Origin of the sequence: Clostridium cibarium (genome assembly GCF_014836335.1) — a bacterium.
GTDB classification, from domain to species: Bacteria; Bacillota; Clostridia; order Clostridiales; family Clostridiaceae; genus Clostridium; species Clostridium cibarium.
In genome coordinates this window covers 1-57671 of record NZ_JACSRA010000018.1, presented here as the reverse complement: position 1 = coordinate 57671, position 57671 = coordinate 1, and the positions used below count along the sequence as shown (strand labels likewise).

Genomic DNA, 57671 nt, shown 5'->3' with positions numbered 1-57671 from the left:
CAAGCCCTTGGACAATAGATTGTCAAAGGTGGACACCCCTGGGGCTGTCCAAGTGAGAAGATAGTACATCCTGGCTTTGGACAAAAGTTTGTACAAAGTGGACTCCCCTTGGGGTAGTTCAAAGGATTTTGGGGACCACACATCTAAAATGGCGAAGCCAACATAGGGAGTTATATTCATTTTTATTTATGCGTAACTCATGATTCTAGCTAGTTCAAATGATGGAACTGCTTTAATAGCAAGTCTATCATTTGGACTAGCATTTTTTATAGCGTAGTAAATGCACCCCTACGGGTACCAAAAGATAGGACTAGCCTAATCCCTAACAGTTCTTACCTTAGAGGAGGTTGGAGCTTGTCGGAAAACTCATATAAGGTTAGAAATGTAGAGCAATGGTCTGTACTATTTTGGGTGTGGGATTAGGTGCCCAAGTTATTATTGGTATTAGGTATATAGGGTATAGGAGTATATGAAGATAAGTGTGGTTATTGTAACAAATAAAAAATAAAAGCTAAAGGTTATAGATTATTAAAAGTATTGAGAAATTTATTGGAAGATAGATAAGAAGAGGTAGAGCAGCTACTTACAGGCGCAGCCTGTTATATAAATCAAAGGCTTGGACTTGCTTTATGGTAGGCGAGGAAGGAGCCTTTGGTAATGCCTGTCCAAGCTACCGATATGTCCATGAAGTGAGTGGACAGGGCGGAGCAAGGGAATCAGGTGGACTAGTGGAACACCTGTCTTTTTTCTGATTCTCTTGCGGAGCTTTGGGGAAGAGAATTTATAATGGATGAGGCATCTAGAGGAAATGATATTTTTATTAGGACCAAGGGTTTGGGAATAGGCTCATTATATTTTGCTTTGGACAAGTTGAGTGGAGGATTTGGGGGGAGTTGGATTTTATTGAGGAAAGGTTGTCCAAAACTACAGTTTTGAGAGAAGTATTAATAAAATTTATAGAGGATGATAGTATTTTATGAAATAATTATAAAATTGTAATAGAAAATGTTAAAATAATAAGAGGATAAATATTCAAAAAAGAAATTTATTAAGATGTTTAGAACAATTAATAATAAAAATGACAATATTAAATTAACTTCTGATTATGTCTATAATGGGAAGTTGAGATGATTTATAATACAAAGAGCGTATTTTTAAGTGAGAGGTTTGACGAGGTTCCCTTATATTAAAATCTACGTAATCAGTATCAAGTTTAGATGTTACTGTTTTTTTATTCAAATATAGTATAATTTGCATATAAAATAAATTTAGATGAGTGAGGGATAATAATGAGATTATATGAAAATGAATTTATAAAATTTGATGATAACACGGATAATCAGAAAAATTTAAGTGATGAAGATATTAATAAAAAATATCTTCTTGGAGAATCGAGAATTGTTACAGAACAAGGAAGATATCCATTAGATACTATTCCTGTAATGATTGATAGTGGAAAATACAAACTTAATCCTGACTTTCAAAGAAGACATAGATGGAATAATCAGAAAAAATCTAGGTTAATAGAATCGTTTATTATGAATGTTCCAATTCCACCTATTTTTTTGTATGAAGACGATTATTCTCATTATGAAGTTATGGATGGTTTACAGAGGTTAACTGCAATTGATCAATTTTATAAAAATAAATTTAAATTAGAGGGACTTGAGTATTGGGAGGAGTTAAATGGGCGAACCTATGAGGAGCTTCCGATTAAAATTAAACAAGGAATAGATAGACGATATATATCATCATTAATACTTCTACAAGAAACGGCAAAGAGTAAATCAGAAGCTCGGAGGATGAAGCAAATTGTTTTTGAAAGAATTAATAATGGAGGGGTTAAATTAGAAGGTCAGGAAACGAGGAATGCTTTGTATAATGGGCCAATGAATGAACTATGTCTAAGTTTGTCTGATAATAGATATCTAAAAATTTTAATTGGAGTTCCAATAGAGGATTCATATCAAAACCATATAGATTATGAAAATGATCTAATGGAAAATGAGCTGTATAGCAAAATGAAAGATGTTGAATACGTATTAAGGTTTTTTGCAATGAGGCAAATAGATGGATATCAAGGTAGAACATTAAATGAGTTCTTTGACTATTATATGAAAAAAGCTAATTTATATAATGAAAATTTACTAAATGATTTAAAAGCTGAATTTGAAAGAATAATAGAATTTGCATATGATTTATTAGGTGAAAATGCTTTTTATTTATGGAGAAAAAGAAATGGAAAATGGAACTGGTTAAATAAAGCTACTACGACTGTATTTGATGCTATAATGTATGTACTATCTGAATTATTTGAACACAAAGAAAAATTACTTTTAATTAATGCTAGTATACAAGAAGATTTAATTAAGTTCTATGAAAAGAACTATGGGTATTTTGAAGGTAGAAACAATAATAAATCTAATATAGAACAGAGAAGAGAGTTATATAGAGATTTCTTTACTTCATATTTGGAGGAATAATTGTTATGGAATTAGCATTAATTGAAGCCATTAAAAAGATAGATGGATTAAGGAAGTATATAGAACTTTCAGAAAAGATGAAAATTTTTGATGATATAGAGGTGGAGCTTTTTGATAAGATTGATAAATATCAGGAGCTAAAAGAATTAAAAGAGTTGCACAATTTGAAGGAATTCGTTGGATCATTACAAAAACTTAAAACAAAAAAAATGTATGATTATAATTTAATAATAGTTACAATGTATGGTATATTAGAAAATTATGTTGAGGAAAGTATAAAAGAATATTTAAGCATATTAAATAATACTATCATGGAATATAATAGATTGCCTAATAAAATAACTGAAAATCATATAATATTCTGTGCTAATTTATTAAAGTATATAGATACAATGAGTAAATATGAACATATAAAAAAAAGCGATGTAATAAAAAATTTAAATAGCTGTTTAAGTGATAAAAAATATACATTAAATTTGGATGCTTTTATACATCACACATCTAACTTTAGGTATGAATCTATTAATGAAATATATAATAATGTTGGAATCCAAGGAATATTAAATGAAGTGAAAAATAATAGTAAATTTATAGAGTATAATATGAGAGAGCTATCTATAGAAAAGGAAGATATAGCTGATATAAATAATAAAACACTATTTTTTAAATTAGAAGATTTAGCTGAAAGAAGAAATCAAATAGCACATGGTATAATAAGTGACAATTTGTTATCTTTACTTTTAATGTCAGATTGCTTGAATTATGTTGATATATTAATTAAGTCAATAAATGAAATACTTGATAAAAAGATAGTAGAGTATGAATTTGAGTATGCGAATAAGGAAAAACTCAATGAACCGATAAAGATTATTGATAATAGAATAATATGTTTAGAAGTTAATTATCAGCGATTAAAAGTAGGCAATAAAATATTTGCTTATAATAAAAACAACAATAATATCAAATGCGGAAGAATAATTTCTATGAAAATAGGAGAAAAGGATATCGTTGAAACACCATTAATAGATGAAATAAAGGTGGGAGTAATGGTTGATTTTCGTGCGAAAGATAATTATGAATATTATTTTGTTAAATAATATTTTCTTTTTAAAGTTAGTGGAAGGTTGTGGTGAATTTAAAGGATATGCTTTAAATTCATAAATGCATCGGTTATGTAGAGTAGTGACTTTTTTGAATATGGTATAGGATTATTAACGGTGACTGTATTATAAATAAGATGAGATTTTTAGCATAATTTAACTACTTATTATTCACCTCCCATTAGGCTAATACTGTATAGGTAAGTTGTAACATTAAAAATTAAGGAGAATTTTTTATGCTGAAATGCCGCAAGAAGAATGGGATACATGGTTTGAACTGTTTAAAAAGAAAGCTTCAGCAGTATTAGGTTTTGAAATAGGGGAGCCAGAAGATGGATTTGATTTTCATACCTATAGCTAATCGGTTTTGAAAAAGAGTACAATAAAGGTATTAATTCCAATTATCAATGGGACGTAACATATACATTAAGTTCTATTTAGCTACTTCGCATTATCCATATAATTGGACATTCTATTCATATACTCGTTAGGCTAATAATGGGAAGCTAATATAATTAGAAAAAGTAGTTAAGTGAAAAATGAAGTTGAATGTAGTACACTGAATTATAGTCAAGTAAGTGATGTTACAGGGATAGACGGATCCTAAATTATAGAAATTAATGAAAACCTATTTTGTTTTGGGTTCTTTATTTTTATGAAATAATGTAATGTTAATTATGAAATAGAGATTGTTCTCATTGAAAAGACTTCTTTGGGGCAACAGAGATAGAAGATGATATGAGACCTGGGGGATAAAGTTATGAATTTTGAAGATATTATGGCATTTAATGCTCCGTATAATCAACGTAATATTGATAGTTTAATTGAGAAAATTCGATCGAGTAGTATAGTGCCATATGTAGGAGCAGGAATGTCTATGCTGTTTGAAAATGTATATCCTTCTTGGAGTGGATTTTTAAATAGAACATTTACAGAATTTATAGATGTTTCAGAAAAAAATAAATTTGATAATTTAAGTTATGAGGATAAAGCGGATTTTTTGTATGCAGAAATGGGACAAAGAACGTTTGCTGATTATCTAAAAGATACTTTTGGACAAAAGCATTTAGATAGAAATTTTCTCGATTTTGTTGATAAGCCAATTAATTTATTACCAATTATTTTTGAAAAAGGTTTAATAATTACAACTAATTATGATAAAGTAATAGAAAAAGTCTACGGATTGCATGATATGGTATTATCAGTTGCACACCCAGGTCATTTTGAAGCTTTAAATGGCGCGCTTAGAGATGGGGAATTACTATTATATAAAATTCATGGTGATATTACTGAACCTATAAAATCTATTATTTTAACAAAAGAACAGTATGAGTTAGCTTATAGTAATCCTAATTTAATACAAGCACTGAAACAAGCTTACATAAGTAAAGCAATATTGTTTTTAGGATGTAGCATAGAGAAAGATAGACCAATTGAGTTATTATGTGAGGTTTCTCAAGCAGGAATGAATAACTATGCTATTGTTGGTTGTAAACATGAAGGTGCAAAAGAAAGAAGATTACAATTAGAAAACGAATATTATACCCAAGCCATTATTTATCCTGATGGAAAACATGAGTGCATAAATATAATACTAGATTATATTGCAAAAAATACTAATCAAAAGACATACCAAAAATTTAGAGATAAATTTTATGATAAGAGTAAAATAGTTGGTATGAAATTGGAATTGTCTGATGAATTGTTAGTTAACAAATTGTTACCTGTTAGTTGTGTGGACTTACCTTATTTAAAGGATATGATAAAAACATCTATTGATAATTTACAAGTGCGATTTAATAAGGAATTCAATGTTGATGTTGAATTGTCAAACTGGTTGAGCAAGTTTTGTATTATTGAAGATGAGAAAAGAAATTTATATTTATCTTTAAAAGAGGTTAAAAATGCTATTTCAAGATTTAATGTTAATGTAAATTTAGATATTAGTAATAAACTGAACTTTTTAATAGAAGACTTATTAGAAAATAGAGAATTCGATTCGTTCTTATTGGAAAAGGACATGATAGATTTTATAGATGAAGTTGAGTGTGAAAATAGAAAGAAATATACTAATTCAGAGAAGGATTACTATAATAGTAATGATTATTATGATTGGCGAAATTTATGTGTTAAAAATGGTTATTTAGATAATTACAGAAAGGCATTTTGTGCAGACAGTTTGGTAATCACTGGTGAAGCAGGTATTGGTAAATCACATTCAATAGCACATTTCGTTTATAATATGTTCTATTTAAAAAATCAAATTTGTATATTCATATTGGGACAGCATTTAAATAATGATTTAGATCCTGTTTTAATGTTAGAAAAATATTTACATATACCGTACACATTACAGCGTTTTCTTGAAGAATTAAACAAAATTGCTGAAGATAATAATTGTATTATTCCATTTATTATTGAGGGAATAAACGAGGGACATCATTCAGAAGTATGGAAAGAGTACTTCGAAGGCTTGATAGGTATTTTTGAAAATTATAATAGAATAAAGTTAATCATTAGTATTAGAGAAACGTATATAAAAAAATGCTTGCCAGAAAACTATAAAAAGCGAGATAAAACTTTAGTTATAAAACATAGAGGATTCGCTGAGGATTCATCACAAGCAGTTGCAGATTTTTTTGATTATTATGGTATAGATAAACCTACTTTTCCTATTCTATACTCAAATTTTTATAATCCACTGTTTCTTCATACTCTTTGTAAGACAGTAAGTGCTTCTGGAAATGTAAAAATTGAAGAGTATAGTTCGTTTAATGAGATTTTTGGGGGATATCTTGAAGTTGTAGAAAAAAGTATTTCGGAGCGTTGTAAATATCAAAAAGGATTAAAACTTGTTAAAAAGAGTGTAGATAAAATAATCGAATATAGTCTTGAAAATGATGCACGATATGGGATTACAATCAGTACGTTTTATGAAATTGTTGCCGCAGTAGTTGAAAAATTTGGTGTCTCATTAGTGGATTTTATTCAGGCAATGATAGAAAATGGATTATTTTATACTGAATTATATGGTTATCCTAGTCAGGAAGAATATATACAGTTTGCTTATGAAAGGTACCATAACATTTTGGCAGCTCAATATTTACTTTCTAATATTAACACAAAAGAGGAGTTGAATGATTCTATCCTAAATGGCGAATTATCAAAGTACTTTATTAAGATTCATAGTGGAATTATAGAAGAATTTTTTGTCTTAATTCCTGAAGAATTTGAACTAGAATTGTTGGAAATACTTGATGAAGAGACGGCAGAAAAAGTTTTAGATCAATTCCTTAATAGTTTAGTGTGGAGAAAAAAGACATCTATTTCTTTGGAAACAACTATTAGTATGATTAATAAGTACATAATTGTAAGTCCATGGTATTTTAAAAAGTTAATAGAAAAGCAGTTAATTATAGCACCAATTGAAGGACATCCATTAAATGCTCTATTATTGCATGAATATCTTAATAAACATTCAATGGCAGTTAGAGATAGTTTTTGGGTTGAATGTTTGTATGATGATACAACTTATGGAAGTGGAATATTAAATACATTAGTTCGGTTATGTAGAAGTCAACTAGAAGAATATACACGAGAGGTCAAAGAACTTATTATTATCCTACTTGTGTGGTCTTTAGCAAGTACAAATAATAGTTATCGTGAAAATGCTATTTGGTCTTTAGTAGCATTAATACAAGACAACCTATTGGTTGCTGCAGAAATTATAAAGAGATTTAAGCAAGTTAATGATGGATATGTTAAAGAAGGTCTATATTGCAGTGTGTATGGCGCTGTGTTACGTTCTCAAAATTTAATAGGCGCTAAAGAACTTGCAGAAGAAGTATATGTTGATATTTTTGATAGAAATGAGGTTTACCCACATATTATAATTAGAGCACATGCAAAAGGAATTATTGATTATTTAATACAATCGATAGGTGAATGTAATTTTGATATAGAAAAAACAATTCCACCATATAATAGCAAATGGTATGCCCAAATTCCATGTCAAGAGGAAATAGATAAATATTTAGTAGATTATAAAGATGAAAATGTAAAATCATATATGTATTCTATTAACACAATAATTCACTCTATGGCTACAAATACAGGTGAAAATTCTATCGGGTATGGTGATTTTGGCAGATATATTTTTGAAGGTTGGGTTTATCCTTGGAAGTATCATTTTATTGCACAAGACTTAAGTAATATTGTCACAAAACAGATTTTTGAAACATATGGATATAATTATAATTTACATGGTAAATTTGATGGAAAAGTTAAGTCTTATGACAGGCATGCGCACAGCAACGAAAGAATTGGGAAGAAGTATCAAAGAATAGCAAGTTTTGAAATGTTAGCAAGACTTGCTGACAATTTCAAGCCTGGAGAAGTTAAACGAGAATATAGTAAAGCGTATAAGGGATTGCACAGTAAAAGGTTAAAAGAAATTTTAAAACTTTATAATAATTCAGATGATTTATTGGATCTGGAGAATGAAGAATATGATGAATTAGAGGATGATGTTAAGGAGACTTTTATTCCATATGAATACACAGGACCATGGCAATTTGGGTACAGAGGTGTAGATCCAACTTTATTGACGCTGAAGCCTTCAAAAGAAAAGAACCTATGGAACGATGTATTTAAAATTCCAAATGTCCAAAATGAAGTTTGGGCAAGTGAAAAATCGGAAGAACCTACTATAGATAAAATATTATTTGTTGAATATAATGATGAATCTTTTGTGACTTTAGAAATGTATAATACATGGGAAAGTGATTGTTTAAGATACGATGAAGAACCTAAAAAGTATTTTGCTAAAGCTATAGCAGTATTGGTTCCAAATGATGTATCGATATTAAATACTGCAGAAAAGACAGAACTTAAAAAGTTTGCAGAGGGAAGAAATAATTATAATGTGAATGATGTGTTTTCAAGAGAATATTTTTGGTCAGATGCATATAAGGGTTTTGAGTTAGAAGTCGCAAGAGATTATGATGAAGATAAATTTATACAAACAGGTATTGATTATAATAATCCAACGCCATTTTCAGAAAGTAGAGAAGATGTTATTTCATCTTATGCAATGCCAAGTAAATTTCTTGTTGAGTATTTTGAACTAAGTCAATTATATGATGGCAAATGGTATGATAAATCAGGAGAATTAGTTTGTTTAGATATAGTGTTCGATGGATATAAAAGAGCATTGCTTATTAGAAAAGAAAGACTTATTGAGTTGATAAAGAAGAAAAACTTTACTGTTGCATGGGGAATTTATACTGAGAAAAAAGGCAAGCCTAATTACTATGCAACTAGAAAAATAGTCGAATGGGATGGAAATGAGATTAATGTAGAAGAATTTGATACTGAACAATGGAAGGCTAGATTTTTTTAGTTTGAAGAGTATTAAATTAACGTAGGTAGAGGCTTTAAATAATATATTTTATTTCTTAGCATAATCAGAACTTTACATTATCTATATAATTAGACATTCTATTCATATACTCATTAGGCTAAGAATTCGAATAACAAAAACTTCTAAAGTTTAAAGCATAGTAAAATTATAAAGAAATTTATTTAGTAGGACCAAGATTTAATCTTGGTCTTTGTTTTGGAAAAAAATAAAAATATTTTACAGATTCCAATTCTAATTCTTCTCATAATTTTAAAATTAGATTAACTGTTAGAGTATAATTATTTGGACAGTTTTCTAATTTATTAGCACAACTTTTAGTTTTTCAGAGTTTTTCAACTAATTACGATTGAGTTAGACGTTTTTTTATAATATATCTCTTTATCATGCACGAATCTTAAAAACTGTATCCTCATATTAGGTCGAAAGTTTTTAGGTGGTATTCAACTTTTCTTATGGTAAAATTATCTTACACATATAATCTAAAGGCTTTAGAGATAGATGTTAATAATCTATTTTTAAGAGGAAACATTAGTGAAAATAAAATTGAGAAACTTAAGATGGAAATATATAAAATAATAGAATTTTAGAAATTATTAGGGGTTTTGGTTTGTAATTAAAGAAAAAAACATTAAATGGGGGAAATAAGTTCAGGGGTAGGGGATCAATGAATAGGGGCAAAAACAAAATAAAGAGAGTAATACTAATTATAAAAAGGAAAAAGAAAGAGGGTGGGAATTAACTGGATCTTTAAAAAGGATCCAGTTAATTTACTTATTCAAAATAATGTAGATCTAGATTGAAATAGTTACAAAGTTTTATTAAATTATCTTTGCATATTTTATGACCTTGTTCATATTTGCAAATTGATGAATAACTAATATGTAAGTTAGAGGCAAGTTGCCTTTGGGTTAAATCATGCATCAATCTAAGTTTATGTATTTTTTCTGCAGGGGTATTTTCTGGTAAGACATTATGCATTGTATTTGTGATATTATTAATATTTTCAAATATTTCTTTGTATGTTGCAGTTTTGTTCACATAGCACACGCAAAATTGATGACAACCTATTATCCTCTTCATAAACTTAGAAAGATAAAGGGATTAGAGCATGTAAAATATGTAGATCCTTATGCAGGAAGTAAAGGCAATTCTATAAGATATCTTTCAGTAGCACCAAGAACCAATGATATGAAAGTAGTTGGAGTAGATAATCTTTTCTGTGCTGGAGAAAAGAGTGGATTATTTGTTGGTCATACAGAAGCAATATGTACAGGAACTTTGGCAGGACATAATGCAGTTAGATTAATGATGGGATTATCCCTTTTAATACTTCCAAATTCAATTGCTATAGGAGATATAATATCTTATGAAAATGAAAAATCAGAAACAAGAGAAGGAAGAAAAGAAAGATATACTTTTGCAGGAGCAGGATATTTTAAGAGAATGCAGGAACTTGGACTTTATACAATGGATATGAAGGAAATTAAGAAGAGAATAAGTAAATTAAACTTAGATGGAATATTTGACGATAAATTATGTTAGAAGATTCAAAAAAGAAAATGCTAGCCACAGGATGGTTAGCATTTTTATTTAACCTAAAAGGGCGTGATACGTATCATGTTTTTACGAAATCTACCCTTAAAAAATATATTAAGCTACATCAAGTTTAGTAACTTTATCTAGATATATTGAAACAGGTTCTTGTAATTTCGAAAATATTTAGCCCATTCTATCGTATCCTTTATTCTGGCATATTTTCTTAAGGGATATAATTCCGTTACATTAAATGTTAATATTCCATACTTATCTGGTTCACTTTCAAATTCTTCATATACCTAATATAATATCTTTATCTCAGTGTGAAATTAATCAATTATGTGATTATAAAGATGCTAAGTAAGTTGAAAAATTTTGTTAATTGTAGAAAAAGTAAGAAAAATGTGATAAAATAACATAAATTATATTTTATTGAATTGTGAAACTGATGAAAGTAAAAGTAAATTAGAATATTTGCAAGTTGGGGGGGGATTTTGTTACAAATAGGTTATGTTAATTCAACTATATAGTGAAAAAATGGTTTTAGATTTTTTCACTATAAAAAACTAAGAAGCATTTGGAACAATTTTAAGATCACATAAAGTCTATTATTTTAACATTTTTTGTAAGATAAAACTAAATAGTTTCGAGGGGGATAATTTATGAAAAACAAACTTTTTACGAAAAAAATATTTTTAAGTTTTTTTATGTTACTAACTGTTATTACTTTTAACTTTGGTTTTGTAAAACCAGCATATGCAAAAACTGAACATAATCCAGTAGTGTTTGTACATGGGCTTGGAGGGGCAAGTTATAATTTTGTTTTTATTAAAAACTATTTAATGCAACAAGGATGGTCGCAAGACGAATTATTTGCTGTTGATCTACCAGATAAGATTTTAGACATTGGTAATAACTCTATTAATGGTGCTGTCCTTAATAATTATGTTAATAATGTATTAAGACAAACTGGTAAAAACAAAGTAGATATAGTAGCCCATAGCATGGGAGGAGCTAATAGTTTATATTATATAAATAACCTAGGTGGAAATTCAAAAGTAGACAAGCTTGTTACTCTTGGTGGTGCAAACAGATTAACTACCTTTGAAGCTCCAAGGGGAATAGATATGACTTCTATTTATAGTTTAAATGATACAATTGTATCGAATTATTTATCTCATATTCAAGGAGCTAAGAACATAAGAATTTATGGCGTTGGTCACATTGGACTTCTAAATAATAACAATGTAAATTCAGAAATAGTAAAAGCTCTTCAGTCATAAGGTAATAGTAGCAAATTATATCAAAAATCATCAGCTAATTATAGATAATTTCCTTCACAAGAATATGTGAGTATTTTAATTTTACTAAATCACATTTTAATAAAATTTAAAATCCATTGCTCTTTGAGTAATGGATTTATTTTATGATGTTATTACTCCTTGATAAGGAATAGTGATTACGGTTTCTCCATTGGAAAATTTATAACTTGTATTCTCTAATGGAGATTTATTATAAACTAAATTTAGTCCTACTTTATAAAGTGCTTCTACAGTATCATTAATATTTTCAAAAACAGTACCAGTCATAACTCCTTTTTTTATTAACTCTTGAGCAGCTGGTATCCCATCGATTCCAAAGACAGGAATAACTTTCGTCGGATCTCCTTTGTTATATCCATAATATTGTAAAGCTTCAATGGCTCCTATTGCCATTGCATCATTATTAGAAATTATAACTTCTATCTTATTTCCGTATTTTAGAAACAATGAGCTAACAGATTCTTTAGCTAATTGCTGATTCCAGAAATTTATTGATTTTGAGAGTTCTTGAGTTTTTATTCCTAAATTATTAATTGTTGAAATAGAATATTTTGTTCTTTCAATTGCTCCTACATTGTTAATTGCGCCTTGTAGCATAACATAATTCATTATATTATCTTTATTTTTATCCATAGTTGACTTGTTTTTGTTCCATTGATCTGCAATAAGCTTTCCTTGAAGAATTCCGGCTTCTTTAGGGTCAGTTGTTACAATAACAAATTTTTTATAATTTCTTATTTCATCTGTTATAATTGATGGTTCAGAATTAAATAAAATTGCTGGAACATTTTTTTGTCTAATTTGAAATATAAAATTTTCAATTGTATCTACTTTTGTGTCAACTAAATTTCCTAGTATAAGATCAAAATTATTTTTAAGTATGTTATCTAAAATTTCAGCTTCTATAGATTGATTCTTCTTTGTATCAAAAAAAGTAAATTCCATATTATTTTTTTTACTTTCTTCTCCTTTTTTTAGTCCTTCTATAATTAAATCTAAAAATGGATCTTCAGGATTGGATATTAATACTGCTACATTAACTTGGTTTTCAGTAATAGCATTTGGATAAATACATGAATTATTTTGTATAATAATTATTAGTAAAATAATTATTACAATATTTATTTCTTTCTTAAGTTTCATTGAATCCTCCTTAAATGCCTTGTTTATACTATACAATTACAGAATTTTTGTATCTTAAAACCATGCTTGTATTTTGTATTCTTCCCTTTTAGATAAATTTTTATTATCTTGTTCTCATTTAGAATTAATACCTTATTTTGATATCAAACTATCAGCTTGTAGTACTTGGTAAATCAGAATTTTATGTAAATCAAATTGATTTAATTCTGCTAAATGATACTTTAGTGAATATAAAAAAGTCCAATTTTGATATTTTTATCCCTATAATATATAATAACTCAAGGGAGGGTAATTATGTCATTTCTAAAAGAACATGGGTTAAGATTTTTAAATATAGTGTTTGGGTTTATAATTTTTGTATTTGGCATTCTTTCTAATAAGGCAAATGATTATAGATATCTTGACTATGCAAAAATTTTGTTATTTATATTGTTATTAGCAGTAATATTAGATTTACTTATAAAGGGACATAAAAAGGCATGAAAGTAAAGTTATCTATGTTAGCTGAAAGTCAACTTCGCTAAATGATATTTTCATGGAATCGGAAAAGTTAACGTTTTTAACTCATTTGTAGAATTTAGAAATTAATTTTTAAGTTTATAAAGAAAAGGGTAGATTTCGTGTCGCTGTACACGAAATCTGCCCTTAAAAAATATATTAAGCTACATCAAGCTTAGTAACTTGTCTTTGAGTTAAAGTAGCTCCAGACTTACCAGTAAAGGCACCATTTTTAGTTAAGAAAATATTCTTAGCTATTATGGTATCCATTAAAGTACTTGTTTCAGCCTGAGTTATTGTAGCTTTAACTCCTTCTTTTTGAAGATAAGGAAGGGAAAAAATGAATAGATATAGATTAGAAAGATTTTATGAAGAAAAAGGGTTAACGGATTATAAGATTAAAACACTCCAGGATTTATTTTTTATTTATGGGGTTAAACTTAATCAGATTGATTGATATAGTAAGTTAGGTAAGCTGGAGAGTTGGGAAAGTGGAATTGGGGTGTGAAAATTGAATGAGGAAGGTTTTTTTATAAAACAAATATAGTTTGTATATTAAAATATATTTACAATTTAATAATATAATGGTAATGTGAAGTTAACTTCATATGAAGTAAGCTTCATATTGATCTAAAGAGAGGTGTGCTAGTGAAAAATAAAATAAAGGAATTAAGGATTTCAGCCAATATGACTCAACAACAACTTTCGGATTTAGTTTCAGTCTCTTCAAGAACAATCATCTCACTTGAAAAAGGACAATACAACCCATCCATTATGCTTGCATATAAAATAGCCTGTGTTTTTAATACTACAATTGAAAATTTATATTGTTTAAAGGAGAATTTAGAGAATGAGAAAAAAAATATATAATAAAAAGAAATTTTTCAGTGGTATCATATTTTTATTACTAGCAACATTTTCTATTCCAATTATGCGTTTTAATGATTTAAATGCTTTAAGGAACACTAAGTATATCATAATAGATATTTTTTGCATTTTAGTTGGAATAGCAGAAGTATATAGAAGTTTAAGTATCAAATGCGTAAAGGAAGATGAAAAGAATAATGATGAGCGAGAATATTTAGTTAAAATGAAGTCAAAAAGCAGTGCTTTTAATATTACCTTTTCAATTTGTCTTACTATTACAGTTATATGTATGTTTGCATTAGCATTAACAAAGAACGTTTTACTAGGTGGTATTTTTATTGGCATAGGGATTGTTCCTGCAATTATGATAATTGCTGAAATAATTAGCTTTTTTTATTACGATAAGCGAAATTAAAAAAATAGGATCTGCATCTATTGATATAGCTCTAGGTACACTAGTAGCAAGTAATTTTCTAATGAAAAAAGACTCGCAAAAGCAGTAATACTTCTACGAGTCATTTATTTTTTTGTTTATAAAATTATTCTAAGGCCTACGTAATTGTACAATATATATAACCAGGCAATAAGAACCCACTCTTTTTTTAATTGTTTTCTAAATTTAATGTCACATACTAACATAATTACTTCTACTAAAACAAAAGGTATAATAAATATTGTTTTAGAGAATTGGAAGTGATCATATAACAGAAACAATATTGTACAGAAAAATAGTCTTATCCAAATATAATATTTGCTCATCTTAATATCTCAGACCACATGGGGCTGCCGCAGAACCATCTGCAAAAAAGGCTGTGCCATTACCTTCTTTAGATTTACCAAATATAGAATCAATTTGAGTGAGGGGTTCTGCTACTGTGTTTGTTGTTACTGCAAGTGCTGAAACAGGTGTTACCAAAGTAACTACCATCACACCTAAAGCTATTAATTTCTTTAATTTCATTGCTTTTGCTCCTGAAAATTGTATTTGAGTTCAAATTATACCATATAATGGTGAAGTGCTCAAGTTTTCATATAATTCTAAATTGATAAAAATAATTCTAAAGTGTATTTGAAGGTATGGGGAATTATTAAAATTAGATTTGAAGTTTAGTATTTATAAATAAAAAAGAAATAGGGGGATGGTTTATGTCGGTGGTTGAGGGTGTAGGCATTATTAGACTAATAATTAGATTAGGTCTTATTGCTATGGTGGTTTATGGATTTAATTTATTTGTTAAACTTGCCAATAGAGGAATTAAAGATTTCAGAAGCATTTAAGCTATAAATGAAGTTATTTTTGAATATCTTCGAGGTCATATCTATCTATATAGGTTTTTTGGGAGAAATTTATTATAAAAGGTTTGAACTCCTCAATTAGTTTTTCTTTTGAAGCTTTATCCCCTGATTTAGCTGATATTACTAGGGATTCAATATAATCGTAGTTCATGTAGAAATGCCTCATTAAGTGAAGAGAGTTAATCAGCCATTAGGTAAGCTATTGTCTCATATATAAATCAAATTTGGTAATTGATGTATACTTATATGTTGCTAAACACATAATTTTATGTAAGTAAATAGATATTATGGAAAATTAGTTGTTGACTTGATGTTAAGTGAGTATTTAAAGAAGAAGATATATAAGAAAAGATGATCTATGTAAGGGACAGATCGAGTTGTTCAATTTCAAGCAAGAATACTTGGAATTTCTATTGTTGAAGATATGACAAGACAGATGGTTCCAAAGCTATATTTTAAACCACAAGCTGATCATATATTCTAGTACGATTCTGTAATATATTAAAGAGAAAGTTCCCTATTGCAATATTTATGTTAAAAGTAAGAGCGCTGTAGAAAGAGTCATGGAAAGTATGATAAACTTTATTAAAAATGGAAACATTTTAACAAAAATGTTGTTTTTTTGAAGAAAGTATTGTATATTTTATACATAGATGTTTAATAATATAATTTATTATATTATTTTCAAATTAAAATGATGGGGGATAAATAAATGTTAAAAACAAAAATATTAATAATTACTGTAATATTTTCTGGAATTATAACTGCTGAAACAGGCATATTTGCACATGCAAGCACTAGTAAAGATATGAATGAAATATTATCACAAATGCCTGGAGTTACAAGTGATGAGTTACAAAACTCTATTAAAGACTCTGCTAAATTATTAGGCAAATCAGAAGAAGAAATATCAGAACAGATAATTAGGGAATTGAAAAATCAGAAAGAGCTTGGAGAAGAAGAGCAAAAATCAATTCAACAAAGAAAGATAGATAGCAAATTGAACAAAAGTCTGGAAAACCAGATTTCAAGAGAGAGCTATACTTTAGGACCTGCAAAATATAATGGAGATGTTTTTTATGAACCAGCAAGTACTTTTTCAATCGAATATGGACATGTAGGTATTTACTGGACAGCTGATACTATTGTTGAATCACTACCTTCTACAGGTGTTAGAAGTATAAGTAGAAATTCTAAATCGGTTGAGAGTGGATCTAAAATATTTACATTTTCAGGAGTAAGCGCTGATGTTAAGAATGTTGCTTCAAATTGGGCCTATGGAAGAATTGGAGATCCATATTCATATAATTTTGCTACCAATAGACTTACAGATTGTTATGGTGCAAAAAATTGTTCTAAATTAGTATGGGCTGCATATAAGGAAACTGCTGGTTTAGATATAGATAAAGATGGTGGGTTAGGTGTTTACCCTAAAGATATATTATATGATAGTAGAGCAAGTATTTACACAGAATATTAGGATATACGAGGTAAACATGAACACAAAAAGGAATTATATTATTGGAATAATTTTATTACTAGTAGCATCGTCAATAATATTTACTAAAACTCAAAGTAAAGAAGTAAATAATAAGTGGTATATATATTTTGCACCAACTTCTACAGAAGTGGCTTATGGCAATAAAGATGCTACATTAGTAGAAGTTAATTCTGATGGAAATTTGAAGTATTATCATACAGATGCGTACCCTTGTTCAGGTCTTATTAATTATGAAAAAGATATAATATTTCAAAATCCAAAAGGTTTAAGTAGTTTAAAATCTAATTCACTTAACCAAGATATTACTAAGGATATTAATACCATTGGATACAATATGGCAGATACTATTAAAAATTGTGAAATATTCTATTTTTTATCAAATGAATGCTTTAAAAAAGATTTTTATTCATCAAAACTTATCATTGGAGATAGTGGCAAACAATCTTTACATCAAATTGAAGGATTCGTAAATGCTTATGGTAATGATAATGATAATATTTATTTAGTAACATCAAATATGAAAAACAGATATTTAAAACAAATACAAAAAATTTCAATAAATTCTCAAGATGATATTAGTATTCAAAAAAATGATATTACCTTTGATACAATAATTGGAAGCGACAATAAAATGATTATTAATGATGATTATATTTATTGCTTTACTATAAAAGAACGATTTAGTGTTAGTCTTTTAAAAATTTCAACTAAAACTTTAAAAGTTGAAAATGTTTTTGATTTGATTAAATTTAATGATAAAGAAGATAATGATAAATATTATCCAATTTCAACAAACTCAATTTTCTATTTTGATGATAAGATATATTATCCTACAAAAGAGGGAAAGGTATATAGTTTTAACATTAAAAACAATGAATTTGTTAAAGAATTCAGCATAAAAAATTATAGTTTAAATCCACAATCTAATTTAATTAGTTATTATAGCAAATTAAATAATGAAATATACTTTCTTTATCTTGATAATGTAAAAAATAAGTATTGCATATGTACATATGATTTAAATGGAAACCTAAAAAATAGTTTATATCTTTATAATTTAAATATAAATAATAAGTTGTATGCACATTCATTTATAAAAGAGGATTAGTTTTATAATATGTATTGTATTTAGTAAGTGGAATGATGGTGAAAAAGCTTTACTATAATTAAGAACATAATTGTATAATATAATTTAACTTAAAGGGAGAATGTTTATGAAGAAAATATTATCGATTATATTTTCTTGTTTATTTATTGTTACACTAGAATATATAGGACGTTTCATGGTTAAAGAAACTAGTTTATACATTTTAGTATGGATATATGTAGTGTTTCCTAGTATATTTATTCTTCAAGGAGTTATTTGTTCAAATTCAATAAAGAGTATGATAATTTGTTTCTCATTATTATCAATAAGTATATTAATACCAACTTATGTATGGTATAAGATCAATGGTATAAACATACTAATAATAATTTATTTATTGTTAGGTTTAATTGCATCGCATTTAAAAAAAATGTAGAATTCGTGTTGCTATGTACGAATTCTGCATTTTTTATTTTGATGCAATTTAAATGGAGATCATTTTTAAAATATAGTACGTGATAGAGAAGAATCTTTAGCTGATACTGCTAGGGGTTCTTCAATTGAATACTGAATTAAAGAATGGAATGGTATTACAAGCAGGAAGCATATTAGGAAATATTCAAAATTCTAATGAGCAATTAATAATAGAAAGTTTAGTTCCAAGCTCAGATAGACCAAGGATAAATGCCGAAGATGATGTGTCTTTAGTTGTTGGAGGTTTGAGTCAAACAGAATATGGAACGTTAGATGGAGTTGTAGAAAGCATTGATGAAGATGCAACAATTGATCAAAAAAGTGGAAATTCTTATTTTAAAGTTAAGATAAGACCAAGTAAATCATACTTAGAGGACAAAAGAGGAGAAAGAGTAAATTTAACTCCTGGAATTGTAAGTGAAACTAGGGTTAAGTATGAAAAAATAACATATTTAAAATATCTGATAGAGCAGGTAGGAATAAAGTTAAATTAAATCGCTATTAGAGGTAGCTCGAGATACCTTTGATATATATTAAAATGAGGTTAAAGTATAAAGGAGGATTTTAAAATGAGTACAGTAGAATTAAGATTACCAAGTACTTATTTAGAAGTAGAGAAAGATGAAATGGAATATGTTGATGGTGGAGCTAACTATCAAAAATACTGGTGGGGTTGGTCGATAGATCTAGATAGTAAGGAATGCGGTACAATGGCGGATTTATTAGATCTTAATCTTGGCTTAGCTGGAACAGCAACTGCTATTAGTGGTTTTATTGGTGGACCTGTAGGCATAGGCGCAGCACTTGCATCACTAGCATATGGAGCAGGTGTACTATATGTAAAAACAGAATTAAAAGGATGTGCTAACCAAGGGTTGTCAGCAACTTTAAGTAAGAACTTTTCTGGATATCACGTAAATGTGTTGTAAAATAAGAAATACTTGTTTTGATAATTAATATATATCATTAGGACAGTAGGTAGGATATTTGTGTAAAAGTAAAGTTTATCTACTGTCTGATTGTAATCTAATAAAGATATTAGTTAATACAAAATTTAAACTTAAAATTAAAGTTTTACTAAAAAGTAGAATTGTGTATAATATAAATAGAATAAAAAAAGGCTAACAATTGCGCCTAAAAGCTCAAAAATTAATAAATATGTATGTTTAAAAGGTGGACATATAGATTTATATGCAGAGAATGCTAATATATTTAAATGATTTATAGAAATTACATGAAGAGGTCTGGATTTTTAACAGGTCTCTTTTTAGTTATTTTCATATAAGCATAATTCTAAATGTTGAATGGATATAATAGATATAAATTTTAATAAACTTAAATATAGTATTAACTTTATATAATTGAATAAAAAGTTTCATCTATAATATTTAAATATGTTAAGATAGAGTAAAAAAGTATGTGGAAACTTGAGAAAATTTGCTTTTAAATTACATAAGGAGAAAATATGGACAAAAGAATAAAAGTATTAGTTACATTAAACTGTATTAGTTATGGATTAATGGGATTAATTGCATATGCTAATATAAATGGGATAATGAATAATTTAAATAATATAATAAAGTTTATAATAGGAGTTATACCATTTATATCAATCATTTTTACATCATTTATAGTTACTGATTATTATTATAAAGACTTCAAGTACATTAGAAATGAAGCAGTTTTAGATTTATCAATAAGAATAATTGCTTGGGGATTGGTCTTCTATTGTTTTAATAATTCTAGCAATCTAGAGAATAAATTTGTAATTGTTATTATTGCATTCGTATTTAATAGTATAGTTGAATATTTTATTAATAAGAAGATTACTAATTTGCAACATAAAAATGAAGATAAAATAAGTATAACAAATGAGGAAAAAAATAATATTAGAGCGATGGTTTTTGCAACAAATAAACAAATAGTTTCATTACTTGTATTTATGGGAGTAGGATTATCGGTTCCAGTTACTAAAAATATGGAGGGAACAAAAGAAAATTGGCTTATACCAGTTATGTTCTCAATATTTGTGTTTGCATGGTTTATTAATATGAGTTATAAAAACTATACGAAATTCTATTTAGATATGGGATATTCTAAAAGAATATTTATTAGAGATATAATATTTGTAACGATTGGATATAGTGGATGTTTAATTTTATCATTTTTAAAATTTAATAATTCAGTATATGCATTTATAGAATTTATAGGAATATTGTTTCTTTTACCTACAATTTCTACAATGCGTAAAATGTCACGTAGGTTAAAGCAAATAAGAGAAAGCTTAGGAAAAGATGAATATACTAATTCTATAATTAATAAAAATGAGTAGAATCATTTTTATTTTAATACAATAATTTTATAGAAGCTATTTAATACATATTAGTAGATGTTACTTATACTACATTTATTGAGCTACCGCATTAGAGGATAAAAATCCATTAGCGGCAGCTAAATTTTTGAGTACTAAATAAATTTAAGAGATTTTTAATGTGAGTTGTAATATAAAGAAAGGAACATAAAAGTCTCAGTATAATAGCAAAAAGTACATATAAAACTTATTAGGAATAAATGAGTTCGTTTTTTTATAATATATATCTTTATCATGCGTGAATCTTAAAAGTTTTATATGAAAATGAAAAACCAGAAATAAGAGAAGGAAGAGAAGAAAGATATACTAAACTTAGATGGAATATTTGACGACAAATTATGTTAGAAGATTCCAAAAAAGAAAATGCTAGCCACAGGATGGTTAGCATTTTTATTTAAGAAAATATTCTGCAAACTTGTTTCTTTTACTTTAATTTAATTTATAGGATTATATATAAAATTAGAGCCAAAATTATTACACAAGTAAGTTTGTCCGTTTACTGTGTACCTAATTGCTAGCTCTATTTTTGAGTTTCTTGGTAATCCATCTATAGAGAATGACCAATTTTCTGCACTATTATTATTATATTTATTATTAAACATAGCACTTACATTTTTATAGGTTTTTCCGCTATCATCAGAATATAGTACATCTACATCTTTAGCATAACCTAGGTTTTGTAGGCTTATTGTACCATAAATTGAGTCAGTGCCATTTATGGCAAAATACCTATTAGTGTTGTATAGTTCAACAGGCCCATTATTAAAAATTTGAAAACCAGAATTATAATCTGTGCCTTCTATACTGTAGTTTTGTCCATTGTTATTATCCCAGTACACTTGTCCATTAAATTCATATTTTATAGCGAATATATATTTTCTACCGACATCTAAACTTTCAGATAATTTAAAATTCCATACTTCATCGGTATTAGATATTTGTTTGTAAAAACTGGCAGGGGTATCAACCCAATCAATTCCATTATGTGAGTAATGAATAGTTACATTTTTTGCGTAAGCAAGATTTTTTACTAAAACTTGTCCTGAAATACTTTGGCCTGGAACCTTTCCATAGTGAGATTCATAACTAGCATTAAGTAATGATATTACTGATGAATTGTTTGAAGCTGCAAAAACTCTTGTACCCTGTGTAAATATACCAAAGGATAGCACAAGGATCATGCACAATTTAAGAGTAGCTGATAAAATTTTTCTGTTAATTTTCATAAATATTCCTCCATTCCTAATATGTTTATTTTTTATACAGTTACATATTATCATCCCAAAAGTTATTTTTCAACAAAAATGGAAGCAAAATTTAAGTTTGTAATTTTATACAAAAATAGTGAGGTTTATATAAATATTTCTTTGTCAGAGTAGTATTAAGGTTTATATATTGTTGGACTTCTATAAGAGACAATACTAATTTTGAGTGGGAGATAAATCAAGCTTAGATATAAATTTAAGGTTATTAGGGATAATAATAGTTTAAAGGTTGAATTTATTGATAATGGTGGGCGGAGAGTTGGAAAAGTGGAATTGGGGGTGAAAATTGAATTGTTTATGATATGCAACAAACTTCTCACATTCTTTTAGCACTTTTACATTTATCTTAAAAAATTTTTGGTTAAAATGACTATTTTAGCAAATAATTAATTATGTTACAATATTTACAAAATAAATAAAAGGAGGTTCATTAAATGAAACTTAAACAAAACAAATTTTTTATTTTCATCTTTTCTTTTGTATTGCTTGCAGGTTTAACTCTTCCCACCCAGGCTTCAGCTCAAACAACACAAAACGTTCAACTAGTCTACTCTAAAACCATGAGCAAAGACAATCACATTTTTGCTTATGGCTATGTTCAAACGCTTCCATCTGAAGGAGGATCGGTTGAACTTCACTATCAGGTAGGAGAGAATGTTTGGAAAGATATAAATGCTACCTATGTTGGTGTAAAAGATAATGCATATGGGTTATGGTACTTTGAGATTGATGGTGGCCAAGATCCTATGTCAGACTATTCTAAGTCAGGAAAAGATTTTAGATTTGCAGTGAAATACACAACTTCTTCTGGACAAGTTTATTGGGATAACAATAATGGGAATGAATTCAAAGTTAGTGGAGGGTATTCTGCTAATTTCGGCAGATATGTTCTAGGTTCTAGCAATTTAGTTCTTGCAAATGCCAATAGTTGGACTAGTGATAATACTTATTTTACAGGGCAGATAGCATTAAAAAATTCAGATTATAATAAGGTTGTAAAAGTTAGATACAGCTGTGATAACTGGGTTACTTACAAAGAGACTTCTGCTATATATCAGTTTTCAGAACCAAATGATGTAGAAATATGGAGTTTTAGAGGCGAAGGTCCTGCTAATGCAAAAGATTTTAAGTTCGCAATATCTTATACAGTAAATGGACAAACCTATTGGGACAATAATTTTAATTCAAACTACACGGTTAATGTATCTGAATCTTTAAATAATCCTGGAGTAAGATAACTTACAGTAGGCTGCTGAACAACTAACTAAATAGTCAGTTGTGCAGCAGCACTTTTTTATTGTGCAAAAAAAAGCATCGCAAGCTGCTTTTTCAAAGAAGTTTTGTAACACTCCTATAGTGATAACTTTTTGTTAATACGTTAATCTTTTTTTTATATTTATTATTTATCTAATATTTTTTAGTTAAGTTACTTGGTTTAATAAGATTCCAAGTCTTTAATACATTCTTCACAAATATGTATTCCTTTAAAGTCGGTAATATTGCTCACATTGCCACAAAAACTAAATCTAGGAGAATATTTAAAAAAAGAATTGATAGAATCAACTGACTTAATGTTACTAAATGATATTTAAGTGAATACTATAATATTTAATACATAAAATATATCTGAATATAGCTGAAAGGTTGGTGCGTAATGAAAAAATTTGCTGTTTTATGTTTAGCTTTTTTATTTTTGTCATTTAATATACTTGGAGTAAAAACATTGGCTGTATCTCAAACTAATGTTTTAAAACAAGGCGTTTATACAGTATCGGATTTGAATCCTTCAGAAGGCAATCTTTATGACATTGTAAATGTTTCTCAAATAGAAAATGCCTATATACTTATCTTTGATGAAAATTTTGTTATAATGCAATCTCTACGATTACCTATTAGTGTAAAAAGTTTTAATTTAATACCATTGAAACCAAACTACCAACTTGTAGTACTTGGTAAATCAGAAATATATATAAGTCCAAGACCAGTTAAGTAGTTATTTTTTGGTTTATAATGGTAGATTTCGTGTTGTTGTACACGCAATCTACCTTTTAAAAATATATTAAGATTACATTAAGTTTAGTAACTTGTCTTTGAGTTAAAGTAGATATATCATAAATGTTTTGAGAAGATGCATCGGTTATTACATTAGAAAATTTTCAAGTCTAATAAGCAAGTATGGAGAAGCAGCTACTGGAAATCTTATATTCGCAATTACACCAATTAGATCATTAAGCTTCCTAACAGTAGAAACTCTTAACATATAAGTTCTCTTTACATTTAAAAAGTCCCCATCAATAAGTTCTTCGTATGTTAAATCATCTTTACTCATCACAAATTCCTTTTTTCTCGTCATAATAATCACCTCTGATAGGGATATATGCAAAAATTAAGCATATTCTTCAGAATAAATATGTTAATATTCTTCACCATAAATATTCTTAAGAATATGCTGAAAAAATGCGGGCTTGAAGAGGTTTCAAGGGAACATAGTACAAAATTTAAGTCATTGAGCTTTAAAATAAAGTTAAAAAGCAGCCTATAAGGCTGCTTTTTGGGTGTGAGACATTATAGAAAACTATAACGGTGTGTTTATATTACCATAAAGGTAATTATATGTCAATATATAAAAATATTGCTAGGTTGGTGGCGTTTTGTAGGGGATTTTTAGGAATGTTGGAGTTAGTTTTAATTTGTTGGTGAAGGTTAATGGGATTGTGAATAAAGATTTTAAGATACTTTAGATGTCCAACTTCCATCCCTATAAGTTGGTACTGATGATTTAATGAAAAATATATAAATTGGAATTACTAATTATTTTAGGTATAATATGGATATAGGGAGTTAACTGTATGTAGATGGGATTTGAAAAAATATTGTGAGATGATTAGGAGGGGAAATTTGTTAAATATTATTAGTTTAATGTGTTTATTTTTACTAGCGATGGTCTTTGTAATTCTATATATTAAGGATAAGAAAGCATATCAATTTTTAGGAATAATTGATGCGATTATAGCCATTTTTTTTAAAACTCCATTTTCAATTGGTATTAGTAAAACCTTAGAAAATACATTGGTTGGAATAATGTTAATATTGATGATAATTATCTTTTATTTATTAATGAGTGATAATAGAGAAAAGTATGAATGATAAAATTTGGTTAATAGTGATAGAGTATAAATATTACGAGGTGATAATTTGATATAACAGAAGTAGAAAGAATCCTTAGGAGAGAGGATTCTTTTTTTATAGGTCAATAGCTAAAATTGATTAAATAATTATTAGATATGCAAAAATAGTTTATTTTTGAGTATAACAAATGAAGGATATAACTGCTTTATCCTTTATTTTGCTGAGCTTATAAAAAGATCTTAAAAGTAAATACTAAAAACATCAGTAGGCTGCGATGCAAGCAATTTTAAAAAGTAAATAAAAACGTAACTTTAGTTACCGATTCATATATAAATAAATGTTATTATATTCATATGATAAGATTTATTAGTTGAAATGGGTAATCAATTAAAGTCTATAAAGAAAGGATGATGTGCATATGAAAAAAGACATAAATTATATTACTATAGATGGTCGTGGAGAACATGAGTCCTTTAGGGATTGCATTACAAAGGCTATTGAAGACCTAAAACGAAATGAAGGAATACATGTAATTAAAGATTTTGAGCCTTTCCCAATGTATAAAATGATGGAGGCAAGAGGCTTTGACAAATATATTGAGAAAATAAGTGATGAAGAGTATCATGTCTATTTCACACCTAAAGCTCAACTTGAAAAAATTAAAATGGGTGAATACTTGAAGGTAGATGAAACAAAAATCAAAAATATTATGGATATTAAGCTAAGTTACCTAAAGGGAGAAATCTCTTTAGAAGAGGCAAAATTGAAAATGAAAACTTCCGTTGACAAGGTAACAGCACAAGAATTTGCTATATGCGAACAATATCTTCAGAAGTATGGAATTACAGATGATGAATTAGCACAAAGAATGAACGAAATCCTTGAAATTTTTGAGGGTATACTTGTAAGTGATAAGATTCAGCTGCCTTCAGGACATCCAATTAGAACTTATCTTGATGAGATTGAAGCTATAAGAGAAGTACTTAAAGAAATGAAGGAACTGTTACAAGGTAAGTTTATTAAGAATAGATGGTCTGAGCTTTACGATAAATTAGGACAGATAAATGTTCATTTTTCAAGAAAGCAAAACCAATTGTTTTCTGCATTGGAGAGCAAGGGGTTTGATAAGCCTTCAAAGGTCATGTGGACTTTAGATAATAACGTAAGAGACATTATTAAAAAAGCTAAGGATTATTTGCAGGCTGACCAGGATCAAGAATTTTTAAAGCTTCAAGAAGAAGTCCTTGAGATGGTAGAAGATATGATGGTAAAAGAGGAGGAAGTACTATTACCGACTGCTTTGGATTTACTAACCCAAGAGGACTTTGTAAAAATGAGAAAATCTGATGACGAAATTGGTTATTGTTTAATTCAAAACCCACCAACTTATGGAAATGAGAAGGAAGCTGGAGTGGCTTCAGAATCTAACAATGAATTGCTTAAGGATTTGGCAAAAGTGCTTCAAAAACATGGCATACTTTCTGCTCCTTCAAAAAATGAAGTATTGGATGTGAGTCAGGGAAAACTGACCATTGAACAGATTAATCTTATATTTAAGCATTTACAAGTGGATTTATCTTACGTGGATGAAAATGATATAGTGAAGTTTTATAGTGATACTAAGCACAGAGTATTCCCAAGAAGTGCAGGAGTTATTGGAAGAGAAGTTCAAAACTGCCATCCAAGAGAAAGCGTTGATACTGTTGAAGAAATTATCAGAGCATTTAGAGCAGGAGAGCATGATGAAGCCGAATTTTGGCTGGAAATGGGCGGAAAATTCATATATATCATCTATAATGCAGTAAGAGACGAAGAAGGAAACTTTAGAGGCGTTTTGGAAATGATGCAGGATGTTACACACATTAGAAGCCTTACAGGAAATCAAAGGCTATTGTCCTGGGGCAATAAAAAGGAAGAAGATAAGCCTGCTAAGGATTCAGGTGCAGAAGTTAAAAATGAGTATGGAATTACAAAGAATACCATAATAGGGGATATAGTAAAAGATTATCCCTTTATAAAAGATTTTTTAGTTGATTTATCTCCTAAATTCAGCAAGTTGAAAAATTCTTTATTGTTCAAAACTATGGCTTCCATGGCTACAATAGAAATGATCAGTGCTAGAGGAGGCTTTGAGGTTAATGAGTTGATAAATAAAATTGTGGGAGAAATTCAAGCCCAAAAGTAAAAGCTGTAATTTACGTGACAGGATGCATTAATTTCATAAATAATTAAGGAAGGAGAATCGCCAGATGATGGGTGTTTTTCTTCTTTTATTTATTTCATAAATAGCAAATTAATATTAGCTTTTACTATTGGAAGTGCAAAAATTTTTCTTTGATATTTAAGTGTATTAGCTTTATTATTTAGCTAAATAGAATTTGCATGTAGTTAAAAAGTAAATATTTTCAAATCTATAGTTTCAGAATTTTCGTCTAAAGATATATTTACTGTTACTGAATCTGATTCTATTATATTTGTGCTTTGCCCTTCTCCAGATACTTTATGTTCAAATGTTTTGGTATTAACTGAATCCCCTAAATCTATATCTCCACTTCCATGATTTGTGTTTGTTTTATAAGAATATTTTAAATTCTTATGAGCTTTTAAATCTGATAAATCACCCTTATAGGTAAAAGTTAATGCTCTTTCATCTTTAATTCCATTTAATGATTCAGTGAATTGTACTTGCCAATTTGAATTCTTACCTTCATATTTATATTCTTTTTTGTTATTGTTTTGTGATGAACACCCTGTAATAATCAATAAAAATAATATTAATATTATTTTCGTTTTTCTCATTTCTTCACCATCCTATTTTTTGTAAATTTCTTATTATCAACATATTATCATAATTACACCAAAAAAGTAATGTTTTGAGAAGCTGTATCCAGAATATTATTAGGGATAATAATAGTTTTAAAGTTGAATCTATTCTTTACACAATTTTAATGTATAATAAAGCAAGTAATGTATAATAATTGATAGAGCGTATTGTTAATTTATATTTTTGATCTTACAAAGATTAGTGAAAGGACGATGTTATGATTAATAAAAATCTTAATAACAAGCTTATTAATATAATTGTTTTTATTTTATTCATTATAGTAATATGTATGGGGACAATTTCTGTTATTGCATGGAAAAGGACAAATGATTTGATTTTTATTATATCTGGACTTGTTAGTATTTTAGGTATTTTATTTAATATCTACCTTTTATCAAGAGTAAAATCAAAAAAATAGGCAGTGATATTTTTCGTGAAAGAAGGAGGATAATATATGACTGATGAAGTGTTTGTAAAAAAGTGGTCTACAATAATTGAAAAAGGATATAAAAATTATATAATACCTAGGGTTATTTTAGGGGCTAGTTTAGGAGCATTTTGAGGAGTGTTAACTACATGGGTGTCATATATAACCTGGAATAAGGGTGCATTTAATTCTATAATGCGTTATATTGGCGCTGCTTCTATTGGCACAGTTATAGGTGTAATAATAGCAAGTAATTCTTTATGGAGAACTAATGAAAAAAGATATTTTAAATTTATGTCAAAGAATCAGAAGTTATAATTAGATAGATACATCATATTAACTAACAGAAACAATATTGTACAGGAAAATAGTCTTATCTAGATGTAATACTTACTCATCTTAATATGACAGATCCCATGGGACTGTCGCAGAACCATCTGCAAAAAAGGCTGTGTCATTCCCTTCTTTAGATTCACCAAATATAGGATCAATTTGAGTGAGGGGTTCTACTACTGTGTTTGTTGTTTCTGCAAGTGCTGAAACAGGTGTTGCCAAAGTAACTGCCACCATACCTAAAGCTATTAATTTCTCGAATTTCATTGCTTGTGCTCCTAAATCTGTATTTGAGTTCAGATTACACTATATGGTAGTAAAGCGCTCAAGTTTTTGTATAATTTTAAATTAATTGAAATAATTCCGAAGAATATTAAAAGTATGGCTTGCTTTTGATATTATTTTTTCAATTTATAACTTTAAAATTATGTGGTTGATATATTTTACAATTAGTGACGTAATATATATATAATAACAGATAAGGATAATTGAGGGGGACTGCGAGCAAAATGAATATTGAAAGCAAAATAGAAAACACAATTGTAAACGAAGTTTTTAAATTATTTACACAAGACAAATTTCAAGAAGGTAAAATGATATTAAAAAAAATATATTTGCAAAGCTATAGTCATATAAAAAGTTTAAGGGTTAGACGCTTGCTCATTCATAACCTAGCTTGGGTTGAAGATGAATTGGGGGAAGTTGAAAGTTCTAAAATACATATTAAGATGATTAAAGATGAATTAGAAAATGATCCTGATTATATAAATAAAAATATATCTGATTATTGCTTAATTTTAAATCTTTATTGTGAGATATTTAAGGATGAAATCAATATTAATGAGTATAAAGAAATTAATCTTTTTATATCTAACTATCATCATGAAAATGGAAGTTTAGGTCGAGAATATGTTGCATTAGCTAATGTGTATTTAATAGACAAGAAATGGGATAATATAATTTCATTGGTTTTAAAATTAAAAAAATATAATGTAAATAAATATTTTATAGATGGAATGCTAGAAGCATTAGGGAAACATAATGTATATGCTTTTCATAAAGCATATCATTTATTGAATGGAGGTGAGGTTTATGTTTAATTTTTTATTTAATTTTACTACTCTAATAAAAGACATGTGGGGATAAAAAATAAAATCACATGCTTGGTAGTCAAGGGAGCTGTCGCACTAATTAATTAGTGCGACAGCTTCTTTATTTCGCTTAAAATAATTTTTACACATTTTTATGATATCTGCCAAAGTAAATCTTACTTTCATGATATAAGAGAACTATCGTTACATAAATCTTTATAATTTTTTTTAGTTACATATGCATGTATTAAATTATGTAACATATACATATATTGAATTAGATTAATTTAATATTTAAAATTAAGGAGATAAAAAATGAAGCTATTGAAGTTTTAATTGTTGTTGATGTAGCAGGAGCTACAACAGACTCATCAAATTTTGGACAAAAGTATGTATATCTAGTAGATAATACAGGATATATAGGTGGTTCAGGAGAAGGTCAGTGTGAACTTTGTACTAAATGTCAAGCTGAACAAATTATTCATTGGAGAGTTGCTCCTATTTCTGCTGATGACAATATATCTATTTCTGGATTTACTAGTTGTGGTTCTAGTCAAATGGTGCCTAACATTTGTAATCCTAGACAAGAGGGAAGTGGAAGTGAAATATACTGGAGAGGCGTAGTAGACCCAAATGCTCAATCAGGTAGTTACCAATATTCAGTTAACCTTATCTTAAATGATAATCCTACACCATTTACTTTTGACCCATTTATTATAGTTTCTTAGTGACATAAATATTACTTTAGTAAAATCAATAAAGGCATATACTTTTTTAAGTATATGCCTTTATTTTACATTCTTTTCTATTAAGCTATTTTATTTAAGGAATGTAATTCAAGAAGTGGTCACTTACTTCGTAGTCATCTCTAGAAAATTCGGCAGAGATATTTTTATTTTCCAAATAGCATCCCGAATTTTTCCAAGATTTTAGGTTTATCATCATAAGACATGATTACTTCAATAAATCTTAGCTTATCTGAATTATGGGCAGCATCATTTAAAGCTTCTTCAAGTTCAGTTTCACTTTCAACCTTAAATGAAATAAAATTTCCTTCATGAGTTAAAATGCTAGGTAATTTATGATATTGCCAAATTCCAATATCATTATAAGGTTGATATTTTCCATGAATTGCTCTTTCAATAGTATAACCATTGTTATTGATGAGAAAAATAATGGGGGTTATATTCTGTCGTAGTATGGTTGATAATTCTTGAGCAGTCATTTGGAAAGAACCATCACCAATTATTAAAATATTTCGTCGAGTTCTATCTGCAAGTTGTGTTCCCAAGAGTGAAGGAAGAGTATAACCTATGGATGCCCATAAAGGTTGACCAACAAAGGTTGCTTTATTTGGGATAGGCATTATAGAAGCGCCACAAAAAGCAGTACCTTGATCAGCAAGTATAACATCTCCTTCTTGTAAAAAACCACATATATATTGCCAAAAACGTTTTTGTGTTAACTTTTCATTTGATTTGGATATAAATCTTGAAGTGAATGAAGAAGCATTAGAGAGATTAGGACTAATGTCTAATTCTTCAGTAGGTCTGTGATGTAATAATAAGGTTAACTGATTAAGAACATCTTTCATAAAAATAGAATTATAATGCTTATCTTCAACCTTTGCAGTATAAGGATGAATTTCTATAACTTGATTATCAGAAAAACCTTGAGAAAATCTACCTGTAATAGTGTCTATTAATTTTACTCCTATACTGATAATGCAATCAGATTCATCAACTCTTTTTCTTACATAAGGAGAACTTAAAGTTCCACTATAAACTCCAATAAATTGAGGATGTGTTTCAGGAAAAACTCCTTTTCCCATACTTAAAGATGCAACGGGAAAACCTGTTTTTTCAGCTAAGTCATATAAAGTTTGTTGAATTTCATAACGATTTACTTCAAAGTCAGTTAAAATAATTGGTTTTTTAGATTTATCAATCTTTGTAATAGCATCATGAAGGAATTGTTTCAATATTTTTTCATTTCCCTTGGTCGATTCAGCTAATAAAGTTAATAAAGATTTTTTAGGCTTATTAATAGGTTTATCACATATATCAATTGGTAAATTAATATGAACGGGACGTTTTTCTTTTAAACAAACTAATAAAATATGATCAATTTCTTGGTCAGCATTTTCTTGTGTTAAAAATGTTTGCGCAACAGTTACTTCCTTAAACATATTTATAAAGTGTTGAAAATTTCCATCTCCTAATGAATGATGAACGTACAAGCCCTTTTCCATCACTATTGTAGATGGTGTACCAGTAATTTCTACTACAGGTACATATTCTGCATAAGAACCTGCAATACCATTAATTGCACTTAATTCTCCAACACCATAGGTTGTAATAAGTGCTGATATTCCATTTATTCTAGCATACCCATCTGCTGCATAGGCTGCATTAAGTTCATTACAATTTCCAATCCACTCTAGTCCATCATGAGCAATAACATGGTCTAAAAATGAAAGATTATAATCACCTGGAACGCCAAATATATGGCTAACGCCTAATTCATAAAGTCTATCTAATAAGTATTTGCTTACTGTATATTGATTATTCACACAAAACACCTTCTTATATTACTAGAAATATATCTTATATTTTATAATTAAGTTTTCACTAACTTTGAATTTATACATAATTTTATAGCTTCACTAATAGGAAGCTGTAATCTATCATCTAATCCATTTTATATCTAATTGTCGTTAATTATGCTATCATTATTTACAAAAAGTGTAAATTGTATTTTTGCCTAAATTTATATATTTTTTCGCTAGTGCTTAATTATGAGCAAATACAAATTATTAAATAAGAGTAATAAATAACATAATACAAAAAGTTAAGTAATTAATTGAGATGCAGTAAACATTTCAAATACAAAGAAGCTATCTTTACTTTATTAAGATAGCTTCTTATAATTATAACTATTTAATTGTTTTAAATTCAAAACCTCTTTCTTTAAACATATCTATTATTGATTGCAATGATTTAACGGTTTCTTCTTTTCCATAAGTATCATGCATTAAAAATACAACACTATCTGCATTAGGACCTAAAGCATTGAGAGTTTGTTTACTTATGTCTAATAATTCTTTTGCTGTTTTATTTGGCTTTCCTTCAGCATCTTTTGATAAAGCATCCCAATCTATGCTAGCATAGCCTTTTTCATCAAGGATAGGTCTTATTTCTGTTCTTCCATCCCAAGACCAATATCCACCTGGAAATCTTATGACTCTTGTTGTAAAATCTTTACCTAGTATGCTTTTTAAAGTTTTATCACACTTGTCCACATCTCCAATAAAATTAGTAGGACTTATTACTCTATTAGGATATAAATAATGAGTATTATGACTATAGGTATGATTACCTATAGCATGTCCTTCTTTAACGGTTCTCTTTAATAGTTCCTTTGATTCTTCTGAACTTTCTGCATTTTTTCCCATTATCATAAATGTAGCTTTTATTCCATTCTCTTTTAATATGTCTAATACTTTAGGTGTATTAGTTGTAGATGGGCCATCATCAAAAGTTAAATAAGCAATTTTCTTTCCATCTGTACGTACTGGATACTTTATTTGATTTTTATTTAATTTATTTGTAATATTAGATATTGTAATAGCATCCTCAGCATTTGGATCCTTTTCTAATGGAATATATCCACTATTATCTAAATCAGAATTATCTGTTTTATCTTCTGTATTAGGCTCATTTGTCACTATAGAATCTTCTACAACTTCTGCCTTGGTATAAAGTTTTTCTTGATCGCTTTCAAACTTTATCTTTGCTGCAACTCCACAAACAATAATAACTATTATAATTGTTATACCTAAAATAATTCTTTTTTTAGCATTTCTTTTATATCTTTCTCTTCTTTGATTCATAACACTTTTTCTTATTTTCTGTTGTCTCATATATATAATGCCTTTCTATTTATAATATTATCTACCAATTATTGTACTATTTTGTAGATATATATTCAAGAAGTATATATTTTAAGTTTATAAAGAAAAAGGTAGGATTCGTGTATAACAAACATGAATTCTATCTTTTAAAATTAAGTATGGTATATCAAAACGTATTTCTTAAAATTTTACTATGGTTAGGGTTTATTTTTCTTGTAATATCAATTTTTTTACAAAAAAAATAAGAAAGAAACAACTGAAAGAATTGGATAACATATTCTAATTATATAAGGAGTGAATATGGACAAAAGAATAAGAATATTGGTGATACTTAACTATATTAGTTGTTCTAATAACTAAAAATATGGGTATCTGTATCAATGGAACAGAGACTGAAATTATATTATGTTTCTCTGCTAAAAGAAAAATGAAATAAAACATATCTTGAATGTATTAAGGTCTGTTCTGTTCCATCCATTGAACAGCCCAATCTATCAAGGGTCTTTGTTTCATAAACCTTACATCTGCATTACCAACCTTATTAACTTTAATGTTCATTTCTTTATCATATTCAGCTCCAAGTTTAATGAAATCACGATCATCTACTGCCTGAGTTTTATATGTTACCCATTTTCTAATCCCATTAACTAAAATAGCGCTACTTTCATCTACAAATTTTTTGCTTGAAAAGTTTGCTTTGGCTTCTGCTAAATGAAGAGAAGTATTTTTATCATAGCCTACGCCAATTAATAGTACATATCCATCTAGCTCATATAATTTATCTAAGGGTGAGCCTTTTCCAAAAATATTACTTAAATCATGTGTAGATGTAATATATTCAGCATGCTTGCCGATTGAAGCAATTGACCTAGCTGGATGTTCTGTTCGTTTAGCACCTGGCCATTTTCTGAACATTTCTGCAACAATGCCCATACCTATAGCAGGAGTAATTTCCTTATCATAAGCGGGCCAGTTTTCTCGAATTATAGGCCAATATTTTTCAGGAACTTCCCAATGAACTCCGCTAGATGGATCTAAGTTTTTCCAGGTTTGCGAAGGCATAATTAAAGTTCCTTCATCTCCAACAATTTCTAGAAGTGCTCTTATTAAAGTTTCAGCACCTCCAACAACAAAGCCTAATTTACTTAAAGAAGTATGAACAAATATAGTTTGTCCTTGAGATAGCCCGCAATTTTTAAATTGATTAATTAAATCTTCTTTGGTTAGTATTGATATTTCCTCCATTTTAAAACCTCCTAAATAGAAATAGAGTTTAAATCTTAAATATTAGTCTATTTACATAATAAGTTATTTAAATTTAAAATACAAATATTACCTTTTGAGTTTTTGTAGTACAAACATTTCCGAAAAAACCTAAACAGATATATAAGATAGTTGGATACAGGCATAATATATTTTAATTTTACTTCACCATATATATGTTAATATTCTAAAGAATATGCTGGTAAAATGCTGGGTGAGGGAGTGTAGGAATATAATTCACATAATTTATTTTAGAAACATAGTATGTATTATATTAAACTATTTGGAGGAAGTTCTAATGGGCTATAAAGAAAATCAATATGAACATTGTTCTAAAGATAAAAATAAATGCTTAATCCCAAATCATAATCATGAATTCCTATCAAGTACAGATTATGCTAGAGACGATGAAGGAGAAATCCACAATCATCGTATTGCTGGAGTAACTGGACCTGCAATTAGATTTGGTAATTCTCATGTTCACAAAGTAGAAGCCTTTACAGATACTTTTGGCGATCATTTTCATAGAATATCAGATACTACTGGGCCTGCAATTTTTCTTCCAGGAGGAAAACACATTCATTTATTAGAAGGAGAAACATCTTTCAATGATGGACATGATCATGATTATTTCTTTGCTACACTAATTGAGAATCCTAGTGAAGTACCAGAGAGTAAAAAGTGTTAAGAATTATATTATGGAGTAAGAATTTTCTTACTCCTTTTCATATTAATAAATTAGAAAAATAGCTATGAAAAATAAACATATTTATGGAAGTATATAAATAATTATAAGTATACCCAAATTTCAAGTGGATAGGGGTGATAAGCATGGATTTTTTAAGTTTAATTAAAGATAATTTATTGGAGCTTATTCCGGCAGTGTACATTTTAGGGCTAATATTAAAAGGTACAGAGAAAGTACCTGATAAATATATACCTGTCATTCTCCTACCAATAGGAATCGTAGGTGCTTTTGCATTTGCTGGCATAAGTGCGCAATCAGTTGTACAAGGGATATTAATTACTGGAGCTGCTGTTTATGTTAATCAACTTTTCAAACAGGTTAAGAAAAATGAAAATTAAAAAAATTGCTATAATCTATAGCAATTTTAATATTCCTAGGTTAGGCTCAAAAAAAATAATATAGTTATTTAATTTTACATGAGTACCATATCTTCTTTTATAATATTCTAAAGTTAAGTCAAGAAAGTGAGGTGTAACATCTAAATAGTTGGCTAAATCACTTTTATTTGTTATTCCATCTTTGAAAGCTGATGTTAAGTGTGACAATGTAATTAATTTTTCACAAGCCCACCTTCTTGCTATTGATTCTTTCTTTTTAGAAAGTATAGAATTATCTAAAATATCTCCTGTACTAGTATAGAAGTGTCCAAGCTCTTCGGCGAGGATACATTTTTTTTCTGTATTTGTTTCAATTTTGTTATCTATAGCTATTACTCCATCAGAATAATATCCTTTAGCTTTTCCTTTAAATGAAACTTCCAATATATCTACGTTGTCATTTGTAGCTTTAGCAATTAATTCGTCGTATTCCATACATATCCTCCTATGAAAGTATATTCATTTATATGAATAGTATAACATAAAATACGAACAAATGTTCTAAAAATTAAAATATTTTATTTTTTCTTTTTTGAAATTACATACCTTATAAAGTTTTCTATGTCCTCTAGATCATCTTCTGTAAACTCTTCACCTTCAAAATGGGCAGCAAGAGTATTTATATTATTTTCTTTTACTAATTTATTTATTTTGTCCATTGGCTTAATGGTGTTATTGTAATTTCTTATTTCTGATTTACCTAGAAGATAATCCAAGGATATGTTGAAGTAATTTGCTATTTTAATTTTTATTTCATCATTAGGAGTACTATTACCATTCTCGTACATAGAGATTGTGGTTTTTCCAACTCCTAAAATTTTACCCAAGTCAGATTGAGTCATATTATTTTCTTTTCTTAGCTCTTTCAATCTATCTGATAAAGCAATCATATTTACTCTCCTTTTAAATACATGTTCAATAACATTGTACTTAATATTGAAAAATATTAAAAGATAAATTTAAAAATCTATATTGACGGTTCAAGTAATTTGGACTAATATAATGAATATAAGTTCAAGTAATTTGGATAGGGGTGAGAAAATGTTAAAAAAATTAAGATTAAGAAATGGCTATACTATTGCTGAAATAGCTAAGTTACTAGGTTATAAGAGCAAAAGTGGATATTGGGCATTAGAAAATGGTAAAGTTGAACTTACTATGTCTAAAATAAAAAAACTTTCCAAGATATATGGAGTAGAGATGAAAATTTTTTTTGAATAGTAAGTTCAAGAAGCTTGAAAGAGGTGTTAAGATGAAAAATGCAATAAGTGGGTTTAATCAAGTGAAGCTTATAGAGTTTGGATTAGATTTAAAATATGCGTTACTTTTACGATATTTTGTTGATTTTAGGGATACTAAAAGTATGACTATGATTATAGTTAATAATGAACCATACTATTGGTTAAGTTACAAGCATATGAAAGAGAATATTCCTATAATTGGAATAAAGAGCAATGACGCTTTAAGAAGAAGACTAAAAAAACTTGAAGAGTGTAAGATCCTTGGACATTATCATAAGCTTCAAGGTGGAAGTTATTCTTATTATTGTCTTGGAGAAAATTATCCTTTGTTAATGTTAGATAATACTGAAAAGAAAAAAGATTATAATAACTATAATTCAGAGATTAAAGCAGAGAAAGGTTCAGACTTAAAAGTAGGATTCCTTGAGAAAAAAAGTTGCACTCCTCCTACTGAAAATAAGGAACAAAATAATCTTTCTACTATAAATAATAAGTTTAAATATAATAAATATGATATAGAGGAAATATGGGGATTATATCCGAATAAAAAGGGAAAGGCAGAATCTATAAAGAAAATCCCCAAGATATTAAAGAAGATATCAAAGGAAGAGCTTATAGGATGCATTATGAATTACAAAGGGGAAGTGAAGTATAAGGATAAAAAATATGTTTTAAACGGATCTACTTTTTTTAATGGGAGATATGAAGATTATCTTGAAGAAGAAAGTGAAAATTTAAGCCTGGTGAGTAGTGGAGAAGACAATATTTCATTTAGCATAAATCTGGAGGAGGATATGTAAATGAGTGAATTAAGAAAATTGCCTTATTCTACTGATGCTGAAGAAGCTGTTTTAGGATGCATTATCAATAATATAGACAAGCTATTATTTGTTGGAGATGTTTTAGATATAGAAGATTTTTATTGGGAGAAAAATAAGTTAATATTTAAAATAATTAAAAAATTGTATGAGAAAAATATTAACGTAGATTTAATTACATTACTTGAAGAAATAAAGGCTAGTGGAGATGTAGAAGTCTGTGGGGGGATAAGTTATATAACTAAATTAAGTGTTGATGGAGCATTTAATAACAATATCAATGATTACATTAGGATTATAAAGGATAAAGCTAATAGAAGAAAACTTATCAATGTGGGTAAAGAAATAGTATTGAAGAGTTATGAAGAATGTGAAGTTAATGAGGTTATTAATGAAGCTGAGGATTTATTACATAAAATATCTAATAACAAGAATTTGGAGAATATAGAACCTGTTAAAGTAGTTTTAAAGGAAGCTTTAAACAAAATAAAGGAAACATGCACCTTGGAAGATGATATCTTAGGAAATTCAACAGGTTTTTTAGAAATAGATGAAACAATATCTGGTCTTCAGAAAGGAGATTTTATAGTTATAGCAGCTAGACCATCCATGGGGAAAACTGCATTTGCTTTAAATATAGGGCAATATGCTTCAAAAAAAGCATCTGTTTTAATATTTTCTATTGAGATGACTAAAAAACAACTTATGGAAAGATTGTTATCTTCTAAGTGTTTAATACAATTTAACAATATTAAAAATGGAAATCTAAATGATGAGGAAATTTCAAAGTTAGTTTTGTCTACTAATGATTTAGAAAATAGAAAGGTTTTTATAGATGATAAAACAACGAATCTTTTAGAAATGAAAGCTAAGTGTAGATATTTAAAGATTAAGGAAGGATTAGATATTGTAATTATAGATTATCTTCAATTAGTGGAAGGAATGGAAAAGAGCTACTCTAGAGAGCAGGAGATAGCCAAAATATCTAGAGAATTAAAAAAACTGGCAAAGAATTTAGATGTAACAGTAATAGTATTATCACAATTATCAAGAGCAGCTGAACAAAGAAATGACCATAGACCAATTCTTTCTGATCTTAGGGAATCAGGCTCTATTGAGCAAGATGCAGATATAATAATGATGCTTTATAGAGATGAGTATTACAATAAAAATTCCAAGGATAAGAATATAGCTGAAATTATTATAGGTAAAAATAGAAATGGTGAAGTAAGGACAGTAAAACTTGGATGGATTGGGAAGTATCAAAGATTTGCACCATTAGTTAGGAGGAGTTAAAATGAATATAAATAAAGAAGAATATAAGGAATTAAGAAAAAAAGCAGAAATGAAACTTAGAGATTATCCTTACTATTTAATATCATTAGAAAATCCAGGCTTTAAAGGAGCTACAAAATGGGGGGAAGTATCAGGTCGAATAAATAGTTTCAATAGTACAGTTGAGAATTCTGTTTTGGATTTAGATTATATGAAAGGTGTAGTAAATGTAATTGATTGTGTTATGGAAAGATTAGATTCTAGTAGTAAGAGAATTATAGAGACTGCCTATTTTAGAGATGATATATTAAGAGAAGAAGTACAAGCAGAACTTATGATAGATAGAAATAGGTATTATAGATTAAAGAAAAAAGCATTAGAGAAATTTATGATAGTATTTAGATAATTTTTTGAGAAATAATTAGTGACAATTTTATGTACAAATTTATGTACATAAATGATACGATTTTATATACCAATGGGAAAATACATGTTAGAATTTATGTATGGTGAAAAACTGTACAGAGAGCCATGACAAAGCACAAGCTAAATGAAGCTTGTGCTTTTTATATGAAAAAAGGTACCTTATAAAAGTTCATAAAAGATTTTAACCCTAAAAGGGGGTGAAAGCTAAGTGACAATAATAGAAAGTTTAAGATTATTGATAAAGGATTGTCCCTATTTACAAGAATTTAATAAGGGAATTAATAATGAGAATAAAGATAATACTTCTTGTTTATATGAATTAGAAGAAATACCTACTGAGCCTATTTTAAAGAAATACGTGAATGGAGACAGTATAAATCAATATGAATTTATGTTTATAACTAAAGAAGCTTATGAAAAAGAAGTAATTAAGAACTTAATTGAAAGTGAGTTTGACAAGCATCTTATTTCTTGGCTTCGTAAGATAGTAAATAATAAAAATTTACTAGAACTAGATAGTAATAGACAAATACAAAATATAGAAGCAAGCTTAACAGCTGAAGCTTTGAAAAAAGAGAATTTAAAAGAACAATATCAAATTAAATTTAGATTAACTTATTATGATGGAGGAAGATAATTATGGCAAATGAAACAATTCAAAGACATCAATTAGCAGATTATTTAATGGTAGGAGGAACTTATGAACTTATGGGTGCAGGGTTTAGCACATTAGATGAAAACCCAACAGCTCAAGTTGATACAAAGACTTATGTTAATGATAAGTCAAGCACAAGTGTAATAAAAGGATATCAAACTCAGTTTGCTTATACTTCAGATTTAATTAAATCTGAAAAAGCAATAATGGCTTTATATGAAGTTGGTAGAAATCAATTAACTGGAGCAGATGCACAGTTTGATTATATTAGAGTAGAACTATTTAATCCTGTAGTAGGTAAAGAAAATACATTTAAAGCAAGAAAGTTTAAAGTTACATGTGAAGTAGCAAGTTTTGCAGGAGCAGGTGGAGAAACTGTAGTTGTAAGTGGTAATCTTTATGCAATTGGTAAAATTGTAGAAGGTGAATTTAACACAGTGACTAAGGCATTTACCGAAGCTTAATTTTAAATTTAAAAAAATAGGAGAGATGATTATGGTTATTAATGGAGTTGAACTTGAGGAATTAGATATATTTGATGCAAATACAATGGAAAGATATGAAAAAGCTATGGACAAAGTGGTTAAAAGTACACAAGAATATAAGGAGTTAAAAGGTTCAGAAATAGTTAGAAAAGAATGTGAAGTTATTTTTAAGTGTTTTAATGAATTATTTGGTGAAGGTACAGATAAAAAGATATTTGGAGATAAAATAAATATCATAACTTGTCTTAAAGCATTTGAAGAATTAGTTGAACAAATTAATTCTAAGCAAGATGAATTGGAAAAGTTAACTTCAAAGTATTCACCTAATAGAGCTAAACGTAGAAGTAAAAAATAATGAATATTTTAATTGATTTGCTACCTGAAGAAGTAACTATAGATGGGGTTAATTATAAAATTAACTCGGATTTTCGTACCTCTATGTTATTTGAAATGATGATGCAAGATAATGAAATAGATGAAAGTGATAAACTGATAAGAACTATTGATTTATATTATCCTGTTATTCCCGAGAATATTGAACAAGCTATAGAAAAAGCATTATGGTTTTACAGATGTGGAAAAAGTATTCAAAATGGTAAAAGAGATAATAATGGCAAGAGCGAGCAAATTTATTCTTTTGAATATGATGATGAGTATATATATTCAGCATTTCTAGATCAATATGGATTTGACTTACAAGATACTCAAAACCTGCATTGGTGGAAGTTTAAAGCTATGTTTAAATCTTTAAAGGAAGATAATGAAATAGTGAAAATTATGGGATATAGAGCTATGACTATTTCAAATAATATGTCAAAGGAGCAAAAAGATTTTTATAGGAGTATGAAAAGGCTCCATGAAATACCAAAATCTAAATCAGAGCAAGAGAAAATAAATGATATAGAAAAAGCTTTATTAGGAGATGGAGACTTAACTAAGATTTTATAATATGAAAAGATAGCAATTAAGAAGTTTATTTAAATATAAACTCTCTTAATTGCTAATTTTTTTAAAGAAAGGCAGGTGAAATACATGTCGAATAAGAAAAAGAGTAATAAGAAAAGTAAGGAAACTGAAACTACAGAGGTTAATGCTGATACAAAAGATAAATCCGCTGAAGGGGAGAAGGAAGTAGGTTTTCTTAAAAAGTTAGAAGAGGCTGCAAAAAGTTCTTGCGAAAATATAAAGAAGTCAGTTAGTGGAGCAATAAGTATTATAGGTGATTTAGCAAGTAAGATGGGATCTGATACAACAAAAAAGGCTGAGGAAGTAAAAAAAGCTTATGAAGATATATCATCTAAACTGCTTGAGAAGTTTAAGGGACCTGTAGAAAAAATTCTGGATATAGCATTGAATTCTCTTAATCAAATATCGGATGCAATTAATAGTGGAACAATATCTGATGATTTAGATGGCATTGCAGATTCTATTGGGAAGGTAATAGATGTTTTGGGGGATATTATAAAAGAATGGCTGCCTAAAATAATAGATTTATTGAAATGGGTTATTGATAATAGTGGAATTGTTGAAAATGCTATTATTATGATAACAGGTGCTTTAATGGGCTTGAAAGCAGTAAAAGAAATAGGAAAAATAACTGAAACTTTTGCAGCTCTATCAAATCCAATAGGTATCGTAGTTACAGTTGTAGCAGGTCTCGCAGCTCTATTCATCAATTTATGGAATACTAATGAAGGCTTTAGAGATGCAGTAATAAGTGCATGGGAGGCAATAAAAGAAGCATTTTGTGCTGTATGGGATGTACTAGTGGAATTCTTCACAGAAACAATCCCGGATGCATGGCAAACAGTATGTGATCTTTTTTCAGGAATAGGAGATTGGTTTGCAGAAATTTGGGCAGGTATACAGCAAGTATTTATAGATGGATGGCAAGCAATAGTAGAATTCTTCACAGAAACAATACCATCAGCCTGGGAAGAATTATGTGAATTTTTCTTAGGAATACCAGAATGGCTAGGAGAATTATGGATCACCATACAGCAAGCATTTATAGATGGATGGCAAGCAGTAGTAGATTTCTTTACAGAAACATTGCCAGAATGGCTAGCATCTTTAGTTGAATGGTTAGGACAATTACCAGAACAAGTTGGATATGCTTTAGGATTTATAGTTGGAAAAATTATAGAGTTTGGTGAGGCTTGTTGGGAATGGATTACTGGAACATTACCATCTATAATACAGGGAGTTATAGATTGGTTTGCGACACTTCCGGATAGTATATGGCAGTGGCTTCTTAGGGTTTGGAATAATATAGTTACCTTAGGAACGAATATATGGAACTGGATTACTGTTGATTTAGCTTCAATAATAGGGGGAATCATAGGCTGGTTTAGTAAACTACCAGGAGATATATGGAATTGGCTAGTTAATGCTTTTAATAATGTAGTCCAATGGGGAGCTAATGTTTACAATAGTGCAGTGCAAGCAGTTTCCAATATGGTAAGTGCAGTAATAAACTGGTTTGCAGGATTACCAGGGTCTATATGGCAATGGCTTTGCAATGTAGTTAGTAGTTTGATTCAGTGGAAAGATGATATGGTACAAAAAGGTGTGGATGCAGCATCAGGACTTATTAACTCAATTATAGATACAATTTCTAGTTTACCAGACAAGATGCTTTCAATTGGTGAAAATATAGTTAGAGGAATATGGGATGGTATTACAGGAATGGCTTCTTGGCTTAAAGATAAGGTTAGTGATTTCTTTGGTGGTTTTGTAGATGGAATTAAGGATGTGCTAGGGATTCATTCTCCATCAAGACTTATGAGAGATTTAATTGGTAAGAATATTGTAAAAGGTATTGGAATTGGAATAGAACTTGAAGAGCCAAATCTTGAAAAAGCTGTACTTGGGGACTTATTAGGACTTACAAGTAAAATGAGAGCTACTGTTGACTATGAAACAGCCAAAACATCCAGTAGCGTAGTTGGCTTTGGTGAAAATTTAAGCAGTAGATCGAATATTATTAATAATAATGAAAATGGTGTAACTCAAAATATTACTATAAATCAACCGGTTAAATCTCCAAGTGAAACTGCTAGAGCAATAAAAAGAGCAGGGAGGGAATTAGCTTTTGGATAAATATAGTTTGAATATAAAATTAGAATGCGGCGAAATAAATAATAAAAAGCTTTTGGAAATAAGTAGTAATTCTGAATATAAACTTCTTGAAGTTGAAGGTCTTGAAAGCTCAGAATATGATGTGAATATCACAAATAATTCACAGTTTGATGGAGGTCTTGTAGAAAGTAAGAGAATATCATCTCGTAGTATAGTATTTTCAGCAGAGTATACTGGCAATGGGGATTTATCATTAGAGAGGGAAGAATTAATTTCATTTTTTAATCCTAAGAAGACAGGAACTTTAATTGTAAGTTGTGGTAATGGTGAACGTAAGATTGATTATGAAGTTGAAAGTTTTAAAATAAAACAAGCTAATATATATGATCCATTAAGTTTTTCAGTTACGTTAATTTGTCCAGATCCATATTTTAAGGACATTAATGTTACTGAAAAAGTCATAGCAGTATGGACAGGTGGATTAAGCTTTGAGTTTTCACTGCCATTATCATTTAAAACAAGAAATGCTAATAATGGTGGAGTTATTTCAGAAGAAGTAATTGTAGGTGGACATGTTGAAACTCCATTAGAAATTGAATTTAAGGGACCAGCAGTGAATCCAACAGTAAAAAATGCAACTACAGGAGAGCTTATTACAGTAAATCAAAAGATAAATGAAAATGAAATTCTATATATTAGCACAGCATATGGAAATAAGAAGGTAAAGATACTTGGTAGGGGAGAACCTATAAATGCATTTAACTATATTGACTTAAAATCTACTTTTTTTAATTTAATACCAGGTAAAAATATAATTCAATATAGTAATACAGATGAAACATTAACTGAGCAAAATGTTTCTATAAAATTTACAAACAAATACTTAGGAGTTTAGGAGGTGATATCTTGGAGTATAGTGGTTTTTTTAATGGAAATTACAAATATGGCCAAGAAGAATTTAGTAGATATTTTGAAAATATCTATGAAAATGGAGTAAGTTTTAAAGATAAAGATAAGTTGGCTTCATATGAAAAAGATCAAATGACTTTAAAGGTGACAAATGACGGATTACGATTAAAAGTTGCACCGGGATTTGCTATTGTTAAAGGTTATTATTTATACAATAAGGAAGAGAAAGTATTAGATATAGCTAAGCCAACAGAAGGAAAGAGAATAGATAGAGTTGTAGTTAGATTAAATTCAACAGTAGGAAGTAGTTCTATGAGTGTTGAATTAAAATCTGGAACCAATGTTAAAGAACCTGATCTAACAAGAAGTGATAATATCTATGAATTATCTCTAGCAAAAGTAATTATTAGTGCGGATGGAAGCATTATAGTTGAAGATGAAAGAGCTTATGATGGCCTTTGTGGAGGAATTAGACCTAAAAATGTATCAGCTTATGAAAATATGATAGCAAAAATAGATGAAGCTTTTAATAAGTGGCTTAGCGAAGAACAAAATAAAGGTAGAGAGATTTATATACAAAGCGATAAGCCAAAAGAAAGCGTGAGTGGATCTATATGGATAGACATATCAGCAGTATAAGAATATTCGATAAAAATATTAATTTCCTAGGAGAAGTGGATGATTTCACTTCTCTTTTCTTTATAAGAAAATGGGATACTTATGGAGAATTTGAATTTCACCTTACTAACATAGATAAAGACCTAATAAAAATAGGAAATATTATAATGATAAATAATGATGAGAATAAGGTTGGAATAATAGAATACATCGAGATAAACGAAGAAGATAGTGATGATATAAAGGTTAAGGGGTATAGCTTATTATACATGCTCACCTTTAGAGTCACAGTTCCTCCAGAAAATTGTGATGTTCATAGTTTTAATGATATGTCTGTTGAAAAAATTATGGCTTCTTTAATAAAGAGAAATGCTATAGAATCATCAAATGGTAATAATGAGCGTATTATTGGAAACTTAACTTTGCAAAATTTAGATTATAACGGACATGAAGAGGCTGGAAATATCATTAAAACTTTTGAAACTAAGTATGCAAATCTTTGTGATGAATTGACAAAGCTTTCTAAGACTAGAGGGTTAGGTATCACAATAGATCTGGATTATTTAAATAAAAAATTTGTATTTAGGATATTAGAAGGTAGGGATTTAACAGTGTCTCAGAGGGGAAATTCTCCTGCAATTTTTTCTGTTGAATATGATAATGTAAAAAAACAAAATTATATTGAAAATAAAATAGGGTTTAAAAATTGCGCATATGTTGCAAAATCTAAATCGGCAGAAGAAAAGGATATCGATGTAGTATATGATGATGACATTGGCATAGTTAAAGGTTTAGACAGAAGAGAAATACTTATTGATGGTGGTAATTCTGGATTCAAAGATCAACTTGATGCTTTAGGAAAAGAAAAGTTAAAGGAAAAGAAACAGGAACTAAAAACATATGAGTGTGAAGTGAATCCAGAAGGATACAAAGATACATGGGATTTAGGAGATAAGGTAACTACTATAAGTAAGAGATATGGATTTAATTTTGATAATAGAGTTAGTGAAGTTAAAGAGGTATATGAATCAAATACAATAAAAATAGAACCTACATTTGGAACGTTACAACCAACTGTTTTGGAGGTTGTTAAGAAGGATAGTAAACAAGGTTTAGAAAGTAAAAGTAATACTGAATCTGTAACAAAAGTTGGAGAAAAAGGAGAAACGGGACCACAAGGACCTAAAGGAGAGATGGGGCTACAAGGGCCGAAAGGGGAGACTGGACCGCAAGGACCCAAAGGAGAAACGGGACCACAAGGAATATCAGGGAAAAGCGGTACACAGGTAGTAATACAATCATCTCAGCCACAGGGGTCGGCTAGAGGAGATATATGGATACAAGTAATGTAAAGAAAGGTGATAATTATGGCAATAAAAAAAGGAATATATAAATATGATACAGGTGTGAAAGATCAAAATGGTAATGAAATATTTGATGAGATATATTTCAAAACTTTGGGTAGCTTAGTTGAAGAGGACACATCTCATAGATTTTCAACTGATTCAGAGAAAGCTGTATGGAATGGTAAAGCAGATAATGTTGTTGTGACACAAATAGCAAATGGATTAATGAGTACAGCAGACAAAAAGAAGTTAGATGGAATTCAAGAGGGAGCAAATTTATATCTACATCCAAGCAGTCATAGTGCAGCAATGATTGTTCAAGATACTAGTCATAGATTTGCATCAGACGCTGAAAAAACTGTTTGGAATAATAAAGCAAATGCATCACATGGTAATCATGTACCGGCTATACAAAGTGCAAGTGGAAAAACGTTTCTAAGAAATGATAATACATGGCAGGTAGTTACACCAAGTAATATAGGTGCGATTGGGACAACTGGATATCAATATATTAATGGAGATTTAGAAGCAACAAATATACATTCAAATGGAACTGTAACAATGAAATATGTGGACCAAGGTGGTAATAGTGCATTAGGGCAAATATTAAAAAATGAGGATAGTTTTACAATGCAAAACAGAAAATGTAAAACTGCTATTAGTTTAATGGATGATGGAAGTTTTAAGACATTTTCGGAGGATAAAAGTAACTATATAGTACAAGGTGGTGGCGTTAATTATCTGGGATATGGGAATAGCGATGGAAAAACCTACTTACATGTTGGTACGGATAATGGAAGTTTTGGGATAGACTGGTGGTCGTCGGATAAAAAATTAAAGACCAATATAGAGAATTCTGAAGAAATAGCTTTAGATAAAATAATGAAAATAAAATATTATAAATTCGATTGGAAAGATGAACCGAAAGCTCATGTAAAGTTAGGAGTAATAGCTCAACAACTCCAAGAAATTGAAGATAGCTGGATTATGAAGGTAGAACAAGAGAATGGAGATGAAAACTTACAAATTCTCGCTAACAATATGATTCCTTATATTACTAAAGGAATGCAAGAGCAACAAAAATTAATAAATAAGTTAATTGAAAAAAATAAGGAATTTGAAAAAAGATTAGAACAACTTGAAAGATAGTTTAAGTTTTTAAGTTATTTCAGAAATATATAATTTGATTTGAGGTGAACAAGATAGAAAAAGTAAATACAGCAAAAGCGTTAATAGCAAGTATAGGAGCATTTCTAAGTGCTAAGCTTGGAATGTTATATATAATAATACCACTTCTTATGGCAGTTATGATAATTGACTATCTAACAGGTATGTTATCAGCTAAAAAAGAAGGGATAACCAATAGCAAAGCAGGTATGTGGGGAATAGTTAAAAAGTTACTTTATGGAGTAGAAATAGCTGTAGCTATGATTGTGGATTGGACTATTATAAATGTAGCAAATAGCTTAGGCATAAGTATTAGAGTAACAACATTTTTTGGACTATTAATTGCAATATGGCTTGTTATAAATGAAGTGGTCTCTATATTGGAGAATTTAATAAAGTTAGAGGTGCCACTACCAGAATTTTTAATGGAAGTTGTAAAAAATTTCAAGATTGTAGTAGAAAGCAATGGTAATAAGTTAGCTGAAAAGATTAAAGTAGATGAAAAAGAATGATTTTAATAGAGTTTATAGAAAAGTTTATAATTTTTCATAACATTTTATTCTAAGATAAAACTCTAGCTTATGAAATAAAGCCTGTAAATTATAATAGCACCCTATGGTAAAATAAAAAATATCATAGAGTGCTATTTTTTATAGATAAAAGAATATTATTTTATATTTAATATCGTAATAGAAAGCCTTCCTATTAATTGAATAGTTGGAGAAAATATATTAAAAACTTTAATGTTCATATCGAATTTTAGTTTACTATATAGAAAAAAATTACAATTAATAGTATAATAATAAATATAAGTAAAATATGAAATGTTAACAACTTATTTTGGAGATTTTTAGGAGGTGATTTTGATGGATATTTATACAATTGGCCATTCAAATTACACAATAGAAAGATTAATAGATATGCTTCGAAGATATGAAATTGATTGTGTTGTAGATATTAGAGGAATCCCTTATTCAAAATATAATATTCAGTTTGATTTAGAAACAATAAAATATTTATTAACCAAGGCAGGATTTATGTATTTATACATGGGAACAGAGTTTGGAGCAAATAGGAAAAATAAAGCTTCGTATACAAAAGAAGGTTATGCCAATTTTGAAAAGGTTGTCAAGGAAGAAGAGTTTAAAACTGGAATCAACAGATTGAGGGAAGGGTGTAAAAAAGGTTACAAAATTACATTGCTCGGCGCTATGCAAGATCCTATAAGATGTCATAGAAGTATTTTAGTAGGAAAAGCACTTAGAGATTATGGCTTTAGTGTTAAACATATATTAGATGATTATTCTTTAGTATTACAAGAAGATATAGAAGAAAAACTATTAGATAAGTATTTTGCAAATAGAAACCAAGTAACTATGGATTCCTTACTAGGAAATGACCTAAGCCAAGAAGAGATGATTAACGAAGCATACAGAAAAGCAAATAAGGAGATAGGATATAGGATAGAAAATTTAAAGTTTTCAGATAGCTTTTGATTTGTAATATTTATGGTATAATATTTCTATTACAATAAAATAATAACTTCTTTTACAGTTATTATAGGAAAAGAGGCTATTTAAAGATGGTTATAAGGAAAAACGTATTACGGCTAGCTGTACCGATAATGGTTGAGCAAACTTTTGTTATGCTGCTTGGTGTCTTTAATACTATGATGGCTGGTCATATTGGGGAAGAAGCTGTTTCTGCTATAGGAATGGTTGATTCATTAAATAATATATTTATATCTTTCTTTGCTGCTTTATCAGTAGGAGCTACCGTAGTAGTTGCACAGCAAAAAGGAAAAGATGATTTGAAACAGGTTAATGAAACAGTTAAACAAGCGCTTATTTCAGGTTTAATTATTTCATCAGTAATTACAATGTTTATGTGGATATTTAGGGTAGGGTTAATAAATTCTTTCTATGGCTCAGCTACTGAATTGGTAAAAGCAAATGCTAAGATATATATAGAATACACATTAATTACATATCCATTTATAGCAATAGAGCAAATTGCAAATGGAATATTAAGGGGATGTGGAGATACTAAAACTCCTATGATAATAACTATTTTTATGAATATAATTAATATTATTTTAGGATATATTTTGATATATGGAATTGACTTAAATTCTCTAGGAATTAATTTTAGTACACCTTCATTTGGAATTAGCGGGGCAGCAATTGCGATAGCTATTGCAAGATTAGTAGGAACTGTTGTAATAATTTCTAACCTAGTAAGAGGAAGTAATAATATAAAATTGAGAAGAATTCTTCCTTTTAAATTTGATATTAAGGTTCAAAAGGAGATATTTGGAATAGGAGTTCCTGCTGGAGTAGAGCAGCTCCTATTTAATGCAGGTAAATTTATTGTACAAGTATTCATAGTAACTATGGGTACTGTATCTATAGCTTCAAATACAATAGGAATGTCTATTTGTCAAATTCCAAACGTGTTAGGTAACTCTCTTGCTATAGCTGCAACAACGTTAGTAGGTCAATATGTGGGAAGAAATGATGTTAAAGGTGCTAAGGGAACCTTGATTTATTTGTGCAAATTTGCAACGGTGTTTATGGTGATAATAGGAATAATATGTGTACCTTTAGCACCAACTTTAGCAAGTTTATATACTGATAGTGAAGATGTTATATCACTTTCAGCAACTTTAATTAGAGCAAATGGAATAGCTATGGTTATTTGGCCGATATCTTTTGTTTTTTCAGCAGGATTAAAAGGAGCTGGAGATACTAGGTATACAATGGTTACAGCTATTACAGGTATGTGGCTTTTTAGAATTTTAATAGGATATCTTTTAGGAGTAATATTAGGTCTTGGTGTACTCGGAATTTGGATTGGAATGTTTAGTGATTGGTTAGTAAGAGGAAGTTTATATTCTATCCGATTAAAGGGGACAAAATGGCTTAAACATAGAATTGTATAAAATCAATAAAGGAGTAAAACTTTAAAGTTTTACTCCTTTATTGATTACATTTTTGAATGGAAAGTTCTGTTTATAACATCTAGTTGTTGCTCGTGAGTTAGTTTTATAAAGTTAACTGCATATCCAGAAACTCTTATAGTTAATTGAGGATATAATTCTGGATGATCCATTGCATCTAATAAAGTTTCTCTGCTAAATACATTAACATTTAAATGATGAGCATCTTGAACGAAATATCCATCCATTAAGTTGCTTAAATTAGCTATTCTATCTTCTGGTGTTTTTCCAAGAGCATCAGGTATTATTGAGAAAGTGTTTGAAATACCATCCTGTGAATGTTCATAAGGTAATTTAGCAACTGAGTTTAATGATGCTAATGAACCACTAGTATCTCTTCCGTGCATAGGGTTAGCTCCTGGTGCAAATGGTTCTCCTGCTTTTCTTCCACATGGAGTACTTCCAGTTTTCTTACCATATACAACATTTGAAGTTATAGTTAATACAGATTGAGTATGGTATGCATTTCTATAAGTTTTATTTTTTCTTATCTTGTCCATCATATTTTTTATTAAAAATACTGCAATATCATCTACTCTATCATCATCATTTCCGTATTTAGGAAAATCTCCTTCTATTTCAAAATCAACAGCTATTCCTGCTTCATTTCTTATAGGTTTAACTTTTGCATATTTTATTGCTGAAAGTGAGTCTGCACAAACTGAAAGTCCTGCAATACCACAAGCCATTGTTCTAAATACATCTCTATCATGAAGAGCCATTTGCAAACTTTCATATGAATATTTATCATGCATATAGTGAATTACATTTAATGTATTGACATATAATTTAGCTAACCAATCTGTCATAACATCAAATTTCTCCATTACTTCATCATAATCAAGATATTCAGAAGTCATTTTTTCTGTTCTTGGGCCCACTTGAACGCCAGATTTTTCATCTATGCCACCATTAATGGTATATAGAAGAGTTTTAGCAAGGTTAACTCTAGCGCCAAAGAACTGCATTTGTTTTCCTACTCTCATGGCAGATACACAGCAGGCTATAGCATAATCATCTCCCCAGTAAGGAACCATTAAGTCATCATTTTCATATTGTACAGAGCTTGTATCAATAGAAACTTTTGAACAGAAATCCTTAAATCCTTGAGGTAGTCTTGTTGACCATAACACTGTTAAGTTTGGTTCTGGTGAAGGCCCTAAAGTATAAAGGGTGTTTAATATTCTAAATGAATTTTTAGTAACTAAAGTTCTACCATCAAGTCCCATACCACCAATAGATTCAGTTACCCATGTAGGATCACCTGAGAATAAGTCATTATATTCTGGAGTTCTTAAGAATTTAACTAGTCTTAATTTCATTACAAAGTGATCCACTATTTCTTGAGCTTCTTCTTCTGTTATTATGCCATTTTGTAAATCTCTTTCAATATATATGTCTAGGAATGTAGAAGTTCTTCCAATAGACATAGCAGCACCGTTTTGTTGTTTTATTGATCCTAAATATCCAAAGTATAACCATTGTACAGCTTCCCTTGCATTTGATGCAGGAGAAGATATATCAAAGCCATAAACCTTCGCCATTTCCTTTAGTTCATTAAGGGCAACAATTTGGTCAGAAATTTCTTCTCTTAATCTTATTATTTCTTCATCTATAGTACTAACTTCTAAAGATTTTTTTTGTTTTTTCTTATCTTCGATTAACTGATCTACACCGTAAAGAGCGACTCTTCTATAATCTCCAATGATTCTTCCTCTTCCATAAGCATCAGGAAGACCAGTTATTATTCCATATTTTCTAGCTAGCTTCATTTCATCAGTATAGACATCAAAAACACCTTGATTGTGAGTTTTTCTGTATTTAGAGAATATTTCAGATATTTGGTTAGCTACTTCATAACCATAAGCTTTTGCAGCATTTTCTGCCATTCTTATTCCACCTTGAGGCATAACAGCTCTTTTTAGTGGGGCATCAGTTTGTACGCCAACAATTTTTTCTAAAGCTTTATCTATATATCCAGCTTCGTATTCATTTATGCCTGAAATAGTTTTTGTATCTACGTCTAAAACTCCACCATTAACTCTTTCTTTTTCTAATAGTTCACATACTTCGTCCCATAACTTTTTAGTGTTTTCTGTAGCACCTTTTAGAAAGTTAGAATCTCCATTATATGGAGTATAATTTTGTTGTATAAAGTTTCTTATATCAATTTCTGTTGTCCACTTGCCATTATTAAAATTTAACCATTCTTTTTTCATAACAATTTCCTCTTTCTCTAAAATTTAAATAGTAAACTATTAATTGGTATTAAATAATAATTATTATTGATTAGTTTCTTTATCATAATATACCATTATTAATTAAGAAAAACAAGATAAAATATTTAAGAAAAATTAAATTTGAAAAAGAAACTATAAAATGATATTATTAATAAGTAAAAATTAGATAGACAGTTCGTTAGACCATCCTGTCTTTAAACAAAACTAGGCAAAATAAGATAACTATAAGTGAGCCTTCAAATTTTCTTGTTTAGCAAGGCGAACATACTCAGTGAGTGAATACGAGTCGAGTTTTCTTTTAGTTTATTTTAAGATGTCTATTTAGCATTTTAAAATAAACTTTTTTTATTTTTAAGTAATTTATTATGAATGGAGAGAAACAATGTTTACTATAAAAAGTGAAGTTCAATTTGATATGGCACATTATTTAAGTGGATATGAAGGGAAATGTTCAAATATTCATGGACATAGATATAGATTAATAGTTAAGCTAAAATCTGAAACATTACATAAAGAAGGTCAATTAAGAGGTATGGTTGACGATTTTTCAAATTTCAAATTAGCCTTAAAGGAAATTGAAGAAACTTTTGATCATAAATTAATCATAGAAAATAATGAAGAAGGGATGAAACTAATTAATAGTTTGAAAGATTTACCTATGGAATTTCAGATATATAAAGTTGAATATAGACCTACAGCAGAAGAAATGTCTAGGGATATATTCAATAGGTTAAAGAAAAAAGGACTGGCTGTCTGTGAAGTTGAGTTGTTTGAAACACCAAATAATAGTTGTATATATACGGAGGAATAAATATGTTTAATGTTGTTGAAAAATTTTTGTCTATAGATGGAGAAGGACCAACTTCAGGTGAACTTGCAACATTTATAAGATTTCAAGGTTGTAATTTAAGATGCTCCTGGTGCGATACAAAATATTCATGGGAGAAAGAAAGTTCAAATGAGAAGTTAAGTGCTAAAGAAATATATGACTATATAAAAGCTATGGGAAGTAGGAATGTTACATTAACAGGTGGAGAACCATTAATTCAACCTGGCATAGAAGAACTGCTGAAAATTTTAAATTGTGATAATACATTAAAGGTTCATATAGAAACGAATGGAGCAATAGATATTAAGCCTTTTAAAGATAAATATGAAAATTTAATATTTATAGTTGATTATAAACTTCCGCTTAGCAAAATGAGTGAATTTATGAATTTGGATAATTTCAAATCAGTTGGAGAAAAAGATGTATATAAGTTTGTAGTTGGAAGCAATGAAGATTTAAATACGGCTTATAAGCTTATAAATGAATATGAACTAGTTTCAAAATGCTTAGTTTATTTAAGTCCTGTGCTAGGAAAAATAGAGCTAGAAGAAATAGTTGACTTTATTAAAGAAAAAAAATTAAACTATGTGAGACTACAAGTCCAGTTACATAAAATCGTATGGGATAAAGAAAAGAGGGGAGTATAGGTATGGCGAAAAATATAGATACTAAAAAGATTCAAGAATGTATTAGAGAAATTTTAATAGCTTTGGGAGATGATCCTAATAGAGAAGGTCTTATAGATACACCTAAGAGAGTTGCAAAGATGTATGAAGAAGTATTTGAAGGAATGAATTATTCCAACGAAGAAATAGCTGGAATGTTTGGCACAACTTTTGAAGAAGAGGAGTATGGAGGTGAAAATCACAAAAATCTTGTTGTAGTAAGAGATATAAAGATTCATAGTTATTGTGAACATCATTTAGCTCTTATGTATAATATGAATGTTACTGTAGCTTATAGGCCAAAAGAGAAAATAATTGGCTTAAGTAAAATTGCTAGAATTGCAGATATGGTTGGTAGGAGGTTACAATTACAAGAGCGTATTGGAAAAGATATAGCTGAAATAATATCTATTGTAACTAATAGTGATGATATTGGAGTTCTAATTACTGGTGAGCATAGTTGTATGACATCACGTGGAATAAAAAAAACAGGAACGCTAACTACCACAACGACTTTTACTGGTGAATTTGAAAAAAATGATACATTAAGGCAAGAAGCCTTACTTATTATGAAATAGGAGTGGATTTTAATGAATAAAAAAGCTGTAGTTGTTTTTAGTGGAGGACAGGACTCTACGACATGTTTGTTTTGGGCACTTAAAGAATTTGATGAAGTAATTGCTGTAACTTTTAATTACAATCAAAAACATAAGAAGGAAATAGAATGTGCAACTGAAATTGCAAAGGAATTAGGAGTGGAACATCATATTTTAGATATGGAACTTCTTAACCAATTAGCACCTAATGCTCTCACTAGAGATGATATAAAAATAGAGGCTGGCAAAGATGGAGGATTACCATCAACATTCGTAGAAGGAAGAAATATGCTGTTCTTAACTTTTGCAGCGGTTTTAGCAAAAGTTAAAGGAGCTAGACATATAATAACTGGAGTTTGTGAAACAGATTTTAGTGGGTATCCTGATTGCAGAGATGTGTTTATAAAATCTCTAAATGTTACATTAAACTTAGCTATGGACTATGAGTTTGTACTTCATACACCTTTGATGTGGATAGATAAAGCACAAACTTGGGAAATGGCAGATAGTTTTGGTAAGTTAGATTATGTAAGAAATAAAACTCTTACTTGTTATAACGGAATTATTGGAGATGGATGTGGAGAATGTCCTGCGTGTCTTCTAAGAAGAAGAGGACTTGAACAATATTTAAAGAGTAAAGAGGGGAATAAATAATGAGCGGAAGAAAAAAAGATGAATTAGATGGAATAACACTTTTGGGGAATCAAGGAACAAAATATAATTATAGTTATGATCCAAATGTGTTAGAAATTTTTGATAACAAACATCCAGATAATGATTATTTTGTGAAATTTAATTGTCCAGAATTTACAAGTCTTTGTCCAATTACAGGGCAACCTGATTTTGCTACTATTTATATTAGTTACATTCCAGGACCAAAGATGGTTGAAAGTAAATCTTTAAAATTGTATTTATTTAGTTTCAGAAATCATGGGGATTTTCATGAAGATTGTATGAACATAATAATGAAAGATTTGATAAAATTAATGGAGCCAAAATATATTGAAGTGTGGGGAAAGTTTACTCCAAGAGGTGGAATAAGTATTGATCCATATTGTAATTATGGTATTAAAGATACTAAGTATGAAAAGATGGCAGAACATAGGATGATGAATCATGATCTTTACCCAGAAAAGGTAGATAACAGATAGGTAAATTTTATATTATAAATCAAATCAATGAACAGGTGAGATAATCACCTGTTTTTTTAGAATAAATTAGTAGATTAGTGGGAGACTAACATAAAGGCGATTTTTAGGAGGTTTTCCAATGTTTCGAAGTAAAGATTTATATATGAAAAACATTTATGACTCCAATGGAAAAAAGTTAGGCATATCGAAGTCGATTTATATTGATTTTTATAGGGGGCAGGTGATAGGAATAGGATTTAATAACTATAAAATGAATGGAAAGAGAAATTATGTTGATGTAAATGATATAATTTTATTGGAAGACAATGATATTTTAGTAAAAAGTGTTGGAAAAGGAAGTGGACTAAAATTTTCTGATATAAAGGATTTGGAAGTAATAGATAAGCTAGGTAATAGCAAAGGTATAGTAGAAGATATACTTATAGATAAAGAAAATTATAAAATTAAAGGATTAATTGTGAGTCCTGGCATTATAGATAGAATATTAAGGGGAAAAGAAGTAATTCTTATTAATAATTCTGTACTTGGAGAAGATTATATTCTATATTTAGGGGAACCTAATATAGTTTTTAAAAATATTCCTCATGAGATAAATAAAAATGGATACGTTAAAAAGGCATAAAAAGTTATTTTGGAGCTTAATATTCATATTTATAAGTACTTTTTTAATTTTTTTCTATATATTTAGTTATGCATTTAAA

61 protein-coding genes and 1 pseudogene are annotated in these 57671 nt (G+C 28.7%); 47 read left to right on the top strand and 15 right to left on the bottom strand.

Annotated features, from left to right (window positions below; genetic code table 11):
* Positions 1–1289: 1289 nt before the first annotated feature.
* The 3 genes from H9661_RS11860 to H9661_RS11850 all read left to right on the top strand — a co-directional run bounded on the left by H9661_RS11860 (position 1290) and on the right by H9661_RS11850 (position 8984).
* Complete coding sequence (locus H9661_RS11860; RefSeq protein WP_191768953.1) at positions 1290–2483, top strand: DUF262 domain-containing protein; 1194 nt, start codon at positions 1290–1292, stop codon at positions 2481–2483.
* A gap of 5 nt (positions 2484–2488) precedes the next feature.
* Positions 2489–3580 carry an MAE_28990/MAE_18760 family HEPN-like nuclease gene (locus tag H9661_RS11855; RefSeq protein ID WP_191768950.1) on the top strand — a complete coding sequence of 364 codons (1092 nt, stop codon included), beginning with the start codon at positions 2489–2491 and terminating at the stop codon, positions 3578–3580.
* Between the two features lie 763 nt (positions 3581–4343).
* Complete coding sequence (locus tag H9661_RS11850) at positions 4344–8984, top strand: SIR2 family NAD-dependent protein deacylase (protein ID WP_191768948.1); 4641 nt, start codon at positions 4344–4346, stop codon at positions 8982–8984.
* Between the two features lie 792 nt (positions 8985–9776).
* On the opposite strand, the gene H9661_RS19645 is transcribed toward H9661_RS11850, so the two are convergent.
* Complete coding sequence (locus H9661_RS19645; protein ID WP_279290167.1) at positions 9777–9983, bottom strand: helix-turn-helix domain-containing protein; 207 nt, start codon at positions 9981–9983, stop codon at positions 9777–9779.
* Between the two features lie 66 nt (positions 9984–10049).
* Between H9661_RS19645 and H9661_RS11840 the strand changes: the two are divergent.
* Together H9661_RS11840 and H9661_RS11835 are read left to right on the top strand one after the other, a co-directional pair.
* Positions 10050–10547 (top strand): annotated as a pseudogene (locus H9661_RS11840) (FAD-dependent oxidoreductase); the annotation flags it as partial.
* 656 nt (positions 10548–11203) lie between these two features.
* Positions 11204–11824, top strand: a complete 621-nt coding sequence (locus H9661_RS11835) for an esterase/lipase family protein (protein ID WP_143318443.1) — start codon at positions 11204–11206, stop codon at positions 11822–11824.
* A 141-nt stretch (positions 11825–11965) separates the two neighbouring features.
* Here the strand turns inward: H9661_RS11835 and H9661_RS11830 are convergent, their stop codons facing one another.
* Positions 11966–13006, bottom strand: coding sequence for a galactose ABC transporter substrate-binding protein (locus H9661_RS11830; protein WP_143318444.1), 1041 nt, complete (start codon positions 13004–13006; stop codon positions 11966–11968).
* Positions 13007–13300: 294 nt separating this feature from the next.
* Here H9661_RS11830 and H9661_RS11825 point away from each other — a divergent pair, with 294 nt between their 5' ends.
* Entirely contained in the window at positions 13301–13489 is a 189-nt protein-coding gene (locus H9661_RS11825; protein ID WP_143318445.1) for a hypothetical protein, read from the top strand.
* Between the two features lie 174 nt (positions 13490–13663).
* Here the strand turns inward: H9661_RS11825 and H9661_RS11820 are convergent, their stop codons facing one another.
* Positions 13664–13846: a DUF2922 domain-containing protein gene (locus tag H9661_RS11820; RefSeq protein WP_423738986.1), complete on the bottom strand. Its 183-nt coding sequence runs from the start codon at positions 13844–13846 to the stop codon at positions 13664–13666.
* Positions 13847–14152: 306 nt separating this feature from the next.
* On the opposite strand from H9661_RS11820, the gene H9661_RS11815 reads away from it, so the two are divergent.
* Together H9661_RS11815 and H9661_RS11810 are read left to right on the top strand one after the other, a co-directional pair.
* On the top strand, positions 14153–14374 hold the full coding sequence (locus H9661_RS11815) for a helix-turn-helix transcriptional regulator (protein ID WP_143318447.1): 222 nt from the start codon (positions 14153–14155) through the stop codon (positions 14372–14374).
* Positions 14355–14786, top strand: a complete 432-nt coding sequence (locus tag H9661_RS11810; protein ID WP_191768940.1) for a DUF2178 domain-containing protein — start codon at positions 14355–14357, stop codon at positions 14784–14786. Before H9661_RS11815 ends, H9661_RS11810 begins: the two co-directional genes overlap by 20 nt.
* Before the next feature lie 345 nt (positions 14787–15131).
* Here the strand turns inward: H9661_RS11810 and H9661_RS11805 are convergent, their stop codons facing one another.
* A complete protein-coding gene (locus tag H9661_RS11805) occupies positions 15132–15332 on the bottom strand; it encodes a hypothetical protein (protein WP_191768938.1) in 201 nt (66 codons plus the stop codon).
* Between the two features lie 185 nt (positions 15333–15517).
* On the opposite strand from H9661_RS11805, the gene H9661_RS19885 reads away from it, so the two are divergent.
* On the top strand, positions 15518–15649 hold the full coding sequence (locus tag H9661_RS19885) for a hypothetical protein (protein ID WP_279232185.1): 132 nt from the start codon (positions 15518–15520) through the stop codon (positions 15647–15649).
* A gap of 13 nt (positions 15650–15662) precedes the next feature.
* Here H9661_RS19885 and H9661_RS11800 read toward each other — a convergent pair whose 3' ends face one another.
* Positions 15663–15818 carry a helix-turn-helix domain-containing protein gene (locus H9661_RS11800; protein WP_185966904.1) on the bottom strand — a complete coding sequence of 52 codons (156 nt, stop codon included), beginning with the start codon at positions 15816–15818 and terminating at the stop codon, positions 15663–15665.
* A gap of 561 nt (positions 15819–16379) precedes the next feature.
* Here H9661_RS11800 and H9661_RS11795 point away from each other — a divergent pair.
* The 6 genes from H9661_RS11795 (at position 16380) to H9661_RS11770 (ending at position 21061) form a co-directional block, all read left to right on the top strand.
* Positions 16380–17147, top strand: coding sequence for a YiiX/YebB-like N1pC/P60 family cysteine hydrolase (locus H9661_RS11795; RefSeq protein WP_207729673.1), 768 nt, complete (start codon positions 16380–16382; stop codon positions 17145–17147).
* 16 nt (positions 17148–17163) lie between these two features.
* Positions 17164–18276 (top strand): hypothetical protein, encoded by a 1113-nt coding sequence (locus tag H9661_RS11790; protein ID WP_191768936.1) that lies wholly within the window; start codon positions 17164–17166, stop codon positions 18274–18276.
* 106 nt (positions 18277–18382) lie between these two features.
* The gene (locus tag H9661_RS11785) at positions 18383–18691 is read left to right on the top strand and encodes a hypothetical protein (protein ID WP_191768933.1); all 309 of its coding nucleotides are present in this window, start codon (positions 18383–18385) and stop codon (positions 18689–18691) included.
* A 124-nt stretch (positions 18692–18815) separates the two neighbouring features.
* Positions 18816–19223: a beta-barrel domain-containing protein gene (locus H9661_RS11780; protein WP_143318452.1), complete on the top strand. Its 408-nt coding sequence runs from the start codon at positions 18816–18818 to the stop codon at positions 19221–19223.
* A 75-nt stretch (positions 19224–19298) separates the two neighbouring features.
* Positions 19299–19658: a hypothetical protein gene (locus tag H9661_RS11775; protein WP_191768931.1), complete on the top strand. Its 360-nt coding sequence runs from the start codon at positions 19299–19301 to the stop codon at positions 19656–19658.
* A 536-nt stretch (positions 19659–20194) separates the two neighbouring features.
* On the top strand, positions 20195–21061 hold the full coding sequence (locus H9661_RS11770; protein ID WP_191768929.1) for a hypothetical protein: 867 nt from the start codon (positions 20195–20197) through the stop codon (positions 21059–21061).
* Between the two features lie 473 nt (positions 21062–21534).
* Here the strand turns inward: H9661_RS11770 and H9661_RS11765 are convergent, their stop codons facing one another.
* A complete protein-coding gene (locus H9661_RS11765; RefSeq protein WP_185966905.1) occupies positions 21535–22326 on the bottom strand; it encodes a carbohydrate-binding protein in 792 nt (263 codons plus the stop codon).
* 473 nt (positions 22327–22799) lie between these two features.
* Between H9661_RS11765 and H9661_RS11760 the strand changes: the two genes are divergently transcribed.
* Positions 22800–23603: a carbohydrate-binding protein gene (locus H9661_RS11760; protein WP_191768927.1), complete on the top strand. Its 804-nt coding sequence runs from the start codon at positions 22800–22802 to the stop codon at positions 23601–23603.
* A gap of 416 nt (positions 23604–24019) precedes the next feature.
* A complete protein-coding gene (locus H9661_RS11755; protein ID WP_143318457.1) occupies positions 24020–24358 on the top strand; it encodes a hypothetical protein in 339 nt (112 codons plus the stop codon).
* A 147-nt stretch (positions 24359–24505) separates the two neighbouring features.
* Here the strand turns inward: H9661_RS11755 and H9661_RS11750 are convergent, their stop codons facing one another.
* On the bottom strand, positions 24506–24718 hold the full coding sequence (locus H9661_RS11750; protein WP_191768926.1) for a hypothetical protein: 213 nt from the start codon (positions 24716–24718) through the stop codon (positions 24506–24508).
* A gap of 545 nt (positions 24719–25263) precedes the next feature.
* Here H9661_RS11750 and H9661_RS11745 point away from each other — a divergent pair.
* Together H9661_RS11745 and H9661_RS11740 are read left to right on the top strand one after the other, a co-directional pair.
* Positions 25264–25512 carry a hypothetical protein gene (locus H9661_RS11745; RefSeq protein WP_143318459.1) on the top strand — a complete coding sequence of 83 codons (249 nt, stop codon included), beginning with the start codon at positions 25264–25266 and terminating at the stop codon, positions 25510–25512.
* A 400-nt stretch (positions 25513–25912) separates the two neighbouring features.
* Positions 25913–27679, top strand: coding sequence for a PAS domain-containing protein (locus H9661_RS11740; RefSeq protein ID WP_191768925.1), 1767 nt, complete (start codon positions 25913–25915; stop codon positions 27677–27679).
* A gap of 203 nt (positions 27680–27882) precedes the next feature.
* On the opposite strand, the gene H9661_RS11735 is transcribed toward H9661_RS11740, so the two are convergent.
* Positions 27883–28293, bottom strand: coding sequence for a hypothetical protein (locus H9661_RS11735; protein WP_191768923.1), 411 nt, complete (start codon positions 28291–28293; stop codon positions 27883–27885).
* 242 nt (positions 28294–28535) lie between these two features.
* Between H9661_RS11735 and H9661_RS11730 the strand changes: the two genes are divergently transcribed.
* Together H9661_RS11730 and H9661_RS11725 are read left to right on the top strand one after the other, a co-directional pair.
* Positions 28536–28736 carry a hypothetical protein gene (locus H9661_RS11730; RefSeq protein WP_191768921.1) on the top strand — a complete coding sequence of 67 codons (201 nt, stop codon included), beginning with the start codon at positions 28536–28538 and terminating at the stop codon, positions 28734–28736.
* 162 nt (positions 28737–28898) lie between these two features.
* Positions 28899–29063, top strand: coding sequence for a hypothetical protein (locus H9661_RS11725; RefSeq protein ID WP_191768919.1), 165 nt, complete (start codon positions 28899–28901; stop codon positions 29061–29063).
* 81 nt (positions 29064–29144) lie between these two features.
* Here the strand turns inward: H9661_RS11725 and H9661_RS11720 are convergent, their stop codons facing one another.
* Positions 29145–29345, bottom strand: a complete 201-nt coding sequence (locus H9661_RS11720; RefSeq protein WP_191768917.1) for a hypothetical protein — start codon at positions 29343–29345, stop codon at positions 29145–29147.
* A 242-nt stretch (positions 29346–29587) separates the two neighbouring features.
* On the opposite strand from H9661_RS11720, the gene H9661_RS11715 reads away from it, so the two are divergent.
* Together H9661_RS11715 and H9661_RS11710 are read left to right on the top strand one after the other, a co-directional pair.
* Positions 29588–30178, top strand: coding sequence for a hypothetical protein (locus tag H9661_RS11715; RefSeq protein ID WP_191768915.1), 591 nt, complete (start codon positions 29588–29590; stop codon positions 30176–30178).
* Positions 30179–30726: 548 nt separating this feature from the next.
* Positions 30727–30897 (top strand): hypothetical protein, encoded by a 171-nt coding sequence (locus H9661_RS11710; RefSeq protein ID WP_191768913.1) that lies wholly within the window; start codon positions 30727–30729, stop codon positions 30895–30897.
* A gap of 164 nt (positions 30898–31061) precedes the next feature.
* On the opposite strand, the gene H9661_RS20020 is transcribed toward H9661_RS11710, so the two are convergent.
* From H9661_RS20020 to H9661_RS11695, 3 genes are all read right to left on the bottom strand, one after another.
* Positions 31062–32741: a thiamine pyrophosphate-binding protein gene (locus H9661_RS20020; protein ID WP_191768911.1), complete on the bottom strand. Its 1680-nt coding sequence runs from the start codon at positions 32739–32741 to the stop codon at positions 31062–31064.
* A gap of 363 nt (positions 32742–33104) precedes the next feature.
* Positions 33105–34091 carry a polysaccharide deacetylase family protein gene (locus H9661_RS11700; protein ID WP_191768909.1) on the bottom strand — a complete coding sequence of 329 codons (987 nt, stop codon included), beginning with the start codon at positions 34089–34091 and terminating at the stop codon, positions 33105–33107.
* A 444-nt stretch (positions 34092–34535) separates the two neighbouring features.
* On the bottom strand, positions 34536–35327 hold the full coding sequence (locus H9661_RS11695; RefSeq protein WP_143314784.1) for an AAC(3) family N-acetyltransferase: 792 nt from the start codon (positions 35325–35327) through the stop codon (positions 34536–34538).
* Positions 35328–35643: 316 nt separating this feature from the next.
* Between H9661_RS11695 and H9661_RS11690 the strand changes: the two genes are divergently transcribed.
* Positions 35644–36033, top strand: a complete 390-nt coding sequence (locus H9661_RS11690; RefSeq protein ID WP_143314785.1) for a YmaF family protein — start codon at positions 35644–35646, stop codon at positions 36031–36033.
* A gap of 143 nt (positions 36034–36176) precedes the next feature.
* Complete coding sequence (locus H9661_RS11685; RefSeq protein ID WP_143314786.1) at positions 36177–36431, top strand: phage holin family protein; 255 nt, start codon at positions 36177–36179, stop codon at positions 36429–36431.
* A 15-nt stretch (positions 36432–36446) separates the two neighbouring features.
* Here H9661_RS11685 and H9661_RS11680 read toward each other — a convergent pair whose 3' ends face one another.
* Both H9661_RS11680 and H9661_RS11675 read right to left on the bottom strand, forming a co-directional pair.
* Complete coding sequence (locus tag H9661_RS11680; RefSeq protein ID WP_143314787.1) at positions 36447–36905, bottom strand: ImmA/IrrE family metallo-endopeptidase; 459 nt, start codon at positions 36903–36905, stop codon at positions 36447–36449.
* Between the two features lie 83 nt (positions 36906–36988).
* Positions 36989–37360 carry a helix-turn-helix domain-containing protein gene (locus tag H9661_RS11675; protein WP_143314788.1) on the bottom strand — a complete coding sequence of 124 codons (372 nt, stop codon included), beginning with the start codon at positions 37358–37360 and terminating at the stop codon, positions 36989–36991.
* A 151-nt stretch (positions 37361–37511) separates the two neighbouring features.
* Here H9661_RS11675 and H9661_RS11670 point away from each other — a divergent pair, with 151 nt between their 5' ends.
* From H9661_RS11670 to H9661_RS11595, 16 genes are all read left to right on the top strand, one after another.
* The gene (locus H9661_RS11670) at positions 37512–37691 is read left to right on the top strand and encodes a helix-turn-helix domain-containing protein (protein ID WP_143314789.1); all 180 of its coding nucleotides are present in this window, start codon (positions 37512–37514) and stop codon (positions 37689–37691) included.
* 31 nt (positions 37692–37722) lie between these two features.
* Positions 37723–38511, top strand: coding sequence for a hypothetical protein (locus H9661_RS11665; RefSeq protein ID WP_191768907.1), 789 nt, complete (start codon positions 37723–37725; stop codon positions 38509–38511).
* Positions 38512–39825: a replicative DNA helicase gene (dnaB, locus tag H9661_RS11660; RefSeq protein WP_191768905.1), complete on the top strand. Its 1314-nt coding sequence runs from the start codon at positions 38512–38514 to the stop codon at positions 39823–39825. It abuts the gene before it with no gap.
* Position 39826: 1 nt separating this feature from the next.
* Positions 39827–40210 (top strand): nitroreductase, encoded by a 384-nt coding sequence (locus tag H9661_RS11655; RefSeq protein ID WP_143314792.1) that lies wholly within the window; start codon positions 39827–39829, stop codon positions 40208–40210.
* A 228-nt stretch (positions 40211–40438) separates the two neighbouring features.
* Positions 40439–40867 carry a chloramphenicol resistance protein gene (locus H9661_RS11650; protein WP_191768903.1) on the top strand — a complete coding sequence of 143 codons (429 nt, stop codon included), beginning with the start codon at positions 40439–40441 and terminating at the stop codon, positions 40865–40867.
* Between the two features lie 2 nt (positions 40868–40869).
* Positions 40870–41349 (top strand): hypothetical protein, encoded by a 480-nt coding sequence (locus tag H9661_RS11645; protein ID WP_143314794.1) that lies wholly within the window; start codon positions 40870–40872, stop codon positions 41347–41349.
* 31 nt (positions 41350–41380) lie between these two features.
* The gene (locus tag H9661_RS11640) at positions 41381–41725 is read left to right on the top strand and encodes a DUF6673 family protein (RefSeq protein WP_143314795.1); all 345 of its coding nucleotides are present in this window, start codon (positions 41381–41383) and stop codon (positions 41723–41725) included.
* Positions 41725–42318, top strand: a complete 594-nt coding sequence (locus tag H9661_RS11635; RefSeq protein ID WP_143314796.1) for a bacteriophage Gp15 family protein — start codon at positions 41725–41727, stop codon at positions 42316–42318. The genes H9661_RS11640 and H9661_RS11635 overlap by 1 nt, the downstream gene beginning before the upstream one ends.
* Positions 42319–42402: 84 nt before the next feature.
* Positions 42403–44472, top strand: coding sequence for a phage tail protein (locus H9661_RS11630; RefSeq protein ID WP_191768901.1), 2070 nt, complete (start codon positions 42403–42405; stop codon positions 44470–44472).
* Positions 44465–45346 (top strand): phage distal tail protein, encoded by an 882-nt coding sequence (locus tag H9661_RS11625; RefSeq protein ID WP_143314798.1) that lies wholly within the window; start codon positions 44465–44467, stop codon positions 45344–45346. Before H9661_RS11630 ends, H9661_RS11625 begins: the two co-directional genes overlap by 8 nt.
* 11 nt (positions 45347–45357) lie before the next feature.
* Positions 45358–45999 carry a hypothetical protein gene (locus tag H9661_RS11620; protein WP_191768899.1) on the top strand — a complete coding sequence of 214 codons (642 nt, stop codon included), beginning with the start codon at positions 45358–45360 and terminating at the stop codon, positions 45997–45999.
* Positions 45975–47330, top strand: coding sequence for a siphovirus ReqiPepy6 Gp37-like family protein (locus tag H9661_RS11615; RefSeq protein WP_191768897.1), 1356 nt, complete (start codon positions 45975–45977; stop codon positions 47328–47330). The genes H9661_RS11620 and H9661_RS11615 overlap by 25 nt, the downstream gene beginning before the upstream one ends.
* A 15-nt stretch (positions 47331–47345) precedes the next feature.
* A complete protein-coding gene (locus tag H9661_RS11610) occupies positions 47346–48473 on the top strand; it encodes a tail fiber domain-containing protein (RefSeq protein ID WP_191768895.1) in 1128 nt (375 codons plus the stop codon).
* A gap of 44 nt (positions 48474–48517) precedes the next feature.
* Positions 48518–49003, top strand: a complete 486-nt coding sequence (locus H9661_RS11605) for a phage holin family protein (RefSeq protein WP_191768893.1) — start codon at positions 48518–48520, stop codon at positions 49001–49003.
* Positions 49004–49357: 354 nt separating this feature from the next.
* Entirely contained in the window at positions 49358–49987 is a 630-nt protein-coding gene (locus tag H9661_RS11600) for a DUF488 domain-containing protein (protein ID WP_191768891.1), read from the top strand.
* Between the two features lie 86 nt (positions 49988–50073).
* Positions 50074–51432, top strand: coding sequence for an MATE family efflux transporter (locus H9661_RS11595; protein WP_143314805.1), 1359 nt, complete (start codon positions 50074–50076; stop codon positions 51430–51432).
* A 44-nt stretch (positions 51433–51476) separates the two neighbouring features.
* On the opposite strand, the gene pflB is transcribed toward H9661_RS11595, so the two are convergent.
* Positions 51477–53708: a formate C-acetyltransferase gene (pflB, locus tag H9661_RS11590; RefSeq protein WP_191768889.1), complete on the bottom strand. Its 2232-nt coding sequence runs from the start codon at positions 53706–53708 to the stop codon at positions 51477–51479.
* A 403-nt stretch (positions 53709–54111) separates the two neighbouring features.
* Here pflB and H9661_RS11585 point away from each other — a divergent pair, with 403 nt between their 5' ends.
* From H9661_RS11585 to H9661_RS11560, 6 genes are all read left to right on the top strand, one after another.
* On the top strand, positions 54112–54540 hold the full coding sequence (locus H9661_RS11585; protein ID WP_191768887.1) for a 6-pyruvoyl trahydropterin synthase family protein: 429 nt from the start codon (positions 54112–54114) through the stop codon (positions 54538–54540).
* Between the two features lie 2 nt (positions 54541–54542).
* Positions 54543–55205 carry a putative 7-carboxy-7-deazaguanine synthase QueE gene (gene queE, locus H9661_RS11580; protein ID WP_143314808.1) on the top strand — a complete coding sequence of 221 codons (663 nt, stop codon included), beginning with the start codon at positions 54543–54545 and terminating at the stop codon, positions 55203–55205.
* 2 nt (positions 55206–55207) lie between these two features.
* Complete coding sequence (folE, locus tag H9661_RS11575) at positions 55208–55801, top strand: GTP cyclohydrolase I FolE (RefSeq protein WP_191768885.1); 594 nt, start codon at positions 55208–55210, stop codon at positions 55799–55801.
* Positions 55802–55813: 12 nt separating this feature from the next.
* Complete coding sequence (gene queC, locus H9661_RS11570) at positions 55814–56473, top strand: 7-cyano-7-deazaguanine synthase QueC (RefSeq protein ID WP_191768883.1); 660 nt, start codon at positions 55814–55816, stop codon at positions 56471–56473.
* A complete protein-coding gene (gene queF / locus H9661_RS11565) occupies positions 56473–56970 on the top strand; it encodes a preQ(1) synthase (protein WP_191768881.1) in 498 nt (165 codons plus the stop codon). Before queC ends, queF begins: the two co-directional genes overlap by 1 nt.
* Positions 56971–57088: 118 nt before the next feature.
* Positions 57089–57592 (top strand): PRC-barrel domain-containing protein, encoded by a 504-nt coding sequence (locus H9661_RS11560; RefSeq protein WP_191768879.1) that lies wholly within the window; start codon positions 57089–57091, stop codon positions 57590–57592.
* Positions 57593–57671 lie beyond the last annotated feature (79 nt).

What these genes read in the sequence shown, in the direction of transcription:
- H9661_RS11860 (WP_191768953.1), top strand. Translation starts at nt 1,290, where the DNA reads ATGAGATTATATGAAAATGAATTTATAAAATTTGATGATAACACGGAT.
- H9661_RS11855 (WP_191768950.1), top strand. Translation starts at nt 2,489, where the DNA reads ATGGAATTAGCATTAATTGAAGCCATTAAAAAGATAGATGGATTAAGG.
- H9661_RS11850 (WP_191768948.1), top strand. Translation starts at nt 4,344, where the DNA reads ATGAATTTTGAAGATATTATGGCATTTAATGCTCCGTATAATCAACGT.
- H9661_RS19645 (WP_279290167.1), bottom strand. Translation starts at nt 9,983, where the DNA reads ATGCATAATGTCTTACCAGAAAATACCCCTGCAGAAAAAATACATAAA.
- H9661_RS11835 (WP_143318443.1), top strand. Translation starts at nt 11,204, where the DNA reads ATGAAAAACAAACTTTTTACGAAAAAAATATTTTTAAGTTTTTTTATG.
- H9661_RS11830 (WP_143318444.1), bottom strand. Translation starts at nt 13,006, where the DNA reads ATGAAACTTAAGAAAGAAATAAATATTGTAATAATTATTTTACTAATA.
- H9661_RS11825 (WP_143318445.1), top strand. Translation starts at nt 13,301, where the DNA reads ATGTCATTTCTAAAAGAACATGGGTTAAGATTTTTAAATATAGTGTTT.
- H9661_RS11810 (WP_191768940.1), top strand. Translation starts at nt 14,355, where the DNA reads ATGAGAAAAAAAATATATAATAAAAAGAAATTTTTCAGTGGTATCATA.
- H9661_RS11805 (WP_191768938.1), bottom strand. Translation starts at nt 15,332, where the DNA reads ATGAAATTAAAGAAATTAATAGCTTTAGGTGTGATGGTAGTTACTTTG.
- H9661_RS19885 (WP_279232185.1), top strand. Translation starts at nt 15,518, where the DNA reads ATGTCGGTGGTTGAGGGTGTAGGCATTATTAGACTAATAATTAGATTA.
- H9661_RS11800 (WP_185966904.1), bottom strand. Translation starts at nt 15,818, where the DNA reads ATGAACTACGATTATATTGAATCCCTAGTAATATCAGCTAAATCAGGG.
- H9661_RS11795 (WP_207729673.1), top strand. Translation starts at nt 16,380, where the DNA reads ATGTTAAAAACAAAAATATTAATAATTACTGTAATATTTTCTGGAATT.
- H9661_RS11790 (WP_191768936.1), top strand. Translation starts at nt 17,164, where the DNA reads ATGAACACAAAAAGGAATTATATTATTGGAATAATTTTATTACTAGTA.
- H9661_RS11785 (WP_191768933.1), top strand. Translation starts at nt 18,383, where the DNA reads ATGAAGAAAATATTATCGATTATATTTTCTTGTTTATTTATTGTTACA.
- H9661_RS11775 (WP_191768931.1), top strand. Translation starts at nt 19,299, where the DNA reads ATGAGTACAGTAGAATTAAGATTACCAAGTACTTATTTAGAAGTAGAG.
- H9661_RS11770 (WP_191768929.1), top strand. Translation starts at nt 20,195, where the DNA reads ATGGACAAAAGAATAAAAGTATTAGTTACATTAAACTGTATTAGTTAT.
- H9661_RS11765 (WP_185966905.1), bottom strand. Translation starts at nt 22,326, where the DNA reads ATGAAAATTAACAGAAAAATTTTATCAGCTACTCTTAAATTGTGCATG.
- H9661_RS11760 (WP_191768927.1), top strand. Translation starts at nt 22,800, where the DNA reads ATGAAACTTAAACAAAACAAATTTTTTATTTTCATCTTTTCTTTTGTA.
- H9661_RS11755 (WP_143318457.1), top strand. Translation starts at nt 24,020, where the DNA reads ATGAAAAAATTTGCTGTTTTATGTTTAGCTTTTTTATTTTTGTCATTT.
- H9661_RS11750 (WP_191768926.1), bottom strand. Translation starts at nt 24,718, where the DNA reads ATGACGAGAAAAAAGGAATTTGTGATGAGTAAAGATGATTTAACATAC.
- H9661_RS11740 (WP_191768925.1), top strand. Translation starts at nt 25,913, where the DNA reads ATGAAAAAAGACATAAATTATATTACTATAGATGGTCGTGGAGAACAT.
- H9661_RS11735 (WP_191768923.1), bottom strand. Translation starts at nt 28,293, where the DNA reads ATGAGAAAAACGAAAATAATATTAATATTATTTTTATTGATTATTACA.
- H9661_RS11730 (WP_191768921.1), top strand. Translation starts at nt 28,536, where the DNA reads ATGATTAATAAAAATCTTAATAACAAGCTTATTAATATAATTGTTTTT.
- H9661_RS11720 (WP_191768917.1), bottom strand. Translation starts at nt 29,345, where the DNA reads ATGAAATTCGAGAAATTAATAGCTTTAGGTATGGTGGCAGTTACTTTG.
- H9661_RS11715 (WP_191768915.1), top strand. Translation starts at nt 29,588, where the DNA reads ATGAATATTGAAAGCAAAATAGAAAACACAATTGTAAACGAAGTTTTT.
- H9661_RS11710 (WP_191768913.1), top strand. Translation starts at nt 30,727, where the DNA reads ATGGTGCCTAACATTTGTAATCCTAGACAAGAGGGAAGTGGAAGTGAA.
- H9661_RS11700 (WP_191768909.1), bottom strand. Translation starts at nt 34,091, where the DNA reads ATGAGACAACAGAAAATAAGAAAAAGTGTTATGAATCAAAGAAGAGAA.
- H9661_RS11695 (WP_143314784.1), bottom strand. Translation starts at nt 35,327, where the DNA reads ATGGAGGAAATATCAATACTAACCAAAGAAGATTTAATTAATCAATTT.
- H9661_RS11690 (WP_143314785.1), top strand. Translation starts at nt 35,644, where the DNA reads ATGGGCTATAAAGAAAATCAATATGAACATTGTTCTAAAGATAAAAAT.
- H9661_RS11685 (WP_143314786.1), top strand. Translation starts at nt 36,177, where the DNA reads ATGGATTTTTTAAGTTTAATTAAAGATAATTTATTGGAGCTTATTCCG.
- H9661_RS11680 (WP_143314787.1), bottom strand. Translation starts at nt 36,905, where the DNA reads ATGGAATACGACGAATTAATTGCTAAAGCTACAAATGACAACGTAGAT.
- H9661_RS11675 (WP_143314788.1), bottom strand. Translation starts at nt 37,360, where the DNA reads ATGATTGCTTTATCAGATAGATTGAAAGAGCTAAGAAAAGAAAATAAT.
- H9661_RS11670 (WP_143314789.1), top strand. Translation starts at nt 37,512, where the DNA reads ATGTTAAAAAAATTAAGATTAAGAAATGGCTATACTATTGCTGAAATA.
- H9661_RS11665 (WP_191768907.1), top strand. Translation starts at nt 37,723, where the DNA reads ATGAAAAATGCAATAAGTGGGTTTAATCAAGTGAAGCTTATAGAGTTT.
- dnaB (WP_191768905.1), top strand. Translation starts at nt 38,512, where the DNA reads ATGAGTGAATTAAGAAAATTGCCTTATTCTACTGATGCTGAAGAAGCT.
- H9661_RS11655 (WP_143314792.1), top strand. Translation starts at nt 39,827, where the DNA reads ATGAATATAAATAAAGAAGAATATAAGGAATTAAGAAAAAAAGCAGAA.
- H9661_RS11645 (WP_143314794.1), top strand. Translation starts at nt 40,870, where the DNA reads ATGGCAAATGAAACAATTCAAAGACATCAATTAGCAGATTATTTAATG.
- H9661_RS11640 (WP_143314795.1), top strand. Translation starts at nt 41,381, where the DNA reads ATGGTTATTAATGGAGTTGAACTTGAGGAATTAGATATATTTGATGCA.
- H9661_RS11635 (WP_143314796.1), top strand. Translation starts at nt 41,725, where the DNA reads ATGAATATTTTAATTGATTTGCTACCTGAAGAAGTAACTATAGATGGG.
- H9661_RS11630 (WP_191768901.1), top strand. Translation starts at nt 42,403, where the DNA reads ATGTCGAATAAGAAAAAGAGTAATAAGAAAAGTAAGGAAACTGAAACT.
- H9661_RS11615 (WP_191768897.1), top strand. Translation starts at nt 45,975, where the DNA reads ATGGATAGACATATCAGCAGTATAAGAATATTCGATAAAAATATTAAT.
- H9661_RS11610 (WP_191768895.1), top strand. Translation starts at nt 47,346, where the DNA reads ATGGCAATAAAAAAAGGAATATATAAATATGATACAGGTGTGAAAGAT.
- H9661_RS11600 (WP_191768891.1), top strand. Translation starts at nt 49,358, where the DNA reads ATGGATATTTATACAATTGGCCATTCAAATTACACAATAGAAAGATTA.
- H9661_RS11595 (WP_143314805.1), top strand. Translation starts at nt 50,074, where the DNA reads ATGGTTATAAGGAAAAACGTATTACGGCTAGCTGTACCGATAATGGTT.
- pflB (WP_191768889.1), bottom strand. Translation starts at nt 53,708, where the DNA reads ATGAAAAAAGAATGGTTAAATTTTAATAATGGCAAGTGGACAACAGAA.
- H9661_RS11585 (WP_191768887.1), top strand. Translation starts at nt 54,112, where the DNA reads ATGTTTACTATAAAAAGTGAAGTTCAATTTGATATGGCACATTATTTA.
- queE (WP_143314808.1), top strand. Translation starts at nt 54,543, where the DNA reads ATGTTTAATGTTGTTGAAAAATTTTTGTCTATAGATGGAGAAGGACCA.
- folE (WP_191768885.1), top strand. Translation starts at nt 55,208, where the DNA reads ATGGCGAAAAATATAGATACTAAAAAGATTCAAGAATGTATTAGAGAA.
- queC (WP_191768883.1), top strand. Translation starts at nt 55,814, where the DNA reads ATGAATAAAAAAGCTGTAGTTGTTTTTAGTGGAGGACAGGACTCTACG.
- queF (WP_191768881.1), top strand. Translation starts at nt 56,473, where the DNA reads ATGAGCGGAAGAAAAAAAGATGAATTAGATGGAATAACACTTTTGGGG.
- H9661_RS11560 (WP_191768879.1), top strand. Translation starts at nt 57,089, where the DNA reads ATGTTTCGAAGTAAAGATTTATATATGAAAAACATTTATGACTCCAAT.